This window comes from Streptomyces sp. NPDC028419 (assembly GCF_055565515.1).
The window spans coordinates 165,466-221,815 of record NZ_JBVHUE010000007.1 but is presented as its reverse complement, the minus strand read 5'-3'; the positions used below and the strand labels follow the sequence as shown (position 1 = coordinate 221,815).

General features: G+C 73.4%; 50 protein-coding genes and 2 pseudogenes (1 of these 52 cut by a window edge). 23 read left to right on the top strand and 29 right to left on the bottom strand.

What is annotated here, in order from left to right; all coding sequences use genetic code 11:
* Both ACZ4UB_RS11390 and ACZ4UB_RS11385 read right to left on the bottom strand, forming a co-directional pair.
* Positions 1-1,221 carry the 5' portion of a putative bifunctional diguanylate cyclase/phosphodiesterase gene (locus ACZ4UB_RS11390; RefSeq protein ID WP_468069870.1) on the bottom strand. It extends 1,131 nt beyond the left edge of the window, so the window shows 1,221 of its 2,352 coding nt (coding positions 1-1,221); the start codon lies at positions 1,219-1,221; the stop codon falls past the left edge of the window.
* A complete protein-coding gene (locus ACZ4UB_RS11385) occupies positions 1,218-2,039 on the bottom strand; it encodes an SAM-dependent methyltransferase (RefSeq protein WP_468069868.1) in 822 nt (273 codons plus the stop codon). The genes ACZ4UB_RS11390 and ACZ4UB_RS11385 overlap by 4 nt, the downstream gene beginning before the upstream one ends.
* A 587-nt stretch (positions 2,040-2,626) precedes the next feature.
* Between ACZ4UB_RS11385 and ACZ4UB_RS11380 the strand changes: the two genes are divergently transcribed.
* The 3 genes from ACZ4UB_RS11380 (at position 2,627) to ACZ4UB_RS11370 (ending at position 4,571) form a co-directional block, all read left to right on the top strand.
* Positions 2,627-2,959 carry a hypothetical protein gene (locus ACZ4UB_RS11380; RefSeq protein WP_468069866.1) on the top strand — a complete coding sequence of 111 codons (333 nt, stop codon included), beginning with the start codon at positions 2,627-2,629 and terminating at the stop codon, positions 2,957-2,959.
* 124 nt (positions 2,960-3,083) lie between these two features.
* Entirely contained in the window at positions 3,084-3,857 is a 774-nt protein-coding gene (locus ACZ4UB_RS11375) for a bestrophin-like domain (protein WP_468069865.1), read from the top strand.
* A 183-nt stretch (positions 3,858-4,040) separates the two neighbouring features.
* Positions 4,041-4,571: a hypothetical protein gene (locus tag ACZ4UB_RS11370; RefSeq protein ID WP_468069864.1), complete on the top strand. Its 531-nt coding sequence runs from the start codon at positions 4,041-4,043 to the stop codon at positions 4,569-4,571.
* Positions 4,572-4,687: 116 nt separating this feature from the next.
* On the opposite strand, the gene ACZ4UB_RS11365 is transcribed toward ACZ4UB_RS11370, so the two are convergent.
* Positions 4,688-5,254 carry a hypothetical protein gene (locus ACZ4UB_RS11365; RefSeq protein WP_468069863.1) on the bottom strand — a complete coding sequence of 189 codons (567 nt, stop codon included), beginning with the start codon at positions 5,252-5,254 and terminating at the stop codon, positions 4,688-4,690.
* A gap of 391 nt (positions 5,255-5,645) precedes the next feature.
* Here ACZ4UB_RS11365 and ACZ4UB_RS11360 point away from each other — a divergent pair, with 391 nt between their 5' ends.
* A complete protein-coding gene (locus tag ACZ4UB_RS11360) occupies positions 5,646-6,374 on the top strand; it encodes a class F sortase (protein ID WP_468069862.1) in 729 nt (242 codons plus the stop codon).
* A gap of 67 nt (positions 6,375-6,441) precedes the next feature.
* Here the strand turns inward: ACZ4UB_RS11360 and ACZ4UB_RS11355 are convergent, their stop codons facing one another.
* Both ACZ4UB_RS11355 and lysX read right to left on the bottom strand, forming a co-directional pair.
* A complete protein-coding gene (locus ACZ4UB_RS11355) occupies positions 6,442-7,341 on the bottom strand; it encodes a polysaccharide deacetylase family protein (RefSeq protein ID WP_468069861.1) in 900 nt (299 codons plus the stop codon).
* A 102-nt stretch (positions 7,342-7,443) separates the two neighbouring features.
* Complete coding sequence (lysX, locus tag ACZ4UB_RS11350) at positions 7,444-10,743, bottom strand: bifunctional lysylphosphatidylglycerol synthetase/lysine--tRNA ligase LysX (RefSeq protein ID WP_468069859.1); 3,300 nt, start codon at positions 10,741-10,743, stop codon at positions 7,444-7,446.
* Between the two features lie 60 nt (positions 10,744-10,803).
* On the opposite strand from lysX, the gene ACZ4UB_RS11345 reads away from it, so the two are divergent.
* Positions 10,804-11,265 carry a universal stress protein gene (locus tag ACZ4UB_RS11345; protein ID WP_399256671.1) on the top strand — a complete coding sequence of 154 codons (462 nt, stop codon included), beginning with the start codon at positions 10,804-10,806 and terminating at the stop codon, positions 11,263-11,265.
* Positions 11,266-11,344: 79 nt separating this feature from the next.
* Here the strand turns inward: ACZ4UB_RS11345 and ACZ4UB_RS11340 are convergent, their stop codons facing one another.
* On the bottom strand, positions 11,345-12,535 hold the full coding sequence (locus ACZ4UB_RS11340) for a CapA family protein (RefSeq protein WP_468069856.1): 1,191 nt from the start codon (positions 12,533-12,535) through the stop codon (positions 11,345-11,347).
* A 294-nt stretch (positions 12,536-12,829) separates the two neighbouring features.
* Here ACZ4UB_RS11340 and ACZ4UB_RS11335 point away from each other — a divergent pair, with 294 nt between their 5' ends.
* Together ACZ4UB_RS11335 and ACZ4UB_RS11330 are read left to right on the top strand one after the other, a co-directional pair.
* On the top strand, positions 12,830-13,363 hold the full coding sequence (locus ACZ4UB_RS11335; RefSeq protein WP_468069855.1) for a sigma-70 family RNA polymerase sigma factor: 534 nt from the start codon (positions 12,830-12,832) through the stop codon (positions 13,361-13,363).
* 241 nt (positions 13,364-13,604) lie between these two features.
* The gene (locus tag ACZ4UB_RS11330; RefSeq protein WP_468069953.1) at positions 13,605-14,105 is read left to right on the top strand and encodes a hypothetical protein; all 501 of its coding nucleotides are present in this window, start codon (positions 13,605-13,607) and stop codon (positions 14,103-14,105) included.
* Positions 14,106-14,125: 20 nt separating this feature from the next.
* Here ACZ4UB_RS11330 and ACZ4UB_RS11325 read toward each other — a convergent pair whose 3' ends face one another.
* The 5 genes from ACZ4UB_RS11325 to ACZ4UB_RS11305 form a co-directional block, all read right to left on the bottom strand.
* Positions 14,126-14,593, bottom strand: coding sequence for a hypothetical protein (locus tag ACZ4UB_RS11325; protein WP_468069853.1), 468 nt, complete (start codon positions 14,591-14,593; stop codon positions 14,126-14,128).
* 52 nt (positions 14,594-14,645) lie between these two features.
* On the bottom strand, positions 14,646-15,509 hold the full coding sequence (locus tag ACZ4UB_RS11320; protein ID WP_468069851.1) for an Fpg/Nei family DNA glycosylase: 864 nt from the start codon (positions 15,507-15,509) through the stop codon (positions 14,646-14,648).
* Positions 15,510-15,529: 20 nt separating this feature from the next.
* On the bottom strand, positions 15,530-16,780 hold the full coding sequence (locus tag ACZ4UB_RS11315; protein ID WP_468069849.1) for a hypothetical protein: 1,251 nt from the start codon (positions 16,778-16,780) through the stop codon (positions 15,530-15,532).
* Between the two features lie 112 nt (positions 16,781-16,892).
* Positions 16,893-18,953, bottom strand: a complete 2,061-nt coding sequence (locus ACZ4UB_RS11310) for a SpoIIE family protein phosphatase (RefSeq protein WP_468069847.1) — start codon at positions 18,951-18,953, stop codon at positions 16,893-16,895.
* Positions 18,954-18,960: 7 nt separating this feature from the next.
* Entirely contained in the window at positions 18,961-20,265 is a 1,305-nt protein-coding gene (locus ACZ4UB_RS11305) for a DUF6777 domain-containing protein (protein ID WP_468069845.1), read from the bottom strand.
* Positions 20,266-20,478: 213 nt separating this feature from the next.
* Here ACZ4UB_RS11305 and ACZ4UB_RS11300 point away from each other — a divergent pair, with 213 nt between their 5' ends.
* Genes ACZ4UB_RS11300 through ACZ4UB_RS11290 form a run of 3 tightly spaced genes read left to right on the top strand, consistent with a single transcriptional unit; the run spans position 20,479 to position 23,359 of the window.
* On the top strand, positions 20,479-21,309 hold the full coding sequence (locus tag ACZ4UB_RS11300; protein ID WP_468069843.1) for a YndJ family protein: 831 nt from the start codon (positions 20,479-20,481) through the stop codon (positions 21,307-21,309).
* Positions 21,306-21,869 carry a DUF1990 family protein gene (locus ACZ4UB_RS11295; protein WP_468069842.1) on the top strand — a complete coding sequence of 188 codons (564 nt, stop codon included), beginning with the start codon at positions 21,306-21,308 and terminating at the stop codon, positions 21,867-21,869. The genes ACZ4UB_RS11300 and ACZ4UB_RS11295 overlap by 4 nt, the downstream gene beginning before the upstream one ends.
* Positions 21,870-21,880: 11 nt before the next feature.
* Positions 21,881-23,359 (top strand): lipase maturation factor family protein, encoded by a 1,479-nt coding sequence (locus tag ACZ4UB_RS11290; RefSeq protein WP_468069840.1) that lies wholly within the window; start codon positions 21,881-21,883, stop codon positions 23,357-23,359.
* On the opposite strand, the gene ACZ4UB_RS11285 is transcribed toward ACZ4UB_RS11290, so the two are convergent.
* The 3 genes from ACZ4UB_RS11285 to ACZ4UB_RS11275 all read right to left on the bottom strand — a co-directional run bounded on the left by ACZ4UB_RS11285 (position 23,348) and on the right by ACZ4UB_RS11275 (position 26,542).
* Positions 23,348-24,331 carry an NAD-dependent epimerase/dehydratase family protein gene (locus ACZ4UB_RS11285; RefSeq protein ID WP_468069838.1) on the bottom strand — a complete coding sequence of 328 codons (984 nt, stop codon included), beginning with the start codon at positions 24,329-24,331 and terminating at the stop codon, positions 23,348-23,350. The genes ACZ4UB_RS11290 and ACZ4UB_RS11285 overlap by 12 nt on opposite strands.
* A gap of 197 nt (positions 24,332-24,528) precedes the next feature.
* Positions 24,529-24,705 (bottom strand): hypothetical protein, encoded by a 177-nt coding sequence (locus ACZ4UB_RS11280; RefSeq protein ID WP_468069837.1) that lies wholly within the window; start codon positions 24,703-24,705, stop codon positions 24,529-24,531.
* A 373-nt stretch (positions 24,706-25,078) separates the two neighbouring features.
* Positions 25,079-26,542 (bottom strand): SDR family NAD(P)-dependent oxidoreductase, encoded by a 1,464-nt coding sequence (locus tag ACZ4UB_RS11275; RefSeq protein ID WP_468069835.1) that lies wholly within the window; start codon positions 26,540-26,542, stop codon positions 25,079-25,081.
* Positions 26,543-26,855: 313 nt separating this feature from the next.
* Between ACZ4UB_RS11275 and ACZ4UB_RS11270 the strand changes: the two are divergent.
* Positions 26,856-27,668: pseudogene (locus ACZ4UB_RS11270) on the top strand (DMT family transporter); the annotation flags it as partial.
* A 51-nt stretch (positions 27,669-27,719) separates the two neighbouring features.
* On the opposite strand, the gene ACZ4UB_RS11265 reads toward ACZ4UB_RS11270, so the two are convergent.
* Positions 27,720-29,012: a transglycosylase family protein gene (locus tag ACZ4UB_RS11265; protein WP_468069834.1), complete on the bottom strand. Its 1,293-nt coding sequence runs from the start codon at positions 29,010-29,012 to the stop codon at positions 27,720-27,722.
* A 225-nt stretch (positions 29,013-29,237) separates the two neighbouring features.
* On the opposite strand from ACZ4UB_RS11265, the gene gndA reads away from it, so the two are divergent.
* Positions 29,238-30,680, top strand: a complete 1,443-nt coding sequence (gndA, locus tag ACZ4UB_RS11260) for an NADP-dependent phosphogluconate dehydrogenase (RefSeq protein ID WP_468069833.1) — start codon at positions 29,238-29,240, stop codon at positions 30,678-30,680.
* 62 nt (positions 30,681-30,742) lie between these two features.
* On the opposite strand, the gene ACZ4UB_RS11255 is transcribed toward gndA, so the two are convergent.
* From ACZ4UB_RS11255 to panD, 4 genes are all read right to left on the bottom strand, one after another.
* Complete coding sequence (locus tag ACZ4UB_RS11255; protein ID WP_468069832.1) at positions 30,743-31,060, bottom strand: hypothetical protein; 318 nt, start codon at positions 31,058-31,060, stop codon at positions 30,743-30,745.
* Between the two features lie 28 nt (positions 31,061-31,088).
* Positions 31,089-31,781: an aspartate/glutamate racemase family protein gene (locus ACZ4UB_RS11250; RefSeq protein ID WP_468069831.1), complete on the bottom strand. Its 693-nt coding sequence runs from the start codon at positions 31,779-31,781 to the stop codon at positions 31,089-31,091.
* The gene (locus ACZ4UB_RS11245; protein ID WP_468069829.1) at positions 31,778-32,125 is read right to left on the bottom strand and encodes a GNAT family N-acetyltransferase; all 348 of its coding nucleotides are present in this window, start codon (positions 32,123-32,125) and stop codon (positions 31,778-31,780) included. The genes ACZ4UB_RS11250 and ACZ4UB_RS11245 overlap by 4 nt, the downstream gene beginning before the upstream one ends.
* 65 nt (positions 32,126-32,190) lie before the next feature.
* Positions 32,191-32,610 (bottom strand): aspartate 1-decarboxylase, encoded by a 420-nt coding sequence (gene panD / locus ACZ4UB_RS11240; RefSeq protein WP_467957594.1) that lies wholly within the window; start codon positions 32,608-32,610, stop codon positions 32,191-32,193.
* 344 nt (positions 32,611-32,954) lie between these two features.
* On the opposite strand from panD, the gene ACZ4UB_RS11235 reads away from it, so the two are divergent.
* Complete coding sequence (locus tag ACZ4UB_RS11235) at positions 32,955-33,359, top strand: guanyl-specific ribonuclease (protein WP_468069828.1); 405 nt, start codon at positions 32,955-32,957, stop codon at positions 33,357-33,359.
* Positions 33,360-33,406: 47 nt separating this feature from the next.
* Here ACZ4UB_RS11235 and ACZ4UB_RS11230 read toward each other — a convergent pair whose 3' ends face one another.
* Positions 33,407-34,645 carry a DUF418 domain-containing protein gene (locus tag ACZ4UB_RS11230; protein ID WP_468069827.1) on the bottom strand — a complete coding sequence of 413 codons (1,239 nt, stop codon included), beginning with the start codon at positions 34,643-34,645 and terminating at the stop codon, positions 33,407-33,409.
* A 350-nt stretch (positions 34,646-34,995) separates the two neighbouring features.
* Between ACZ4UB_RS11230 and ACZ4UB_RS11225 the strand changes: the two genes are divergently transcribed.
* From ACZ4UB_RS11225 to ACZ4UB_RS11190, 8 genes and pseudogenes are all read left to right on the top strand, one after another.
* The gene (locus tag ACZ4UB_RS11225; protein WP_468069952.1) at positions 34,996-35,625 is read left to right on the top strand and encodes a response regulator; all 630 of its coding nucleotides are present in this window, start codon (positions 34,996-34,998) and stop codon (positions 35,623-35,625) included.
* A complete protein-coding gene (locus tag ACZ4UB_RS11220) occupies positions 35,622-36,740 on the top strand; it encodes a sensor histidine kinase (protein WP_468069826.1) in 1,119 nt (372 codons plus the stop codon). The genes ACZ4UB_RS11225 and ACZ4UB_RS11220 overlap by 4 nt, the downstream gene beginning before the upstream one ends.
* 148 nt (positions 36,741-36,888) lie before the next feature.
* Complete coding sequence (locus ACZ4UB_RS11215; protein WP_468069825.1) at positions 36,889-37,104, top strand: hypothetical protein; 216 nt, start codon at positions 36,889-36,891, stop codon at positions 37,102-37,104.
* An 84-nt stretch (positions 37,105-37,188) separates the two neighbouring features.
* Positions 37,189-38,991: an ABC transporter ATP-binding protein gene (locus ACZ4UB_RS11210; protein ID WP_468069823.1), complete on the top strand. Its 1,803-nt coding sequence runs from the start codon at positions 37,189-37,191 to the stop codon at positions 38,989-38,991.
* A 66-nt stretch (positions 38,992-39,057) separates the two neighbouring features.
* Positions 39,058-40,227: pseudogene (locus tag ACZ4UB_RS11205) on the top strand (cation:proton antiporter domain-containing protein); the annotation flags it as partial.
* A gap of 219 nt (positions 40,228-40,446) precedes the next feature.
* On the top strand, positions 40,447-41,022 hold the full coding sequence (locus ACZ4UB_RS11200; protein ID WP_468069951.1) for a TerD family protein: 576 nt from the start codon (positions 40,447-40,449) through the stop codon (positions 41,020-41,022).
* A 55-nt stretch (positions 41,023-41,077) separates the two neighbouring features.
* Positions 41,078-41,662 (top strand): TerD family protein, encoded by a 585-nt coding sequence (locus tag ACZ4UB_RS11195; protein ID WP_468069822.1) that lies wholly within the window; start codon positions 41,078-41,080, stop codon positions 41,660-41,662.
* A 315-nt stretch (positions 41,663-41,977) separates the two neighbouring features.
* Positions 41,978-42,733, top strand: coding sequence for a methyltransferase domain-containing protein (locus ACZ4UB_RS11190; protein WP_468069820.1), 756 nt, complete (start codon positions 41,978-41,980; stop codon positions 42,731-42,733).
* Between the two features lie 44 nt (positions 42,734-42,777).
* Here the strand turns inward: ACZ4UB_RS11190 and ACZ4UB_RS11185 are convergent, their stop codons facing one another.
* The 5 genes from ACZ4UB_RS11185 to ACZ4UB_RS11165 form a co-directional block, all read right to left on the bottom strand.
* On the bottom strand, positions 42,778-43,620 hold the full coding sequence (locus ACZ4UB_RS11185; protein ID WP_468069818.1) for a hypothetical protein: 843 nt from the start codon (positions 43,618-43,620) through the stop codon (positions 42,778-42,780).
* A 160-nt stretch (positions 43,621-43,780) separates the two neighbouring features.
* On the bottom strand, positions 43,781-44,716 hold the full coding sequence (locus ACZ4UB_RS11180; RefSeq protein ID WP_468069817.1) for an SDR family oxidoreductase: 936 nt from the start codon (positions 44,714-44,716) through the stop codon (positions 43,781-43,783).
* Positions 44,717-44,748: 32 nt separating this feature from the next.
* On the bottom strand, positions 44,749-45,336 hold the full coding sequence (locus ACZ4UB_RS11175; protein WP_468069815.1) for a TetR/AcrR family transcriptional regulator: 588 nt from the start codon (positions 45,334-45,336) through the stop codon (positions 44,749-44,751).
* A 79-nt stretch (positions 45,337-45,415) separates the two neighbouring features.
* On the bottom strand, positions 45,416-49,309 hold the full coding sequence (locus tag ACZ4UB_RS11170; protein ID WP_468069814.1) for a hypothetical protein: 3,894 nt from the start codon (positions 49,307-49,309) through the stop codon (positions 45,416-45,418).
* Positions 49,306-49,683: a hypothetical protein gene (locus ACZ4UB_RS11165; RefSeq protein ID WP_468069813.1), complete on the bottom strand. Its 378-nt coding sequence runs from the start codon at positions 49,681-49,683 to the stop codon at positions 49,306-49,308. Before ACZ4UB_RS11165 ends, ACZ4UB_RS11170 begins: the two co-directional genes overlap by 4 nt.
* A gap of 162 nt (positions 49,684-49,845) precedes the next feature.
* On the opposite strand from ACZ4UB_RS11165, the gene ACZ4UB_RS11160 reads away from it, so the two are divergent.
* Positions 49,846-50,310 (top strand): hypothetical protein, encoded by a 465-nt coding sequence (locus ACZ4UB_RS11160; protein ID WP_468069812.1) that lies wholly within the window; start codon positions 49,846-49,848, stop codon positions 50,308-50,310.
* Positions 50,311-50,358: 48 nt separating this feature from the next.
* Here ACZ4UB_RS11160 and ACZ4UB_RS11155 read toward each other — a convergent pair whose 3' ends face one another.
* The 4 genes from ACZ4UB_RS11155 to ACZ4UB_RS11140 form a co-directional block, all read right to left on the bottom strand.
* Entirely contained in the window at positions 50,359-50,862 is a 504-nt protein-coding gene (locus ACZ4UB_RS11155) for a hypothetical protein (protein WP_468069810.1), read from the bottom strand.
* A 3-nt stretch (positions 50,863-50,865) separates the two neighbouring features.
* Entirely contained in the window at positions 50,866-51,903 is a 1,038-nt protein-coding gene (locus ACZ4UB_RS11150) for an SCO0930 family lipoprotein (protein WP_468069809.1), read from the bottom strand.
* Between the two features lie 187 nt (positions 51,904-52,090).
* Positions 52,091-53,539, bottom strand: a complete 1,449-nt coding sequence (locus tag ACZ4UB_RS11145; protein ID WP_468069807.1) for an NADH-ubiquinone oxidoreductase-F iron-sulfur binding region domain-containing protein — start codon at positions 53,537-53,539, stop codon at positions 52,091-52,093.
* The gene (locus tag ACZ4UB_RS11140; RefSeq protein WP_468069806.1) at positions 53,536-54,678 is read right to left on the bottom strand and encodes a hypothetical protein; all 1,143 of its coding nucleotides are present in this window, start codon (positions 54,676-54,678) and stop codon (positions 53,536-53,538) included. The genes ACZ4UB_RS11145 and ACZ4UB_RS11140 overlap by 4 nt, the downstream gene beginning before the upstream one ends.
* 355 nt (positions 54,679-55,033) lie before the next feature.
* Between ACZ4UB_RS11140 and ACZ4UB_RS11135 the strand changes: the two genes are divergently transcribed.
* On the top strand, positions 55,034-56,200 hold the full coding sequence (locus tag ACZ4UB_RS11135; protein ID WP_468069805.1) for a PucR family transcriptional regulator: 1,167 nt from the start codon (positions 55,034-55,036) through the stop codon (positions 56,198-56,200).
* Positions 56,201-56,350: the final 150 nt, after the last annotated feature.

Here is a 56,350-nt window from a genome sequence, read left to right as displayed (position 1 = left end):
CACCAGCAGCCGGTCGCCCGCCGAGTGGCCGAGGCTGTCGTTGACGGTCTTGAAGCCGTCCAGGTCGAGGTAGCACAGCCCGAAGCGGCTGCCGCCGGCCCCGCTCAGGGCCTTCTCCAGCCGTTCGAAGAACAGGGTCCGGTTGGGCAGGCCGGTCAGCGCGTCGTGGGTGGCCTCGTAGCGCAGCCGCAGGTTCAGCAGCCGCCGCTCGGTGGTGTCCTCCATCAGGGCCAGCTGGTACTGCGGGGTGCCCTCGGCGTCGCGCAGCAGGGACACCGTCAGGTTGGTCCACAGCACGGTCCCGTCGTGCCGGTAGTACGGCTTCTCCACGCGGTAGTGCTCGCGCTCGCCGCGCACGAGTTCCCCGTACATCCGCCACACGTGCGGGGTGTCGTCGGGGTGGCTCCACTCGTTGACGTTGCGGCTCCGGACGTGTCCTTCGAGGCCGCCGAACATCTGGAGCAGGGTGTCGTTGACCTCGATGACGTTGCCCTGGAGGTCGGCGATGCCGATGCCGATGGCAGCGCCCTCGAAGACCGCGCGGAAGCGCGCCTCGCTGGCGTGCAGGGCCTGCTGGGCATCGATCCGGGCGGTCAGCGCGGAACGGGCGATGGCCTCCTGCTCCCTGAGCGTGCGCTCGCGCAGCTCGCGGGCGAAGCCCGCCGCGATCCCGTGCTGGAGGCGGGCGCACCGGGCCCGGTACTCCTCGGCCTCGTCCGCCCCGCCGCCGCCCGGGCCGCAGTACAGGACGAGATAGGCCTCGACCACGCCGAGGGTGCCCGAGAGGGCCTCCGGGTCGGTGCAGTGCACGGCCACGAGTTCCGTGCCGACCCGCTGACCGACGGACGCGTCGAAGGGACGGGCGTGCAGGGCCTCGGCCAGGGTGCGCGCGAGGGGCACGAGGTGGCGTTCGAACTCCACCCGGGTCAGCGAGGTGGCGGTCACCGGGAAGATGGCCCGGCTCCAGATCGTCGCGAACCGTCCGATCCGGTCGTCCGGGTCGGCGGGCAGCCCGGCCACCACAGGGGCCGCCGGTGCCGCCGGTGCCGCCGGGGCCGTGCCGGTGCGGGCCGTGCCCACAGGGGCCGTGCCGGTGCGTGCCGTGCCCGCCGGGGCCGTGCGTGCGGTCGTCGGTACGGCGCCGGGCGCGGGGACGCCCTTCGCGGTCTTTCCGGTGCCCATCGCGCCCGCTTCCCCCGCCGTCTGTGCCGGGAGTCTCACGCCTTGCGTCCCACGCCCGCGAAGCCCGAGAAGGCGTACGGGTCTTCCTGCCCCTCGCCGTCCTGGGGGCCCTCCGGCCGCCACTCGGGCATCGAGACGAGCCCCGGTTCCACCCACTCGAACCCGTCGAAGAACCGGCCGATCTCCGCGCCGCCGCGCATGACCAGCGGGTTGCGGATGTCCCGGTACACGCCGACGGCGCCGCCCGCGACCTCCTCCGCGAGCGGTACGCCCTCGTACGAGGCGTGCGTGAGGACCAGCAGGCTGCCGGGGGCCAGCGCGTCGCGCAGCTCGGCCACGGCGGCGTACGGCTCGTCGGCGTCCTCCAGGAAGTGCAGGACCGCGACCAGCAGCAGCGCCACCGGCCGGTCCAGGTCGAGCAGCCGGGTCACCTCGGGGCTCGCCAGGATGTCCGCCGGCTTGCGCAGATCGGCGGCGGCGATGCCGGTACCTTCGGTGCCGGCCAGGACCGCCTGGCTGTGCGCGACGGCCACCGGGTCGTGGTCGACGTACACCACGCGGGCCTCGGGGCTCGCGGCCCGGGCGATCTCGTGGACGTTGCCGAAGGTGGGGATGCCGGACCCGATGTCCAGGAACTGGGTGACGCCCTGGTCGACCGCGTAGCGGACGGCGCGGCGCATGAATGCCCGGTTCGCCTGCATGATCTTGGGAAGGCCCGGGATGAATTCCATGGCCCGGCGCGCCGCTTGGCGGTCGACCTCGAAATTGTGGGAGCCGCCCAGGTAGTAATCGTAGATCCGGGACACGCTCGGCACCGATATGTCGATGCCCGGCGGGGCCCAGGCGGGTCGCTCCATCGGGGTCTCCAAGTGTAGTCCATCGGTGTCCGCGGTCTCGGACAGCTGTCCGAGCCGAATGTACTGATCATTGCCCAACCGAGCGAGCAAAAGCGGAAATTGGCGGTCCGTTCTTCGTCACACACCAAACACACCAGGAGCCCCGTCCGCCCACATTGATCGAAACCGACAAATACCTTTTGGGAATTGACCGACACCTGATCGGACACCGTCGACCGCTGGCTCAAACCTCTACGGTCCCCACATCGCCCGATCGGGGGAACCGGAGCGGGTGCGGGAGCGCGGGAGGGCCTGCGGCCCCATGCTCCCCGGGTGAACCGACCCTGTGCCAGGCGCCTGCTGACGGTCCCGGTCCTCGTGTGGGCGGCACTGTCCGTCACACCCGCCGTGGCCGATAGCCGCGCCTCCACGATGCCCGGCCCGGACGGCGACCGAGCCGTCGTCGAGCTGGTCACGGCAGCCCGGAGCGAGAGCTTCCGCGGTGGTGGCGGGGGTTCCCGGGGTGGCGGACATCACGACGACGACCACGGGGGACGGCACTGCGGAGGCCATCACGGGGGGCACCACTGCACCCCGCCGCCCCCGCCGTGCCCGCCGCCCCCGCCCCCGCCCCCGCCACCGCCCTGCCCGAAGCCCACGCCCACCCCGACACCGACCCCCACCCCGACCCCCACTCCGACGCCTCCCACGCCCACGCCCACGCCCACCCCGAAGCCCACGCCACCGGCGCCCCCGAAGCCGCCCCCGCCCCCTCCCGCACCGCCGCCCGCGCCCCCGAAGCCGGCGCCTCCCGCGCCCCGGGCGTACCGGGCTCCGGCGCCGCCGCCACCGCCCGCGCCGACACCGCCGCCGGCTCCCGTGGTGGCGCCTCCCGCGAAGAAGCCGGTGCCCAGGCCGGCTTACCGCACGCAGGCCCGTAAACCGGCGGAGCACCACATCTCGCCGGTGACCTTCACCTTGCTCACGGCGGCCCCCGCCGTGCTCGCCATCGTCGCGCTGCGCCCGCGCTGACCCCGACCCGATTCGTTTCTCGTGGGAGTTCCCTTGTCGGAATGGCTCGTCCTGTCCCTCGCGATGGCCGCGGCCTGCGCCGTCGTCTTAACCATCGCCTTCTTCAACCACCGCCGGATCGGCGAGGACGACGATCCGAACGAGACCCCGGACGTCATCGAGTACATGACGATGATGATCGGGGTCATCTATGCGATCGTGCTCGGTCTGGCGATCGCCGGCGTCTGGGAGGGTCGCGGGGCCGCCCAGGAGTACGTGCGCCAGGAGTCCCAGGCACTCCACGAGGTCAGCATCCGCTCGGAGGTCTATCCGGCGGCGGTGCGCACCCGGATCCGCGCCGACGTCGACGCCTACGTGACGTACGTGGTCACGCGGGAGTGGAAGGACATGGCCGACGACGGGAACGTCTCGGACCAGGGCACCAAGCTGCTCGACCGGATCCGCCGGGACGTCACCGACTACGAACCGCAGACCGACCACGAGGGCCAGGCCTACCAGCCCCTGGTCGACCAGGTGGGGATCGCGGACGACGCCCGCAGCGCGCGACTGCAGAGCGCCGGGGCCACCATGCCGGGGGTGGTCTGGTTCGGCCTGGTGGCGGGCGCGCTGGTGACGGTGGGTCTGATCTTCACCCTGCAGATCCGGCGCTCCTTCCGGGAATTGCTGCTCGCCGGACTCTTCAGCGCACTGATCGCCTTCCTGCTCTTCCTCATCTGGGACTTCGACGCGCCGTTCAGCCGGGGGGTCTCGGCCACCGCCGAGCCGTTCTTCCAGCAGTTCCCGCACCTGGGGCTGGACGGCGACTGACACCGGGCCGGCAAACCGGGGGCGGCCCGTCCGTCCCCGGTTCGGCCTACCGCAATGCCCCATTCGCCCGTTCCTGATCGCGGGTCACCGCAGGCGCGCCTAGCGTGGCGGACATCGAGGCGCACGTCCCCCCACGTGCGGAAACCATTCCGCAGCTGCTCCTCGGGGATCCGGAGAAGAACCATGGGCGCGATACGTACCTCAGCCACCGCTCTCCTCACCGCCGGGGCCGCGGGCACCGTCCTCGCGCTCGGCGCCACGTGCGCCGTCGCGGCGGAGGCCCAGCCCATCACCTCGTTCGGGTTCGCCGTCTCCCCTTCGACGGTCGCACCCGGCGGGGTGGTCGTGCTCTCCCTGACCGGTTGCACGGCGGCGAGCGCCACCGTCTCCTCGGGCGTCTTCGACACCGTCAGCGTACCGAAGGGCAAGACGGTGCGGGTCACGGTGGACCGGGACGCCCGGCGCGGGGCCCGCTACTCCGTCAACTTCACCTGCGCCAACGAGACCGGGTCCACCGATCTCACCATCGCGGGCGGTACGACCACCCCCACCACCAGGTCCACGGCCGCGGCCCGCGGCGTGCGCGGCGGTCTCGGCGGCAGCGTGGCCGGGATGGACGTCGGCGAACTCGCCGTGGGCGCCGGACTCCTCCTGGTCGCGGCCGCGGGCACCGGATACGCGATCAGGCGCCGGGCGGACTCCCGCGGGCACTGAGCCGACCGCCACCGCGTCGACCGCCCGCATCGACCGCCGTTCGCCCCGAGTCCCGGCCGGGACTCGGGGCGAACGGCGGTTCACGGGCTGATGGGAACGACCGGGGAGGCTGCCGGTCAGACCCGCCCGTGGACCGGGCGGCGGCGGCGCATCACGTGGATGCCCGCGCCGAGGGCCGCCGTGCCCACGAGTCCCGCGCCGATGGCGGTCTCGGTGGCGGACGGGCCGATGGAGCCGCCGAGGCCGCCCTGCGCGCCGCGACCCTCCAGGATCCGGAAGCGGTGGGTGGCGACGAGGCTGTTGTCGTGGCACTTGACGGAGAGCGTCTGGTCGCCGGTGCGGGCGTCGTGCCGGATGTGCACGTTGGCGAAGGCGGGGGACCCGCCCGACAGGTTCGCCTGGTCGAAGTTGCCGGGCGACCAGACCGTGCCTCCGTTGCGGCACCCCTCGGCCTTGACCTCCATCGAGGCGCCCCGGTGCACCGAGTACGGGCTGACCGCGACGTTCCTCGGCCCGCCCCCAGGACCGCCGCCGGGTCCGCCGGCAGGGCCGCCGGCGGGCGCGGCGGCGGGCGCACCGGCGGACGAGGCGGCTGGCTCGTTGCTCGCACTGGCGAACGGAGCGGCGAGTCCGAGGGCGACGAAGGCCGCCGCGGTCACGGTGAGAGCGCGAGAAGCACGCATGGTGGAACCTCCAGCGGGAAGCGCCCCGGAGCGGTGGTCGCCCGGGATCATCGACGAGAACGCCTCCCATGACGAACCCTCCGGCCGGTCCGCAACCAGCGCATTTCCACCTTTGGGCCGCCCGGTTGAGCGACACGCCGAGGCGAGCGCGGCCCATCTGACGGATCCGCAGGTCACGACCCGTCAGTCATTTATGTGACGATTACCTGGATGGGCGCATCCCGTACGGCCCCCCGCCCCGCCCCGGCCGCGGTCCGCCACCCGTTCGCACCTCCCCCCTCGCCGTCGCCGGCACTCGCCCTTAGCGTGCGTGACGTAGGGCGTACGAAGCAGTGCACACGGGGTGGGACGTGAACGCGGGTCGGGACCCCCGCGTCGGGAAGGGAGAACCATGGGCTGGGACGAGACCGTTCCGTCACGAAGACGCTCTCCGTGGGGAGCGCTCGCCCTCGTCATGCTGACCGGCCTCGCCATGGTCCGGAACGGGGCGGAGTTCGAGGAGGGGCCTCCGCAGCCGACCGCGGCCGCGGCCGTCGGGGTGCGCCCGGGGCAGCCGCAGGCGGCGCCGAGCACGCCCGCGATCGGGCAGCAGCCGGATCAGCCGTCGGACCAGGTGCCGCAGCAACTGCCGGACCAGCCGCTGCCGCCGGCGCCGGACCCGCTGGACCACTCCTCGGTGCAGCGGGTCCGGATCCCCGCGATCAAGGTGGACGCGCCGGTGATGACGGTCGGGCTGGACGCGGAGGGCTGGATCGACGCCCCGCCGCCCCAGGATCCGAACCTCGCGGGCTGGTACCTCAACGGCATCTCGCCCGGCCAGCAGGGCTCGGCGGTGATCGTGGGCCACGTGGACAACGCGAAGGGCCCGGCGGTCTTCTACGGGCTGGGCTCGCTCCGCAAGGGCAATCGCGTCGAGGTGCAGCGCTACGACGGGCGCACGGCGGTGTTCGAGGTGTACGGCGTCGAGGTCTTCGACAAGGACGCCTTCCCCGGAGCCCGGGTGTACGGGGACACCGGCCAGCCGGAGCTCCGGGTGATCACGTGTGGCGGCGGATATTCGAAGGCCCGCGGCTACGACGGCAACGTGGTCGTCTTCGCCCGGATGGTGGAGACGCGCTGACCGCACGGCCCCGCGGGGCCGGACCCGCCCGCCGATCGGATCGCGGCCCCACTGATGGAACGTATCTTCAGTGGGGTCGCAGGCCGGGCAGGGTCATCCGGTAGCCCCGGGCGAGCAGTTGGGGCAGGTACTCGCCCAGCGCCTGGACGCTCTGCGTACGGTTGCCGCCCGCGTCGTGCGAGAGCACGATCACCCCGGGCGCGGCCCCCTTGAGCACGCGCGAGACGATCGTCGGGGTGCCCGGCTCGGTCCAGTCCAGCGTGTCCACGGTCCAGGCGAGCGGCTCCATCCCCAGCTCGGCGCCGATCTCGAAGGCGGCCCGGTTCCAGGCCCCGTACGGCGCCCGGAACCATTGCGGCGCCTCCCCCGTGGCCTGCTGCACGACCTCGCTCGTGCGTCCGATCTCGGACGCGAGGTCGGGCCGGGTGAGCTTCGGGATGAGCGGGTGGGTCCAGGTGTGGTTGCCGATGACGTGCCCCTCGGCGGCCATCCGCCGCACCAGGTCCCGGTTGTCGGTGGCCATTTCGCCGCAGACGAAGAACATGGCGCGGACCCCGTACCGGGCCAGGGTGTCCAGGATCGCGGGGGTGTAGCGGGGGTCGGGGCCGTCGTCGAAGGTGAGCACCATCTGGCTGCCGACGGCCGGGGCTCCGGGCGCGCCCGAGAGTTCCAGGATGGGTCGGGTGCGGACGGCGGGCCTGGCCGGGTGGTAGCGGGGCGGGACGTCGGCCGCCATCGGGCTCAGCCGGTAGGCGCTGGAAGCCTCGCCCCGCCGGTTCAGCGCGGCGGTTCCGGGCGCCCCGGGTGCTCCGGGCGCTCCGGCGCCGCCCGCCGCGGGTGCGCCGGGCCGGGCAGGATCCATGACCTCCTCCTCTCCGAGGACGCCCGAGGCCGCGGCGGCGATCCCGAGGAAGACGGCGGTACGCAGGAGCATGCGCCGCCCTACTGTCGGCTCGTCAGTTTTCATTACTACTACGTATCAACGCCGCTGTCCCGGATACCGGGAGACGCGGACGCGCCACCGCCCCCTCACCCGATCAGCCGCCCCGGCAGCCGCCGGGCGGCGGCTTCAGCTCCGGCGCACCAGGGGGAACGGAAGCGTCTCGCGGATCGTCAGACCGGTGAGGAACATGACGAGCCGGTCCACCCCGATGCCCAGCCCGCCGGTGGGCGGCATCGCGTACTCCAGTGCGTCCAGGAACTCGTTGTCGATCTCCATCGCCTCCGGGTCGCCGCCCGCCGCCAGCAGCGACTGGGCGGTGAGCCGGCGCCGCTGTTCGACCGGGTCGGTCAGCTCCGAGTAGGCGGTGCCCAGCTCGGTGCCGAAGGCGACCAGGTCCCAGCGTTCGGCGAGCCGGGGGTCCTTGCGGTGCTGGCGGGTGAGCGGCGAGACGTCCGTCGGGAAGTCCTTGTAGAAGGTGGGGAGGAGGGTCTTCTCCTCCACCAGCCGCTCGTACATCTCCAGGACCACGTCGCCGCGGGTGTTCTCCGGGGTGTGGGGCACGCCCGCCCGGTCGCAGTGGCGGCGCAGCGCCGCCTCCCCGGTGTCCGCGTCGACCTCTTCCCCGAGCGCCTCGCTGATCGCCCCGTACATCGTCTTCACCGGCCAGGCGCCGGAGATGTCGTGCACGACGAGCTTGCCGTCGTGACCGGCCTTGTGGGCGATCGGCGAGCCGAAGGCGGCGGTCGCGGCGCCCTGGATCAACTCTCGGGTGAGGTCGAGCATGACGTCGTAGTCGGCGAAGGCCTGGTACGCCTCCAACATCGTGAACTCGGGGTTGTGCTTGTAGGAGACGCCCTCGTTGCGGAAGGTGCGGCCCATCTCGAAGACCTTCTCCATGCCGCCGACGCACAGTCTCTTGAGGTACAGCTCGGGCGCGATGCGCAGGTAGAGGTCCATGTCGTAGGCGTTGATGTGGGTGCGGAACGGGCGCGCGTTGGCGCCGCCGTGGATCTGCTGGAGCATCGGGGTCTCGACCTCCAGGTAGCCGCGGTCGAGCAGCCCCTGGCGCAGTGCCTGCACGGCGCTGGAGCGGGCCCGTACGACCTCGCGCGCCTCGGGACTGGCCACCAGGTCGAGGTAGCGCCGCCGGACCCGGGCCTCGGGGTCGGCCAGGCCCTTGCGCTTGTCGGGCAGCGGGCGCAGGCACTTGCCGGTGAGCTGCCAGGAGCCGACGACGACGGAGAGTTCGCCGTTCCTGCTGGTGCCGATCTCGCCGCTCGCGACGACGTGGTCGCCGAAGTCCACCTGGGTGGTGAAGGTGCCGAGCACTTCGGTACCGGCCTCGTCGCGCGTGAACATCAGCTGCACGTCGCCGGTCCAGTCGCGGAGCACGGCGAAGACCACGCCGCCGAGGTCGCGCACGACCATCACGCGTCCGGCGACGGTGACCTGTTCGCCGGTCCGTGCGCCGGCCGGGTATCCGGGGTGGGCGGCGCGCAGCTGCGCCACGGTGTGGGTGCGCTGGCGGATGCCGACCGGGTAGGGGTCGGTGCCGCCCGCGCGGATCCGCTCCATCTTGCGGTGGCGGACGCGGACCTGTTCGGGCAGCTTCTCGGCGCTCCCGGCGCCCTCCTCCCCCACGAGGTCGAGGTTGAGGGAGGCGATCGGGGGGAGGAGGGCGGTGTTCGCCGGGGCCGTGACGCCCCTGGCGTGCCCGTTGCCCCACAGCTTGCGCATGCTCGGAACGGAGACGAACCCCTCGGCGATGCCGGAGGCGAGGCTGACCCGGGCGAGGGAACCGGCGTCCTGGTAGCAGAGGAAGCGCGGGTACCACTCGGGTCCGTACTTGACGTTGGACCGGTACAGGGCCTCCAGCTGCCACCACTTGGAGAAGAACAGCAGGAGCTTGCGCCACAGCTTCAGGACGGGGCCCGCGCCGATCCGGCCGCCCTCCTCGAAGGCGGAGCGGAAGACGGCGAAGTTGAGGGAGATCCGGCGCACGCCCAGCTTGGGCGCTGCGGCGCACAGTTCGGCGACCATGAACTCCATGACGCCGTTGGGCGCGGCGCGGTCGCGGCGCATCAGGTCGAGGGAGATGCCGTCCTTGCCCCAGGGGACGAAGGAGAGCAGGGCGATGAGTTCGCCCTGCGCGTCGAAGGCCTCGACGAGCAGGCAGTCCCCGTCGGTGGGGTCGCCGAGCCGGTCGAGGGCCATGGAGAAGCCCCGCTCGGTCTCGGTGTCGCGCCACTTGTCGGCGCGGTCGACGATCCGCTGCATCTCCTCCTCGGTGAGGGCGCAGTGGCGCCGGATGACGGTGGAGGCGCCGGTGCGCCGGACCCTGTTGACGGCCTGGCGGGTGACGCGCATGTCGCGGCCGTCGAGGTCGAACTGGGCGACGTGCAAGATCGCCTCGTCGCCGAGCTGGAGGGCGCTGAGCCCGGACCGGGCGAAGGCGGTCGCGCCTTCCTCGGAGGCGCCCATCACGGCGGGCTGCCAGCCGTGGCGGCGGGCGACGGCGAGCCAGGCGTCAATGGCGGGCGTCCAGGCTCCGGGGTCGCCGACGGGGTCGCCGCTGGCCAGGCAGACGCCGGCCTCGACGCGGTAGGTGACGGCGGCCTTGCCGTTGGGGGCGAAGACGACGGCCTTGTCGCGGCGGGTGGCGAAGTAGCCGAGGGAGTCGCCCCGGCCGTAGGCGCCGAGCAGCGCCCGGATGCGCGGTTCCTCGTCGCCGTGCAGGGCGGCGGTCATGCGCTGCGAGCGGAAGAGCGTGGAGGCGGCGTTGAGCAGGGCGAGGGCGCCGAAGAGGCCGAGCAGGAAGTAGAGGGGCCGGGGCGGGTGGCCGTCGAACTGGCGGGCGGAGAAGAGTCCGCCGAAGACCTGTTTGGCAGCCCAGTCCAGCCACTGCCCCTTGGGCAGGCTGCCGGGGAAGATCGCGACGAGCCCCCAGCCGAGGAAGACGGCGGCGAGCAGTCCGAGGCCGAGGACCAGCAGCGCCCGCCACAGGGCTCCGGGCCGGGAGGCGGCGTAGAACTCCTTGCGGGCGGCGATCAGCAGCACCATGGCGGCGACGGCGATGACGCCGGAGACGATCGAGACCCAGTAGTCCCCGTCGGCGAGGATGAGGACGTCGACCAGGATCAACAGGGCCAGATAGGTGACGACGATCCACCAGGCGACCTTCTTGCGGGTGCCGAGGGCCGCGGCCAGCAGGAAGAGGAAGACGGCGTAGGCGAGGTTCTCGCTGACCGGGACGACGAACATGTCCAGGAAGCGGACCACCGGCCGCAGCAGCCGCCGCAGGGTGGGGGACAGCGCCAGGATGGCGCACACCAGGCCGAGCGTTCCGAAGAACGCGCCGAATCCGTCGGGCACCCGCTTCAGGAAGCGGTTGCGGGTCCCACGGGTCTCCTCCACGGTGGCACTCATGGTTCGCACTGTAGGGAGGCGCGCGCCGGTCCGCGCGCCGAACGCACTAACCTCGGTGGGGTGACAGAGCACGTGAGCACGGGGTTCGAGCGGGGTACCGACGGCCCGAAGGTGATCCTCGCCGGGGTTGACGGATCGGAGTCGTCGCTGCGCGCGGCGGCCTACGCGGCGGGGCTGGCCCGGCGCCAGAACGCCCTCCTGGCGCTGGTCTACGTCCAGCCGGTGATCGCGGCCGGGGCGGCCATGGGCGCGCCGGTGGCCGGGGCCACCGAGGAGATCGCGGAGGGGATCGTGGCCGAGATCCGGGACTCCGCGGAGCGCGTGAAGGGCATCTTCGAGGTGCGCTGGCAGTTCCACACCTTCCGCGGGGACCCGTACGCGGGGCTGGTGAGCGCCGCCGAGGAGCTGACCGCGGACGCGGTGGTCGTCGGCGCCTCGGAGCAGGCCGGGCACCGGATCATCGGGTCGGTGGCGGTCCGGCTGGTGAAGGCGGGGCGCTGGCCGGTGACCGTGGTTCCGTAGCGCGACGCCGGGTCGGTGGCGGGCACCGCCTCGGTGGCCGGCCCGCCGCCGGACCGTAGGGGCGCCCGGCCCGGTGGTGCTACTTGCCGAGCGTCAGGCCGTCCTTGGCCGCGCCGCGGCTCAGCACGGCCTCGCCGATGGCCTCCGCGGCGCTCTTGTACGCCTCGTGGTCGGGGTCCTTGGCCAGGCCCGCCGGGAGGTTGACGACCTTGCCGGCGGTGAGGTCGGTCATCTGCGGGACGTACTCGGCCTTGGTGACGCGCCAGCGCTGCCCCGGGGCGGCGGGGGGCTCGAAGGTGAAGCGGCCGATCGAGCCGTAGTTGCCGCGCAGGTCGCGCTCGCCCGAGTCGTTGAACATCTCACCGGCGACCTGGTCGCCCATGCCGTAGACGATCCAGGTGCCGTTGACCTTCTCGTACGCCTGCGGGATGTGCGCGTGCGTGCCGAGGATCATGTCGACGTCGGGGCGGCCGCCGCTCGTCGAGGCCGTGAGGGCCTTGCCGAGGGAGAGCTGGCGCTCGTCCGGCTCGGTCTGCCACTCCGTGCCCCAGTGCAGGCTGACGAGGACCACGTCCGCGCCCGCCGTCCGGGCGGCCCGGGCGTCGGCGACGATCTCCTGTTGCTCCATCAGGTTGACCGCCCAGGGCTGGCCTTCGGGCATCGGGTGGTCGTTGGTGTCGTAGGTGTAGGCGAGATGGGCCACCTTGGCGCCGCCCGCCGTGTAGGTGGTCACGGTGGCCGCCTCGGCCGCCGTGCGCGCCGAACCGGCATGTTTCAGGCCGACCTTGTCGAAGGTGTCCAGGGTGCGCTTCAGCCCCGCGGCGCCGTCGTCGAGGGTGTGGTTCGAGGCGGTCGAGCAGCCGTCGTAGCCGGCGTCCTTGAGCCCTTCGGCCACCTGAGGTGGGGAGACGAAGTCCGGGTAACCCGAGAAGGGGCCGCCCTCCTCGCCGTAGACCGTCTCGCTGTGACAGAGCGCCAGGTCGGCGGCGGTGACGAGGTCCTTGACGTCCGCGAACATCGGCTTGAAGTCGTAGCCGCCGCCCCCGGTGGCCGCCCCGTTGATGATCGAGGTGTGCGGGAGCACGTCCCCGCTCGCGACCAGGGTGAAGCCCTTCTTCCCGGTCCCGGCGCTCCCCTTGGTCGCCCCGGACCCCGATCCGCCGGGGCCGCCCGCGCCGCCGGGGCTGCCCGACGGGCCGGAACAGCCCGCCGCGGCCGATAGCAGGAGGGCCGACAGGACCGCGACGGCCCGCCGCGTGCGCTTGGTCATCCGCCTCAGCTTCCATTTCATAGGACTATCGGATGACCTGAATCCTGGAGAGCGGGCGGCGCAAGTCAAGGAACGGCTCCGCCGGGCGCCCGGGACTCACCCTCCTGGCGGCACCGCGCCCCGGCGGACGGCCTGCCGTTCACCGCGCCGTTCGACCGTTCACCGACGAGGGCGGCCGCCCACCGGACGGCCGGGGTGCTTGGGCGCAGCAGCGGCACCCGACGGTTCCCGGGCGGCCCGTCGCAGGTCAGGGTGGTCATGTCGACCCGCACCCACCCCGGAAGGAGCCACTCGGTGCCCCCCTCCCCCACTGATTGCCGCACCGACCCCGAGGCACTCGCCGCACTCCAGCGCGAACACGGCCGGGCTCTGTTCGGATTCCTCTTCGGCCTCTGCAACGGCGACGCGCAGCGCGCCGAGGACCTGGTGCAGGAGACCTTGGTGCGCGCCTGGCAGCACCCCGAAGTGCTGGAGAGCCCCCACGCCTCCATGCGCCCCTGGCTCTTCACGGTCGGCCGGCGGCTCGCGATCGACGCGCGCCGCGCCCGGCTCGCCCGCCCCCAGGAGGTCGAGCAGGAGGACCTGGACCAGACGCCCGCGCCCCGGGACGGGGTCTCCCGTTCGGTCACCGCCATCGACGTCCGCCGGGCCGTCGGCAGTCTGGGCCCGGAGCACCGCGAGGTGCTGATGCAGGTCTACTTCCGCGACCGGTCGGTCGCGGAAGCCGCCGAAGAGCTGGGCATACCGACAGGAACCGTCAAGTCCCGGACGTACTACGCGCTGCGGGCCCTGCGCAAGGACCTCCAGGGGTACGGGCTCGGGGCCTGAGACCGGGTCGCAGGGCCGCCCGGAGGTCGCCGGCGAGCAAGGGAACCACGGGGGACGAAAGGCCAACTGGCCGAGAACCGCTCACGGATTGACCGGAGTGGGCGCATGGCGCATCCAATTCGGCTCCAGAGCGTCCAAGTTGAGTAAACATCGCCCGTCCTGCGAGGCTCGGAGGAGAGGCTCTGACCGACGGCGGCAAGCTCGACACGCGGGAGAAGGTGGAACGGTGCAGCCCGAGGGTATGAACGGCACCAGTGACGGCGGGCTCGCGGTGCCCATGGCGTGGCTCTACGCCGAGTACATCGCGGACGAACTGCTGCGCACGGGGCGACTGATCCCGGTCAGCACCCTGGAATTCCGGGCCGGGCGGGACACCCTGGCCCTGACGATCTACCTGTCCGACGCCGCCGGCGAGCTGTCCGGGATCCGCGTCGTCTCGCAGCTCGACGAGTGGCTCTCCCTGACGGCGTACGGTCATCCCTGGCGCGACTGGGTGCAGACCCGGTTCCTCCAGCTGGGCGAGGAGGCCCGGGAGCGCGGCGTCGGCGAGGATCCCGACCTGGAACTGGCCCGGGACGCCTGGAGTTGGCTGGAGCGGACCGAGCTGTTCGCCACCAACCTGGACCCGGGTCGGCCCGGCCCCGAGGACAACCCGCCCGGTCTGGACGAGAACGCCCGGGTGTGGACCCCGGCCTGGCAGCTGGGCCTGCCGTTGGGACACCTGGCGATGCACCTCTTCTGACCGGGCGGCCCGGCGGGCGGTCAACCGGTCGGTGACTCCCTCGGGGGTTCGGTCGGGGTGTCGGCCAGGGGTTCGCTCAGGGGCTCCGTCACCAGGCCGGTGAAGTCCGCCTCGTTGCGTTCGGCACGGACGACGTACCGGTGCGCTATGAGCCACAGCACCGGGTACACCACCACCCCGAGCCCCACCCACACCAGGGGTCCCGCGTCGACGCGCGGCAGGGAGAACACCAGGGGCAGGGCTCCGACGAAGGCCATCAGCACGGCCAGGGCCGCCAGGGCGGCCCGCAGTTGACTGCGCATCAGGGCGCGGACGTAGGTGGCGCCGAGCGAGGTCTGCTGGGAGATCTCCGAGCGCGCGGGAGTGTGCGCGGGCGGGCGTCCGCGCGCGCCGCGCGCCACGCCGGTGACGACCTCCCGCCGCGAGCCGGGCTGGTCCGGGGACGCCGGGGAGTGCCGGGGCGGCCGGTGCTGCGCGTCATCGGGCATGGTGCGCACCAGTGTATGCGTGGCGCGGCGCACGGTGGGGGGCCGCCGGTGGCTACTTCAGCAGGCGGGACAGCCTCCGGTCGGCGAGCGGCTTGCCCCCGGTCTGGCAGGTGGGGCAGTACTGGAGCGAGGAATCGGCGAAGGACACCGATCGGATGGTGTCCCCGCACACCGGGCAGACCTCGCCGGTCCGGCCGTGCACCCGCAGCCCGCTCTTCTTCTCCGCCTTCAGGCTCCCCGCGGCCACGCCGTGCGCGCGGGCGAGCGCCTCGCGCAGGGTCGCCCGGACCGCCTCGAAGAGGTGGGACACCTCGGTCGCTTCCAGGGAGGCGGCGAGCTTGAAGGGTGACATCCGCGCGTGGTGCAAGATCTCGTCGCTGTACGCGTTGCCTATCCCGGCCAGGACGCTCTGGTCGCGCAGGAAGCCCTTGAGCTGGCGCCGCTCCCCCGCCAGCAGCGCCGCGAACCGCGCTTCGTCGAAGTCCTCGGCGAGCGGGTCCGGCCCGAGCCGGGCGATGCCGGGCACCTGCGCCGGATCGTGGACGACGTACACCGCGAGCCGCTTCTGGGTGCCCGCCTCGGTGAGGTCGAAGCCGCCCCCGCCGTCGAGCAGCACGCGCAGGGCGAGCGGGCCCTTGCCGCCGGGCTTGGGCGGCTGCGCGGGGAAGGCGTCGTGCCACCGCAGCCAGCCCGCCCGGGCGAGATGGGTGACGAGGTACAGCTCGCCGATCCGCAGCGCGAGGAACTTGCCGTGGCGGGCGGTGGCTCCCGCCACCTGCCCTTCGAGGGCGGTGACCGGGGGGTCGTAGGTCTTGAGCACGCTCACGTTGAGCGGGAGGACGCGCTCCACCACCCGCCCGGTCAGGTGCTCGTCGAGGAATTCCCTGAGGGCCTCGACCTCCGGCAGCTCCGGCACCCTCCCAGGGTGCCGCGCCCTCAGCCGAAGCGCGAGCCGGGGACCGGGCCGGGCGAGCGGGCGTGGTCGCGGGTTCCGCCGAGCCAGCCGGGGGCCACCGCGGCGACGTAGGTCCGCAGGGCCTCGTCCGGGTCGGCCGGGGTCTGTCCGTCGCCCTCCTCCGGCGCGGGGTCGGCGTCGATGACGTCGCGGGCCACGTCCTCCTCGGGGCGCTCGTCCGCGGGCCGGTCGCCGTACGCCGCCCAGGGCGCGACGGCGTACTGGCACAGCAGCGCGCTGGAATCGGCGCTCACCGGCGGCGGATCGGTCCAGCAGGTGAGGTGCTCGTGCAGGACCTGGCCGGTGGTGCGGGTGCGCAGGGTGCGGACCAGCTCGGGGTCGCCGGCGCGCAGGTCGTAGGAGGCCACGACCGTGTCCGGGCGGGCGGGGTCGTAGGGCACCGCGGGCAGCCCGAGCACCCCGGCGGCGGCCAGGCCGAGGATCCGGTCGGCGCGGCCGGGGAGCAGCGAGACGGTCGTCGGGCGCTGCCCGGCGGCGGCCAGGGCGAGCGCGAGGCGGTCGAGGCCGCGCCGGACCAGTGCGTGGTTGTCCCCGAGGAAGGCGTAGCGGCCGGTCATTCCGGCGCCGTAGCCGTACGGGGAGAGCGTGCCCAGGAGCGCGCCGGTGAGCGCGAAGTGCCAGCCGCGCAGGTCACGGGCGTCGAGGGGGCCTGCCCCGCGGGCCAGTTCGGCGCGGCCCAACATGCGGCGCTGGCGGCCGTGGGCCCCGAGCCAGGTCGCGTCCTCGGGGGCCGGCAGCCGGATCGCGGCGGCGCGGGCTCCGTCGAAGTCGCCCGCGCACAGGGTGTTGTGGACCAGGAGGTAGGTCTCGGGCCAGGCGGGCAGGCGCTCGCCGCGGGCCGCGAGCAGGGCGGCGGCCTCGGTGTGCCGGTGTCCGTCTTCGAGGGCGGCGACGAGTTCGGCGAGGAGCTTGCGGGAGTCGGGCCGGATCGCGAGCGCGTGGCGCAGCGGGGCGACGGCGAGGAAGGACACGCCGCGTTCGACGCAGGCGTAGCCGAAGTCGTAGAGCGCCTGGGGATCGCGGGGCTTCTTCGCGGCGGTCTTCGCGGCCAGGGCGAGGTCGGTGAAGCCCGCGGCGTCGGCGAGGGCCCGGGTGGCCTTGGCGAGGTCGGCGGGCGAGGCGGTTTCCGCGTGGGGGCGCAGGGCCCGGACGGCTCCGGGCAGATCTCCGGCCTTCAGCGACCGGCGGACGTCGTGCGTGGCGGTAGTCATCGCCCCGATCCTGCGCCACCGCCGCCGCGCGCCGCAACGGGCTTTGGGCCCGCCGGGCCGGGCGGCGCGTGCCGGTTCCGCTTCCGGTTCTCCTTCCGGTTCTCCTTCGGCCTCAGGTCATGACGAACTCGCACCACACGCACTTGCCGCCGCCCCGGGACTCCACTCCCCAGACGTCCGCCAGGCGGTCCACCAGCATCAGGCCGCGTCCCGAGACCCCCGAGTCGCCCGCTTCCCGGCGGCGCGGGAGTGCGCTGGAGCGGTCCTCGACCTCGACGCGGATGCGGCGTTCGGGGCCGGCCAGGACGCGCAGGGTGACGATCGCCGGGCCGTCGGTGTGCATCAGGGCGTTCACGATCAGTTCGTCCGCGACGAGTTCGATCTCGTCGCCCCGGGCCCGGGCGCCCCAGGCCCGTACGGCCGTGCCGATCATGTGCCGGGCCGAGACCAGGCCCTCGGGGTCGCCGGGGGCCACGTGCTGTTGGAGTCGGCCGCCCGCCTGCGGCGCGTCCTCGGCCTGGCGGCGCAGCAGCAGGAGGGCGACGTCGTCGTCGCCCCGCTCGTCGGCCATCTCGACCAGCCGGTCGGCGAGCTGCGTGAGGTCGGCCGGGCCGGACCGGACCATGGCGGTGAGGTACTGGATCCCGTCGTCGAGGTCGGCGCCGGGTTGTTCGACCAGGCCGTCGGTGCACAGGAGAAGCGTTTCCCCGGGGTCCAGTTCCACCGTGGTCACGGGGTACTCCAGGCGGCCGAACTCCGCGGAGAGGCCGAGCGGCATCCCGCCCTCCACGGGGAGCCTGCGGCAGTCGCCGTCACGGGTGCGCAGCAGGGGGTCCAGGTGGCCCGCGCGGACCAGCTGGAGCACCCCGGTGGCGAGGTCCGCCTCGACGTAGGTGCAGGTCGCGAAGCGGTCGGTGTCCAGTTCGTGGAGGAAGACGGAGGCCCGGGCGATCACCGTGGCGGGTGCGTGTCCTTCGGCGGCGTAGGCGCGCAGCACGATGCGGAGCTGGCCCATCACGGCCGCCGCGTGGGTGTCGTGCCCCTGGACGTCGCCGATGACGGCGCCGACCCGCCCGCCGGGCAGCGGGATGACGTCGTACCAGTCGCCGCCGATGTCGCGGCCCATCCGGGCGGAGCGGTAGCGCACCTCGATCTGCGCACCGGCCACCGCCGGGATCCGGCGCGGCAGCATGGCCTGTTGGAGGCCCTCGGCGATGTCGTGTTCCTGCTCCAGCAGCATCGCGCGCTGGAGGCTCTGGGCGATGCTGCTGCCGAGGGCGACGAGCAGGTTCCGTTCGTCCTGGGTGAAGGCTTCCTTGTCCTGGTAGAGCAGGCCGATCGCGCCGATGGGGCGGGCCTGGGCGATCAGCGGCAGGTAGGCGGCGGCCGAGATCCGCATGTAGGAGATCTTCGACCAGAGCCCCGGATAGGAGGCGGCGAACTCCTCCTGCGAGTCGATGAAGCGGGGCTGGAGCGAGCGGACCACCTCGCTCATCGGGTACTGCTCGTCGATGCGGGTGTAGCGGGTGCCGGGGACGAAGCTGCCTTCGGGGCCCTCGGCGACCAGGTGGATGCGGCCCGCCTCGACCAGCCCCATCACCATGCCCATGGTGCCGAGCCGCTCCAGGCCGTGCGCGTCGCTGAGCGCGTCGATGACGTCCTGCACGGTGCGCGCGTGGGCGAGGGCGGCGGTGGTGCCCTCGACCACGGAGGTCTGGCGGCGGCGTTCCTCGTCCAGGCCGAGGCGTTCGGCGGAGTGGCTGAGCTCCTCGGTCGCGTCCCGGACGATGCCGATGATGCGGTAGGGACGCCCGTCCGGGTCGCGCAACACCCGGCCCTGGGTGTGGGTCCAGCGCAGCCGCCCGTCGCGGCACCTGATCCGGAAGTAGGCGCCGTAGCTCTCCATCCCGCCCTTGAGGGCGGTGGAGACCAGCGCGTCCAGCCGGGCGGCCTCGGCGGGCGGGACCCGGGGCGAGAGGGACTCGGGCCGCTCGTCGTAGTCCTGGGGGAGGGTGTCGAAGACGTCGAGGGCGGGCGGGTCCATGTGCATGAGTCCGGTGACCAGGTCCCAGTCGAAGCTGCCCATGCGGTTCAGGGAGAGCGACCGGTCCGGGTGTGCGGGCCAGTCGTCCGGCAGCGATACGGTGCTCGGCACCGGTCCACCATGACACACGAGCGGGTCAGACGCTCTCCAATGAGTAACCCGGGTCCGGGGTGAAGTGCTGACCGGGCACGGCGTAGGGGTCGGTGGGGTCACCGGGGGCGTAGGGGTCGGTGGGCGCGTAGGGGTCGTACGGGCTCAATCCGGGCCCGTCGGGGGTGGGCGGCAGGTCCGGGGGGAGGTCCGGGGGAACGTCGCCGGGCGTTTCGCCGAGCGGTGGAACGGTGGGCGGCGCGGGCGGGGCCGGCGGCTCGGGCGGGCGGGGCCTGCTCGGGGTGTTCGGTGCGGTGTCCGGGGGCGTGGGCGGGGGCGTGGCGGACCCGGACGGCGGGCAGTCCGGCGCGCCGGGCGGCGGCGGGACGGCGCCCCGCGGCGAGGGCTCAGCCGTCGGCGGGGTGGTGCGGGCCAGGCTGTTGGGGTCCCGGGTGGCGCAGGGCGGTGACGGGGTCGGGGGCTGCGCCGGGTCCGTCCGTTCGGCGGAGGGGATGCCGTCCGCCGGGTCCTGGGTGGGCGGCACCGCGGGGCTCTTGTCCTGGGCGCCGTCGTCGCCGGTCTTGCGCTCGATCCAGGTGTTGTCGCCGATGTTCGCGATGACCAGGCTGTTGAGGACCTGGACGGTCGGTTCGATGACGATGACCTGGTGGGGGTCGTAGCCGGGCCAGGGGTCGCCCTTGAAGACGGGGTCGCCGCTCGCGGCGCGCGGGGGCCGGAGCGGGTTCCCGCAGGTGCAGCGGACCCGGGGCGTGCCGTGGTCGTCGACGAGGACCGCGGTGCCCGCCTGGAGGACGGACTGGAAGCCGGTGGCGCGGCCGTCCTTGAAGCCGTGGCCGGTCACCCGGGTGTCGGCGCGCAGCACGACCGGGGTCAGGCCGCGCAGGAACTCGGGGAGCTTCGCCCGTTCGATGCCGGCGGCCTCGGCGAAGGCCTTGGCCTTGGCGTCGTCGGAGGTCAGGTGGTCGACCTGGCGTTCGACGTCGCAGCTGCCGAGTCGCTGGGTGCCGCCGTAGAGGCCGGGGGTGGATCCGCCGACGGTGCGGATGCCCTCGCCGGTGGCGTTGGGGGTGGGGGGTTGCAGCGGCGCGGATTCCGCCGTCGCGGTGGAGGGGTTGAAGGGATCGGGGCCCGCGACGGCGACCGGCTGGAGCAGGACGTCCTTGCTCTCCGGGGCGGCCGCGGGGGCGCGCGAGCCGTCCCCCGGGCCGCCGCAGGCCGCGGCGAGCAGCCCGAGGGCGGCGAAGAGGGCGGCGCCCGCCGGTGCGTGACGGCGGGCCGGCTGCGGGGACGCCCGGCGCGGCGGAGGTTGCGGTACGTGCTGATCCGTCACGAGGTTCTCCCTGTTAGCCCCTGTTGCTCCCCTCTTGTCTGCCGCATGTCCGGAGGTGTCGCAAGCGGAGCGTCACCGTGGAGTACGGGCGGTGACGCTCCGCCGCGACGCGGATCCACCGCTCTCTTGAACATGTTCAAGAGAGCCTCTAGGCTCACACCGTGAGTTGAACGCGTTCAAGGCGTTCGACCGTACGGGGGAGGGCGGTCCACGGTGACGATCCTGGTGAACTGCGTCGTCACCCTGGGCATGCTCTACGTCCTGCCCGCCGGACTGCGTCTCATCGATCCGGCCCGGCTGCGCACGACCGCCCGGCTGTGGCCCCTGCTCGGCGCGCCCGGCGTCCTGTGCCTCTGGTTGCCCCGCGGCGCACCCGCCGGCGTCCTCGCCGCCCTCTACGCGGGGGCCACGCTGGCGCTCGCCCTGCACGCACCGGCCCGGCTGCTGCGCACCCGCTCGCTCGCCCCGCCCGAGATCGCCGTGCTCACGGCGCTGGTCACCCCCTCGGTCGCCGGACTCGCGCTGGTCGCCGAACGCACCGGGCACCGGCTCTTCGGCTTCGACCTGGAGATCCTGGCCCTGACGGTCCCCCACTTCCACTTCGCCGGATTCGCCGCGGCCCTGGTCGCGGGACTGGTCTGCCGGACCGCGGCGCCCGGACCGTGGGCGCGCTGGGCGGCGTACAGCGTGCCGGGCGGGACCCTGCTGGTGCTCGCCGGCTACTTCGTCGACGACTGGGCGGAGCTCGCGGGGGCCGCCGTCCTCACCTCGGGGATGTGGGCGGTGGCCCTGCTGACCTGGCGGGAGATCCGCCCCGTCGCCGACGAGGCGTCCGACCGGGGCACCGCGAGGCTGCTCGCCGGCTCGGCCGGCGTGCTGGTCGTCACCATGCTGCTCGCCCTGTGGTGGGCGCTGGGCGAGGCGAGCGGCCTCCCGCACCCCACCGTGACCTGGATGGCCGCGACCCACGGCCTCGCAAACGCCCTCGGCTTCGCACTGTGCTCGGTGCTGGCCTGGCGCCGCCTGGAGGAGAAAGCCTCATGACCCGCATCATCAGCGAGGGCGCCCACCGGACGCGGCCCCCGGCCGCCGGGACCGGCGCACTGACCTACCCCGACCGCGGGGCGACCCGGCTGCGCCCGCTGCCCGCCGGGTACCACCACCTGGACCACCGGGTCCGGATCGGCCGCGGCCGGGCCGCCTTCGAAGCGGCCGGCGCCGCGGTCACCACCTTCGACCTGCACCGGGCGACCGGAATGCGGATCCGCGCCGACCACGGGGCCGTGCGGCCGGGCGGCCGCGTCGAGGTCGGGATCGGCTTCGGGCCGCTGCGCGTCAGCGGGCCCTGCGAGGTGATCTGGACGGCGTACGAACCCGGCCGGGTGGGCTTCGCCTACGGGACCCTCGACGGGCACCCCGAATGCGGTGAGGAATCGTTCCTGGTGGAACTGGCCGAGGACGGTTCGGTCTGGTTCTCGGTCACCGCCTTCAGCCGGCCGGCCGCCTGGTACACCCGCCTCGCCGGTCCGCTCGTCCCGCCGCTCCAGCTCGGCTACGCCCGGCTGCTCGGCCGCACCCTGCGCGCCCTGGTCGCGCGCGGCTGATACTGGAGGCGATGGACTGGTTCACGTCGCCCGGCTACTGGCTCGGCCGGCTGGTCTTCCAGCGGGCCCTGGCGGGCGTCTACGTCCTCGCCTTCGCCGGGGCCGCCCTGCAGTTCCGGGCGCTGATCGGCGCCCACGGCATGCTCCCCGTCCCGCGCCACGTCCGCCGCGTGCCGCTGCGCGCGGCGCCCAGCCTCTTCCAACTGCACTACTCCGACCGGCTCTTCGCCTGCTGCGCCTGGTTCGGGGCGGCGCTGGCGGCGGCGCTCGCGGCGGGCGCGGGGGACGCCGTACCGCTGGGCGCGGCGATGGCGATGTGGGCGGTGCTGTGGGCGCTGTACCTGTCGATCGTGAACGTCGGACAGACCTGGTACGCCTTCGGCTGGGAATCGCTGCTGCTGGAGGTGGGCTTCCTCGCGGTGTTCCTCGGCAACGCCCGGGTGGGGCCGCCGGTGCTCGTGCTGTGGCTGCTGCGCTGGGTGGTCTTCCGGGTGGAGTTCGGGGCGGGGCTGATCAAGATGCGCGGCGATCCGTGCTGGCGCCGGCTGACCTGCTTGTACTTCCACCACGAGACGCAGCCGATGCCGGGGCCGCTGAGCTGGTTCTTCCACCGGCTGCCGCGGCCGGTGCACCGGGTGGAGTGCGCCGCCAACCATGTCACCCAACTGCTGGTGCCGGTGCTGTTGTTCACCCCGCAACCGGTGGCGTCCGTGGCCGCCGGGATGATCGCCGGGACCCAGCTGTGGCTCGTCCTGTCGGGGAACTTCGCCTGGCTGAACTGGCTGACGATCGCGCTCGCGCTCTCCGCCGTCGACTTCACCGCGCTCGCGGGACCGCCGCCCGACGCCGCGGCGCGCGCGGGACCGCTCTGGTACGTGGTGGCGGTGTGCGCGCTGACCGCGCTGGTGCTGGTGCTCAGCCGGCATCCGGTGCGCAACCTGCTCTCGCGGCGCCAGGTGATGAACCGCTCCTTCGACGCGCTCCACCTGGTCAACACCTACGGGGCGTTCGGGACCGTCGGGCGGATCAGGGACGAGGTGGTGGTGGAGGGGACCGCGGATCCCGCCCCGCACCGGGACGGCGCGTGGCGGGAGTACGGCTTCAAGGGCAAGCCGGGGAGGCCGGACCGGATGCCGCGCCAGTTCGCGCCGTACCACCTGCGGCTGGACTGGCTGATGTGGTTCGCGGCGCTCTCGCCCGGCTATGCGCGCGACTGGTTCGGCCCCTTCGTGGAGCGGCTGTTGACCGGCGACCGGGACACCCTGCGGCTGCTCGCCCACAACCCCTTCCCCGACGCGCCGCCGCGCTACGTCCGGGCCCGGCTGTACCGCTACCGGTTCAGCACCCGGCGGGAACTGCGCGCGACGGGCGAGTGGTGGCAGCGCCGCCTCCTGCGCGAGTACCTGCCGCCCACCCGGCTCTCCGGGCCCGGTCCGGGGACGCACACGGAACACGGTCCGGGCCCGGCGGAGCACCGTTCAGGCCAGTAGGGCCGCCTCCCGCTCCGCGCTGATGCCCTTGGCGGGCCGGTCCGGGCGCTGCGGGGCCACACCGCCGATCCCCTGGAGCCAGCTCCAGCTGTCGGCAACGGTCTCCTCGACCGGGCGGCACACCAGGCCGGCGGCCAGGGCCTTGGAGACGTCGCCGCCGAACAGGTAGTCGTACAGCTCGCCCTCCGGCAGCCAGATGGGCAGCTCGATCCACGGCTCCACCCCGGCGTCCTCGATCACCCCCGGAGCGGTCCACCGCAGCTCCGCGCCGCCGCCCGTGACGGCCACGACGGATTCGAGGAGGGTGCCCATGGTGGCGTGTCCGAGCGGCGAGGCGAGGTTGTACGCTCCCCCGCGCCCGTCCCGCGCCGCGTCGAGGGTCCAGCGCGCGAGGTCGCGCACGTCGATGTACTGGAGGCGGAGCCCGCGCGGTCCCGGCGCCAGCATCGGGCCGCCGCGTGCCGCGCGGCCCAGCCACCAGGGCAGCCGCCCGACGTTCTCGTAGGGCCCGATGATCAGGCCGGCGCGCACCAGCAGGGCGTGTTCCTCGCCGAAGGCGGCGAGGGCGGCCAGCTCGCCGCCGCGCTTGTCCTGGGCGTAGTCCACGGTCTCGGCGTCGGGCGAGCCCTCGACCACCGGGGCGTCCTCGCCCAGGCCGGGGGGCGAGGGGTAGGCGTAGACGGAACGGCTGGATATGTAGGTGTAGTGCCCGACCCGGCCGTGCAGCAGGCGCGCGGTGTCGCGGACGGCGACGGGGGCGCCGCCCCAGGTGTCGACGACGAGGTCCCACTCCCCCTCGGCGAGGGCCGCGAGCCCGCCGGGGGCGGTGCGGTCGCCGTGGAGGGAGTCGACCCCGGGCGGCGGGTCGTGCCGGCCGCGGTGGAAGACGGTGACCTCCCAGCCCCGCTTCAGCGCGTCCTCGGTGATCGCCCGGCCCACATATTCGGTCCCGCCCAGCATCAGCAGCTTCATGCGGCCAGCCTGCCCCGCGGCCGGGGGCCCGGGAAGCGGTGATCGCCGTCAGCGATAACGCTGTCGGCGTACAACGGGGCGCGCATCAGGGCGCGTCGACCCACATCGGCGCGCGCACCCGCGTCCCGCCGCCGGATCGGCGGCGGGACGCGGGTGTGGAGCGGAGCTGCCGCCGGTACGTGCCGGGGCCGGGACGGTCAGTCGATGCCGGGCAGGATGTGCGGTTCCGCCAGGTCCTCTTCGTATCCGGCGAGCCGGATCGGTGCGGACCGGGCCCACACTTCCAGGCTTCCCAGCTGGTCCGAGCGGTTGTGGGAGCGGTGGTCCGTCCGCTCCGCCACCCCGTGGTCGCGCTTGGTCATTTCAGGTGTCACCGCGCACTCCTTTGTGTCGCGTAACCCGGCGGGCGTACCGCTGCCGGGCAGGGAAAGGACATCCGGACGCGGTGGCGCCATGGTTCTCGATACGGAGCGTGGCCCTGGTGGGGCCGTCCGTGTGCCTCAGGGTACACATATGAGCGGAGCCCCGCTCGATGGAAAGGTAAAATCCACTTTCGACCTCTTGATTTCGGCCGATGTTCAGGACTTCGCCCCCGGCGCGCCGATGAAGCGGGTAATGCGGCCCCGGCGGGAAGCGGCGGAGAACCGGCGGAGAAGCAGCGGGCAGGAACGACGGACGGCCCCGTACGACCGGGTGCGGTCGTACGGGGCCGTCGGGCCGTCGGGGCGGGCCTGCCGGGGCGGGCGGCTACCAGTTGCCGGGCGCGTAGTCCTTGAGGAAGACGCCGAAGAGGTCCTCGCCGGCCTCGCCGCGGATGATCGGGTCGTAGACCCGGGCCGCGCCGTCGACCAGGTCGAGCGGGGCGTGGAAGCCCTCCTCCGCGAGGCGGACCTTGTCCGGGTGCGGGCGCTCGTCCGTGATCCAGCCGGTGTCGACCGCGGTCATCAGGATCTGGTCGGTCTGGAACATCTCCTGGGCGCTGGTGCGCGTCAGCATGTTCAGCGCGGCCTTCGCCATGTTGGTGTGCGGGTGGCCGGCGCCCTTGTAGCCGCGCCCGAAGACGCCTTCCATCGCGGAGACGTTGACCACGTAGCGGCGCTCGGCGGCGGCCGCGGCCATCGCCGGGCGCAGCTTGCTGATCAGGATGAACGGCGCGGTGGAGTTGCACAGCTGGACTTCGAGCAGCTCGATCGGGTCCACCTCGGACACCGTCTGGATCCAGCTGTTCGTGTGGTGCAGGTCCGGGACCAGGCCGCCCGCGTCGATCGCGGTACCGGCGGCGATCCGTTCCAGCGAGGCCGAGCCGGAGACCAGGGCCAGCTCCGTGACGTCCTGGGCGGTGAGCTTCTCGCCGTGGCCGGTGGGCAGGGCGGCGACCCGGTCGACGGTGCCGCTGCCGAAGGTGCCGATGACCTCGGAGGCGGGCAGTTCGCCGGCGGGCAGCGGGGCGCTCTCGGCGGCGACCAGCTCGCTGTAGGCGCCCGGGGAACGGCGCACCGTCTGCGCGGCGTTGTTGATCAGGATGTCGAGGGGGCCCTCGGCGGCCACCGAGTCGGCGAGCGCGACGACCTGCGCCGGGTCGCGCAGGTCGATGCCGACGATCTTCAGGCGGTGCAGCCACTCGTGGCTGTCGGGCATCGCCTTGAAGCGGCGGACCGCGTCGTTCGGGAAGCGGGTGGTGATGGTGGTGTGCGCACCGTCGCGCAGCAGCCGCAGCGCGATGTACATGCCGATCTTGGCGCGGCCGCCGGTGAGCAGGGCGCGGCGGCCGGTGAGGTCGGTCCGTGCCTCGCGGCGCGCGCGGTTGAAGGCGGCGCAGTCCTGGCAGAGCTGGTGGTAGAAGGCGTCGACCTCGACGTAGCGCGTCTTGCAGACGTAGCAGGAGCGCGGGCGCTGGAGTATGCCGGCGACCGGGCCCTTGGTCGCGGTGCTCAGGGCGTTGCCCTGGGTCTCGTCGTCGATGCGCTCGGCGGAGCCGGTCGCGGTGGCCTCGGTGACGGCCTTGTCGTTGGCGGTCTTGGCGGCGCGACGGTCCTGGCGGCGGCGCTGCTTGACCGTGCGGTAGATACCGGCGGTCGCACGGCGTACCGTGACGGCGTCGGGGTGGTCGACGTCGAGCTTGTCCAGCTCGTCGAGCACGGCGAGGCAGACGGCCAGGCGCTCGGGGTCGATGCCCGGGCCGTACGTCTGGATGTCTTCGGTCATCGTCATGGCCGTTGCCGTTCCTCGATCAAATCGTCCGCGTCCGCGTTGCGCGAACTCCTCAAAAGCAGAACTGTACGGATCCGACGCGCCCGGGACCAAACCGCTCCCGCCCGCCTCACGCGCAGCGCCTGGATCGTCACGTTATGTACGGGAGAGCGCCGTTCTCGCACGGGCCGAGTCGTCATCACACCGGATGACGAACGTCTCTCAAGCGACCAGCGGACTACAGATTCGCTAGGCGTGTACTACTCCCGGAGTACAGGTGATCACCACCTGTGGGACGAGGAATACTCGAGCCGGACCGGGCATTGTGGCCCACATGAGTGCCCTAGCCCTGTCAGTCCTCCTCTGCTTGATCTCCGCGCTCGCCTACGCGGCCGGCGCGATCGTGCAGGAGCGGGTGGCGGAAAGCAGCCCCGGACGGCCGTACGCGCCGCTCGCCCGGGGCGGCTGGTGGCTGGCCGTGGGGCTCAACGGGCTCGGCGCGCTGCTGCACGTGGTCGCGCTGGCGTACGGTCCGCTCAGCCTGGTCCAGCCGCTGGGCGCGCTCACCATCGTCTTCGCCCTGCCGATGGCCGCGGTCCTCGTCGGCCGCCGGGCGGGCACCGCCGCCTGGCGCGGTGCGGTGCTGGCCACCGTGGGCCTGGCCGGGCTGCTGGCCCTCACCGGCGGCGACGGGCGCGACGGACAGACCCTGTCGGGCGGCGAGCGGACCGTGCTGCTCGCGCTGACGGCCGCGGTGTCGGTGACCTTGTTCCTCGCGGCGCGGCGGGTCCGGCGGGCCGTGCTGCGCAGCGTGTTGCTGGCGACCGCGGCCGGCACCGCCTTCGGCATGGGCTCGGTCTTCACGAAGTCCGTGGCGGAAGGTGTCGAGCAGGGCGCCGTCTTCGGCCAGGCTCCGCAGCTGGCGTCGATCGCCGCGCTCGCGGCGGCCGGCCTCGTCCTGTCACAGGCGGCGTACCGGGGCGCCGGCTTGACCGCGCCGCTGGCCACGGTGACCGTGGTCAACCCCGTGGTCGCGGCCAGCGTCGGCATCACGCTCTTCGGCGAGGGCTTCCGCTTCGGCGGCCTCGGCACGCTCGGCGCCCTGGTGAGCGCCGCGGTCGCGGCGGTCGGCCTGGTGTTGCTGACGGCCGTACCGCCGCGCGAGCGGGTGTCATCGACCACCGGCTCCCCGGTGCCCTCAGATGTCGACTCCGTGCCCGCGCAGGTAGGCGAGCGGGTCGACGTCGGTGCCGTAGCCCGGCCCCGTCCGGATCTCGAAGTGCAGGTGTGGTCCGGTCGTGTTGCCGGTCGAGCCGGAGCGGCCGATCCGCGCTCCCCCGCTCACCTGCTGACCGGCCTTGACCCCGAGGGCCGACAGGTGCGCGTACTGCGAGTACCGGCCGTCGGTGTGCCGGATCACGACCTGGTAGCCGTAGGCGCCGGCCCAACCCGCCGAAACGACCTCTCCGGGGGCGACGGCCTTGACGGACGTGCCGGTCGCCACCGGGAAGTCGACGCCCGTGTGGTAGCCGCTGGACCATGAGGAACCCGCGACGTGGTACGCCGTGCCCAGGCCGGCGTCCACGGGCGCGGCGAAGCCGCCGGAAGCGCCGGCCGGCTTCGGCTTGGCCGCCGCCGGTTCGACCGGCTTGACCGGGGCGGCGGTGCGCGGCGGCTTCTCGGGTGAGGGCGTGGTCTTGGGCGTGGGTTCGGGTGTCGGCTTGGGCGTGGGCGCCGGGGTGGCCGCGGGCGGTGGGACCGGGGGCTTGGGCGTGACCGGGGCGGCCGTGATCCGCAGGGTGAGCCGCTGGCCCGGGAAGATCAGGTCGGGGTCGCTCCCGACGGTGGCCCGGTTGGTCTCGTAGAGCGCCTGCCAGCCTCCCTCGACGTGCTGGCCCCGCGCGATCGCCGAAAGCGAATCGCCCGGCGCGACGACGTACGGATTGGGCAGGACGGACGTGCCCGTCGGGGTGGGGCCTGCGCTCTTGGCGGCCGGGGCCGTATCGGAACGGGCGGCTTGCGGTTTCGCGGCCCGGGGAGCGGCCGCCGGCGTCGCGGGGGTCTTCGCGCCCTGTCCGCCCTGCGCCTTCGGGGTCACCGCGGGTGCGGCGCCGCCCCGGCTGAGGCCCGCCTCCTTGGAACAGACCGGCCAGGCCTGCGGTCCCTGGGAGCCCAGCACCTTCTCGGCGACCGCTATCTGCTGGTCCTTGGTGGCGAGGTCGGCGCGGGCGGCGTACGCCGTGCCGCCGAAGGCCCGCCAGGTGCTCTGGCTGAACTGGAGTCCGCCGTAGTAGCCGTTGCCGGTGTTGATGTGCCAGTTGTTCGTGGACTCGCAGGCGGCGACCTTGTTCCACGTGTCGACGGTGGCGGCGTGGGCGGCGCCGGCGCCGATGAAGGGCAGCGCGATCCCGGCTCCGCCCGCGGTCACCACCAACGAAGCCCGGTTGATGGTGCTCGGTTGGTACCGGCGGTGCCGGCCCCGTACGCCCATGGGAGCCCCCTTGAAGACATCAGGAACCGCACAACCTAACGCTGCCACCACACCTTGACAAGGGGCGCAACAGGGCGCGCCGCAAGGGTGGTTGAGTGGATCTCAGCGTGTGGGAGATCCACCGGAGGGCGCCGCGATGTAGCGTCGGCATCCTCCGTACCCGACGGGACCCGCCGGGGCACCGGAGAACACCCCGGCACACCGAGGCACACCAGGAGCGCGACGATGAGCAGCACGGCCCAGATCGGCGTCACCGGGCTCGCGGTGATGGGCAGCAACCTCGCCCGGAACTTCGCCCGCAACGGCTACACCACCGCCGTCCACAACCGCACCGCCGCGAAGACCCGCGCCCTGGTCGAGGAGTTCGGCCACGAGGGCACCTTCATCGCCGCGGAGTCGGCGAAGGAGTTCGTCGACGCGCTGGAGCGCCCCCGGCGCCTCATCATCATGGTGAAGGCCGGCGATCCCACCGACGCCGTGATCCGCGAGTTCGCGCCGCTGCTGGAGGAGGGCGACGTCATCATCGACGGCGGCAACGCGCACTTCGAGGACACGCGGCGCCGCGAGCGCGAGCTGCGCGAGCAGGGCATCCACTTCGTCGGCGTGGGCATCTCCGGCGGCGAGGAGGGCGCGCTGCTCGGCCCGAGCATCATGCCCGGCGGCTCGCCGGAGTCGTGGGCGGCCCTCGGCCCGATGCTGGAGAAGATCTCCGCCAAGGCCGCGGACGGTACGCCGTGCACCTCGCACGTGGGTCCGGACGGCGCGGGCCACTTCGTGAAGATGGTCCACAACGGCATCGAGTACGCCGACATGCAGCTGATCGCCGAGGCGTACCACCTGCTGCGCGAGGTGGCCGGGTACTCCCCGGCCCGGATCGCGGAGACCTTCCGCGCGTGGAACCGGGGCCGTCTGGACTCCTACCTGATCGAGATCACGGCGGAGGTGCTGGCGCACACGGACGCGGCGACCGGTCGCCCGTACGTCGACGTCGTGGCCGACGCCGCCGAGCAGAAGGGCACCGGTCGCTGGACCGTGCAGATCGCCCTGGACCTCGGGGTCCCGGTGTCCGGGATCGCCGAGGCGGTCTTCGCGCGGGCCGTCTCGGGCCACGCGGACCTGCGCGCCGCGTCCCGCACGCTGGGCGGCCCGTCGGCCTCGGCGCTGCCGGCGGCGGAGGCCGACGCCTTCGCGGCCCGGGTCGAGCAGGCGCTGTACGCGTCCAAGATCGTCTCGTACACCCAGGGGTTCCACCAGATCCAGGCCGGCAGCGCGGAGTACGGCTGGGGCGTGGACCCGGGTGCGGTGGCCTCGCTGTGGCGGGGCGGCTGCATCATCCGGGCCGCGTTCCTGGACCGGATCCGGGCGGCGTACGACGCCCGGCCCGAGCTGCCGAGCCTGCTGGCCGACGACCGGTTCGCCGAGGAGATCGGCGCCGCGCAGGACGACTGGCGCGAGGTCCTGGTGACCGCCGTCCGCCAGGGCGTTCCGGTCCCGGCCTTCGCGGCCTCGCTGTCCTACTACGACGCGCTGCGCGCGGACCGGCTCCCGGCGGCCCTGACCCAGGGCCAGCGGGACTTCTTCGGCGCGCACACCTACCGGCGCACCGACCGCGAGGGCTCGTTCCACACCCTCTGGAGCGGTGACCGCTCCGAAGTGCGCACGGACTGACACCGCGGGGACCGGCCCCGCCGCGTCCGGGTCGGCCGCACGCGCGGCCGACCCGTACGGGTTCAGCTGAGGGGGCCGGGCTGCGGGAGCGGCGCGGGGCCGGGCGGCGGCGGGATGGGGTCGGGCTCGGGGACCGGTCCGGGCACGGGCGGCGCGGGCCGGGGCGGAGCGGGCACCGGGTCCGGTACGGGCGGAGTGGGCGCGGGCGGGGTCGGCGCGGGCGGGGTGGGCACCGGGTCCGGCACGCCCGGATCGGGAGCGCCGGGCTCGGGCACGCCCGGGTCGGGCCGGGGCGTGGGGAACGGGTCCGGCAGCACCGGCTCGGGGACCGGGTCGGGCCAAGCGGAACCGGGGGGCGGGTTCGCTACGTTTCGCACCATGGGCCCCGCCTTCCCCCGATCCCGGGGGCTATGCCCGCCGGAGCGCACCCATCGCCGCGGCGAGGCCGACCGCGGGACTGGACAGCAACGGGATGCCCGTCGCGGCCCGGGCCACCGCGCCCGCCATCGACACCTGGGCCAGCACGATCACGTCCGCGTCGACCACCGCGTCCGCCGCCCGGGCCACGAGCGCCAGGCACCCCTCGTCGTCACCCGCCTCGAAGCGCTCCCAGGCACCCGGCACCACCCGCGGCCGCAGGGACAGGGCCGCCGCGTACCCCGGGCGTTCCCGCTCCCAGGTGTCGGCCTCCTCCCGGAGCAGGGCCAGCGTCGGGGCGAGGGTGCTCTCCACGGTGGCCAGGACCGCGATGCGGGGGCCCGTACGGACGGCGGCCGCGGCCATCGGCCGGTCGACCCGCAGCACCGGGCGCCCGAGGGCCGGCCCGAGTCGCTCCGCGACCGCCCCGATCGTCGAGCAGGTGCAGAGCACCGGGTCGTCCCCGCTCCCGCTCCCCTTCCCCGGATCGGCCAGCAGGGTCTCGATCTCCCCGGCCACCGCCTCGGGGCCCGCCACGCGGGCCCGGGCCAGCAACTCGGGCACGACGAGGTGCCGCAGCACCGTCCCCGGGTGGTGCCGGTCCCGCAACGCGTCGAAGACCGGCACGTGCACCGGGGAGGTGTGCAGCAGCGTCAGCCCGCCCGGGCCCCCGTGCCCGCTCACCACAGCGCCGGATCGGTGTCCAGCTGCTCTTTCGCCGCCGCGACCACCTCGGCCGGCGGCTGCGGTGCCCGGTCGGGGTGACGGGCCGCCCAGCTGGCCGCGTACGGGCAGAGCGGGACCACGGCGACGCCCTCGGCGGCCGCGATGCCGTACAGGGTGGCGACGAGCTCCCCGGCGATCCCCTTGCCCTCGTGGCCCGGCTCGACCACGGTGTGCACGGCGACCAGGGCGCCCGCGCCCGGCTCCGAGGCGAGCACGAAGTAGGCGATCACGCCGACCCGCTCCGTCCCCTCGTAGGCCCGCAGCCGTCCGGTGGCCCGGTCGTCCCTGATCTCGATCGCCATGCCCATCGCCTCTCGCCTCTCGTCGCCCTCGTGTCTGCCGCGTCGTCCCGATCCTGCGACCGTCCTCAGATCGCGACCGCGTGCGGGCTGCGCCGCTGGTCCGTGCCCGGCACGGGGGCGGAGGGGTCCGCGCCCAGTTCGATGATCCGGTTGTCCGCGTCGACGTGCACCACGCGCGGCACGAAGGCCCGCGCCTCGGCGTCCTCGAACTGCCCGTAGCTGATGAGGATCACCAGGTCACCGGGGTGCACCAGATGGGCGGCGGCCCCGTTGATCCCGATCACCCCGGAACCGCGCTCGCCCTCGATGACGTACGTCTCCAGCCGGGCCCCGTTGTCGATGTCGACGATGTGCACCAGCTCCCCGGGCAGCAGATCGGCCGCCTCCATGAGATCGCCGTCGATGGTCACGGACCCGACGTAGTGCAGATCGGCCTGGGTGACGGTGGCCCGGTGAATCTTGGATTTGAACATGGTGCGCAGCATCGAGGTACTCCTGGATCTAGGCTCCCTGCCTGCGTTTTTGCAGGTCAAGGGCAGTTTCCCTACCCTACAACGAGTCGCTTGTCCGGTCAGCTCTTCCCCTGTTTTCGAGAACCGATGGTGACCATCGCGAGAGCGGCCGCGAGGAGGCCGCCGCCAGCCGCCAGGGGTCCACGTCCGTCCGGGCCGCCTCCCCGCTCCCGCCGCTGGTCAGGGGTGCTGCGGACCGAGTGGGTGAAGGGGAGGTGACGACCCGGTTGCAGGCGGCGTCCAGTGGGCCAACTGATGGAAAAATCAACGACTTTGGCATTGACGTGTCCACATCTACGCGCGTCATCATGGGGCCCATGACGATCCCCCCACGCGTTCTCGCCTTCGGCGGCGCCGTCGCCGTCGCCGCGTCCCTCCTCGTCGGGCCCACCGCCACCGCGGCGCCCACCTCGCCGACTTCCTTGTCCATCAAGGCCGTTGGCAGCATCTGCTCCTCCGCCCTGCCCTCCCAGGCACACGACACCCTGAACCTCATCGCGGCGGGCGGACCCTTCCCGTACCAGCAGGACGGTGTCGTCTTCCAGAACCGCGAGCGCGTACTGCCCAGCCAGACCACGGGCTACTACCACGAGTACACGGTCATCACCCCGGGGTCCCCGACCCGCGGTGCGCGCCGCATCGTCACCGGTCGGCAGAGCCGGGAGGACTACTACACGGCCGACCACTACGCCACGTTCAAGCGGGTCAACTTCGGCTGCTGAGAGGGCTAGTTGGGCTCCACCCCCACGACGACGGCACCGGGCCGGCCTCATCGGACGTACTTGGCCGGCTTGGTAGCGGCGTTGAGCAACGCCTCCAGCGGGCCGCGGCGGAAGAAGCGGGACCAGAGCGCGGCGAACACGATCGCCCCGAGGACGAACGTGAGCACGGGCGCCCAGGACGCCTGGGGGCTCTCGCCGATCAGCATGCCCAGCGCGGACTGCACGAGGAAGTGGCCGACGTAGGCCGTCAGGGACATGGTGCCCACCGCGATGACCGGTTTCGCCAGCCGGCGCAGCCGCGGCAGGCGGTCCATCAGCACCGTCGCCCCCACGATCACGAGGACGGCGACGCCCACGCTGCCGATGATGTCCAAGGTCGTGCCGCTGTGCGGCCCGGCGGACAGCAGTTCCGAGGCCGCCCGCCGGGGGGCCTCGATGGATCCGCCGCCGAAGGAGGACGCCGCCTCGGACCCGGCGGACGGCTTCCCGTCCTCCGCCGCGCTCCGCAGCGCGTCCTTGCCCGCCAGCAGCAGGGACAGACCGTACGCGCCGCCGGTCAGGGCGACACCGAGCACGGCCAGGCGACGCTGGACGGCGACGGCCGACAGGTCGAGGCGGGCCAGCGCCATGCCGGCGACCACGAACGCCATCCACGTGATCGTGGGGTAGGAGCCGGTGAGCAGCAGGTCGAGCACTCCGACCTCGCTGAGCCTCTTGAGCGGGTCGTAGGCGTTGACGCTCTGCTGGACGGACTCGCTCAGCAGCGAGTTCAGGGCGAACGCCAGCTGCGGCGTGACGAGCGCGAGCCCCGCGGCGATGATCGCCAGCGTCCTGGCGGACAGCCGCAGCAGGGGCAGGGCGACAAGGAAGTACACGCCGTAGAAGCCGAGGATGATCACACCCCCGTACTCCACCGCCAGCACGGTGCCCAGCGCCAGCAGGATCACGGCGCGGATCGCGATCCGGGCCTTCGCCTGCCGGCCGGCCGGCCCGGTCTTCGGCTCGCGGCGGCCGGCGATCAGCATCAGCGAGAACCCGGCGAGGGTGGCGAACAGGACCGACGAGTGTCCGTCGGCCAGGTAGCGGACCCAGCTGCCGACGCCGGACGTCGCCGACAGCGCCGGGCCGATGTGCACGATGTACATGCCGAACACCGCCAGGGCGCGGGCCAGATCCACCCCGACCAGGCGGCTCGTCGAAGGACCGCCGGGGGCCTGCCCGGCGGACTCGGGTGAGGTTGCGGGCCGCGGAGTCGATGTCTCCCGCGACGGCTGTATCCGTGTCATGCGAAGAATCTCCCGGCGCCGCGGGAAGGCGGACCATCCGGCAGGCTTCGGTGACACCCCCGCCGACCGGCCGGGACCACCCCGCCGGTCGGCGGACGGGCCGGAGCACCCCCCGAACGGCTGGACCCGCCCCGCCGGGCGGCGGGAGCCCGCGGGGACCGCACCGACGCGCGCCGTGCCCGACGTACCGTGGACAGCGAGCGATCACCGTAGGAGAACAGGGTGGACGCCCGGGTGCGGGGTGTACGGGTCGCCGAGAAGCTGGACAGAGCATACGAGTGTGAGGCGGAACGCCGGTGATCCGGGTAGTGGTGGTGGACGACGAGGCCCTGGTGCGGTCCGGCTTCCAGATGATCCTGAACGCGTCCGACGGCATCGAGGTCGTGGCCACCGCGCAAGGAGCACAGGCCGCCGACGTGATCCGGCGCGAGCACCCGGACGTCGTGCTCCTCGACATCCGCATGCCGGACGTGGACGGCCTGACCCTCCTGAGGGAGATCCAGACCCTGCCCACGCCGCCGACGGTGGCCATGCTGACCACGTTCGACACCGACGAGTACGTCCTGACCGCGCTGCGCTCGGGAGCCTCCGGCTTCCTCCTCAAGGACACCGAGCCCGAACAACTCGCCCAACTCGTACGCACCCTGGCCGCGGGCGGGGTGGTGATGTCCCCGAAAGCCTCACGTTCCCTGCTGCGCCGCCACCCGGGTGCGGGAGCTCCCCAGGACCCGGACGTCGCGCGCGTGAACCTGCTCAGCGACCGCGAACGCGACGTCCTCGTCCTGATCGCGGAGGGCCTCTCCAACGCCGACATCGGCACCCGCATCCATCTGAGCCCCGGCACCGTCAAGGACCACGTCAGCTCGATCCTGACCAAACTGCGAGTCGCCGGCCGCGTCCAGGCGGCGCTGCTCGCCGAGCGGGCCGGACTGCTCGGCAACGACGAACGCGACGGCACCGCACGGGACGTAGGGCGATGAGCACGGTGCAGGCCCTGTGGCGCCGGGTGCCCGCCCGGGCCGTCGACGCGGTCCTCGTCGCGCTCGCCGCGCTCGACGCCTGGATCAACCTCTTCGACGAGGGAACCCCCCTCGTATGGGCCTGCGCCGCCCTCGGCAGCGCCGGGCTGTTCCTGCGCAGGCGCCTTCCGCTGACCGTCTTCCTGCTGACCCTGCCCATGACCGCCTTCATGGACGTGGCGGTCGCACCGATCGCCGCCCTGTACACCTTGGCCGCGCACAGCCGCAATCGGCCGCTGCTCGCCGGTTGCGCCCTGCTGAACACAGCGGCGACCCTCCTCTGGCCCCTGTCCGAGATGTTCTCCACCGACCGGGCCTGGACCCTCGTCCAATGCGTCTACACGCTGGCGACGTCCTTCGCCCCGGTCCTCTTCGGCCAGCTCGTACAGGCCAGGCACGACGTGGCGCGCCAGCTCGTCGAGGTCGAAGAGGCCCGCGAGCACGAACGCGCCCTGTACGCCGAGACCGTCCTCGCCCGCGAACGCGCCCAACTGGCACGCGAGATGCACGATGTCGTCTCGCACCAGGTCAGCCTGATCGCCGTACAGGCCGGAGCGCTCCAGGTCGCCACCAAGGACCCCGACGCCCGGGACTGCGCCCGTACCATCCGCACCCTGAGCGTGGACACCCTCGACGAACTCCGGCACATGGTCTCCCTGCTGCGCGCCTCGGGCGGCAAGGAAACCGAACTCACCCCCCAGCCCACCCTCGCCGACCTCCAGCAGCTGATCGCCAACAGCGGCATCGAGACCACCCTGACCGGTGGGCTCCCTCCCGGCATCAGCACCACCGCCCAACGCACCGTCTACCGCACGGTCCAAGAGGCCCTCACCAACGTGCGCAAGCACGCCCCCGGCGCGCGCGCCGACGTACGCCTGTGGCACGACGCGCACCACTTCGGCGTCACCGTCACCAACACCGCCCCCACCCGCCCGACCGTCGCCCTGCCCAGCGCCCGCCACGGCCTCATCGGCCTGAGGGAACGCGCCGAACTCCTCGACGGCACCCTCGCCGCCGAACCCACCCCGCAGGGCGGATACACGATCGAACTACGGGCCCCCACCCGCCCCTCCTGAGCCCCGGCCGACCGGTACCCGCAGCCACAGCGGCCCGCCGCGGGGGCCGCGTCACCCCGTGTGCGGGGGCGGCACCAGCCACTCGGCGGGGGTCCACCCGACGATCGCCGGATGGCCGGCGGCGGGGCCGGGCTTCCAAGCTGGTGGCATGACACACCGTGCGCAGGAGACGGAGCCCGACACCGACCGCCGCCCTTCGGCCGAAGCAGTGGGCTGTTCCCCGCCCGGGCGCCGTAGGAGCGCGCTCTGGGAGTACCTCGGCATGGCGCTGGCGGCGGGCGGGCTGTGCCTGGCCGTCGTCAGCCCCGGGCTCCGCGATGCCGTACACACGGCTGCCGCGACGGCCGTCGAACCGGCCCACTGAGCCGAGCCCCGAGGCCCCGATGCGGGCCCAACGCCGTCCTGCCACCGAGGCGGTGCACGGCGGAGCACGGAGGAAAGGAATGTTGTGAACCCCGCATCCGCCCCGGAGACGACGGGTGCCGAATCCCCGCGCGCCCGCGAGACGCTCACGGCACTGTACGGATACGTCCGCCCGCACCGGTGGGCCGTCGGCCTCGGTCTGCTGTTGGCGCTGGCGGGGGCCGCCGGAGGGCTGCTCCAGCCGCTCGCGACGAAGGTGCTGGTCGACCGGCTCTCCTCCGGTGGCACGCTCGCCACCGTCCTGTGGGCCCTGACCGCACTGGTGCTGCTGAGCACGGTGGCCGAGGCGTTCGGCGCGTACGTACTGGAGCGGACGGCGGAGTCGGTGGTCCTGGCCGCCCGGCGCAGCCTCATCGGCCGGATGCTGCGGCTGCGGCTCACCGAGGTGGACCGGATGCAGCCGGGCGATCTGATGTCACGGGTGACGTCCGACACCACGCTGCTGCGGGCCGTCAGTACCCAGGCGGTGGTCCACGCCGCGACCGGAACGCTGACGCTGATCGCGGCGATCGTCGTGATGGCCCTCCTGGACGCCGTCCTGCTCGGCGTCGCCCTCGTCGTGATCGCGGTCGTCGGCGCGGGCGCGGTCCTGGTGATGCCGAAGATCGGGGAGGCCGCCGAGCGCTCCCAGGCCGCGGTCGGGGAGATGTCCACCGGCCTGGAGCGGGTCTTCGGGGCGTTTCGCACGGTGCAGGCGTCCGGCGCCGAGAAGCGGGAGACCGCTCGCCTCGAGGCGTCGGCCCGGCGGGCGTGGCACCACGGCGTGCGCGGCGCGAAGTGGGAGGCCCTGCTGGGAACGGCGGACAACCTCGCCGTCCAGCTGGCGTTCCTCGCGGTGCTCGCGGTCGGCGGGGCGCGGGTGGCGTCCGGGGACATTCCCGTCTCCACGCTCATCGCCTTCCTGCTGTACCTCTTCTACCTGATGGAGCCGGTGTACAAGCTGGTCGAGGCAGCCACCAAGTACCAGGAGGGCGCGGCCGCGATCTCCCGGATCAAGGCGGTGGACCGCCTGGCGGCGGAGCCGCCGGCCACGCACCGGCCGGAGCGGCCCCGGGCTTGGGCAGCGGTGCGGCGTCCGGCGTCGGTCCGCTTCGAGGACGTGTCCTTCCGCTACGGGCCCGACCTGCCGTACATCCATCAGCAGGTGGACTTCGAGGTGCCGGGCGCCGGGATGACGGCCTTCGTCGGGCCTTCGGGTGCGGGCAAGTCGACGGTCTTCTCGCTGCTCGAGCGGTTCTACGAGACGACCGGCGGCCGGATCCTGGTCGACGGCGAGGACGTGCGCCAGTGGCCGCTGTCCGAGCTGCGGTCCGTCATCGGGTACGTCGAGCAGGACGCGCCGGTACTGGCCGGCACCTTGCGGGAGAACCTGGTCTTCGCCGCGCCCGACGCGACCGACGAAGACGTAGGCGCCGTCCTCGCCCGGACCCGCCTCGACGCCCTCGTCGAGCGGCTCCCGCACGGCCTGGACACCCTGGTCGGGCACCGCGGCTCGAAGCTGTCCGGCGGCGAGCGCCAGCGCGTCGCGATCGCCCGCGCGCTGCTGCGCGCACCACGGCTGCTGCTGCTGGACGAGGCGACCTCGCAGCTCGACGCCGTCAACGAGCTGGCGCTGCGGGACGTCATCACCGAGATCGCACGCGAGAGCACCGTGCTGGTGGTGGCGCACCGTCTGTCGACGGTCACCGACGCGGACCGCATCGTCGTCATGGACGCGGGCAGGGTCCGCGCGGTCGGCACCCACGCGGAGCTGGTGGCCGAGGACGAGCTGTACGCGCGGCTCGCGGCGACCCAACTCCTGATCCCGGCGCAGCACCCCGCCGGGTGAGAAGGCTCTGCCCCACCGGTCGTGACCGGCCGTTCCCTGTCCTGATGTCCTGAAGCGGGTTTCCTGATGACGTTTGTCCTGATCGTGATCACCGCGGTGGTGGCCGGGTGGTCGCTCGTCGCCGGGCGGCTGGAGCGCCTGCACGTACGGGCGCCCCTGGTCCTGGTGCTCGCGGGGGCCGTCACCGGCGTCTTCACGCAGAGCCAGATCGCCGCCACGCTCAACTCGGAGATCGCCCTGCGCGTGGTGGAGGTGATCCTGGCCGTCCTGCTGTTCGTCGACGCCACGGAGCTGCCGGGAGGGCGGCTGTTCGGCCGTGATCCCGGCTCGGCCGCCCGGGCGCTCCTGGTGGCGCTGCCGCTGAGCCTGATCCTGACGGTCGTGCTGGGGGCGTGGCTGCTGCCCGGTCTGCCGCTGGTGGTGCTGCTGCTGATCGCGTGCATCATCGTGCCCACCGACTTCGCCCCCGCCGAACTCCTCGTGCGCGATCGGCGCATCCCGGAGAAGGTGCGCAGCGTGCTCAACGTGGAGAGCGGCTACAACGACGGGATCGTGTCGCCCCTCTTCCTCTTCGCGGTGATCCTGGCCGGGTCGAAGTCCCAAGCGCGCACTCCCATGGAGGCGTTGGCCACGGCGGTGCCGTTCGCGCTGAAGGCGCTCGTCGTCGGCGCCCTGCTGGGCGCGTTGGTCGCGTGGCTGATGAACCTGGCCGACCGTGCCCACTGGATGACCGAGCAGTCGAGGCGGACCCTGGTCCTGATCGCACCGCTGCTCACCTACACCGCGACCGTGGCGGTGGACGGGAACGGTTTCGTGGCCGCGTTCGTGTGCGGGATCGCCTTCCGCTTCGTACGGCAGGCACCGGTCCGCCGGCACGGCGCCCAGGCTCCGGCCGCCTCGGACTTCCAGCTCATCGAGGACACCAACTCGATGCTGACCATGGTCATGTGGTTCTTCTTCGGGAACGCGGTGGTGCTCGCCCTGAGCGAGGGCGTCGATTGGCACGTCTTCGTGCTCTGCGCGGCCGCACTCACCGTCCTGCGGATCCTGCCGATCGCGCTGGCCTTCCTCGGCTCCCGGTTCAGCTGGCGCGAACGGCTCCTGGTCGGCGCGCTCGGACCGCGGGGCACCACCTCGATCGTCTTCGGCCTGCTCGCCTTCAACGCCCTTCCGCTCGGGTCCTACGCCGACACCGCCCTGGATGCCATGACGCTCGCCGTGCTCGGCAGTGTCCTGCTCCACGGCGGCGGTTCCATGGCCATGGCCCGGCTGCTGGCGCCGCCCGCCTCGTCCCGGGCCGCTGGTGCGGAGCCCCCGCCGGGTGGCGGGGGCTCCGGTGGCTACCCGGCGGGGTGCGGCCGGACACCTGCCGGATTCCGGGCGGGCCGATGGTTGGCGAAGGTGGAGACATCGCACGAGGTGCGCAACCGCAACCGCACGAAGGAGAGCAGCACCATGGGAGTTTCCCTGGCCAAGGGCGGCAACGTCTCGCTCAGCAAAGAGGCGCCCGGCCTCACCGCCGTCCTCGTCAGCCTCGGCTGGGACGTACGGGTGACGACGGGAACCGACTACGACCTCGACGCCAGCGCGCTGCTGTGCGACGAGAACGGCAAGGTCGCCGCCAACGGGCGGTTCGTCTTCTACAACAACCTGCGCAGCCCCGACGGCTCGGTCGAGCACACCGGGGACAACCTGACCGGTGACGGCGAGGGGGACGACGAGACCGTCAAGGTCGACCTCGCCGCCGTCCCGGCCGACGTCGCCCGGATCGTCTTCCCCGTCTCCATCCACGACGCGCACGCCCGTGGTCAGAGCTTCGGCCAGGTCCGCAACGCCTACATCCGCGTCGTGAACCAGGCTGGCGGCGCCGAGATCGCCCGCTACGACCTCTCCGAGGACGCCGCCACCGAGACCGCGATGGTCTTCGGCGAGCTGTACCGGGGCGGTGCGGAGTGGAAGTTCCGCGCGGTGGGCCAGGGGTACGCCTCGGGCCTGGCCGGCATCGCCCAGGACTTCGGCGTCAGCCTCTGACCCCGAAGCCACCCCACACCCGACGCACCGACCTTCCAAGGGAATCGAAGCCACCATGACGGTGAACCTCGCCAAGGGCCAGCAGATCAGCCTGACCAAGACCGACGGCCGCCCCCTGACCCTGATCCGCATGGGACTGGGCTGGCGGGCGGCCCGGCGCCAGGGCCTGCTCGCCCGGTTCATGACGCCGCGCGACATCGATCTCGACGCGTCGGCCGTGTTGTTCAGCGGCGGCCGCTTCATCGACGTCGTCTACTTCGCCCACCTGCACAGCGACGACGGTGCGGTGGCGCACTCCGGCGACAACCGGACCGGCGGCACGGGCGCGGGCGGTGACGACGAGTCCATCCGCGTGGACCTGCCCCGGCTCTCGCCTCACGTCGACCAGATCGTGTTCTTCGTGACCTCTTTCAGCGGTGAGACCTTCGAGGCGATCGAGAACGCGCACTGCAGGCTCGTCGACGAGGTCACCGGGCAGGAGCTGGCCCGGTACACGCTGGCCGAGGGCGGCCCGCACACCGCGCAGATCATGGCCAAGGTCGTCCGCAGGGGGGACGTGTGGACCATGATCGCCATCGGCCAGGCCGAGAGCGGCTGGACCTTCGAGGACCTGCTGCCGGCCGTCGCCCGCCACGTGTGACGACCCGCGACCCGGGAGGGCGTCATGACGCACACCGAGCTCGCCCGGCGGACGAGGTGCCGATGGAGCGCCCGCCCGAGCTCCCCGGAGGAGACGGCACGGAACAGCTCCTGGACCGGGCGCTCCTGCTGCTGCGCCGAGAACTGACCGGACGCGAGAGCGCCGCCTGAGGGACGTCTGCGCCTCGGGGCGGGGCACTTCTCTCTCCGGAATGCCGTATTCACCCCCATTGACGGAAAGCGTCGGTGATGATGGTCGGACAATGCTCGGATCCGGGGGCGGCCCGGGAGGTCATGCCGAATGAGGGCAGCGGAAATGGCAACGGCAGCGGTGAAGTCGGGCCTCAAACGGCTCCTGGGGCGCACCGGGTTCGACCTCGTGCGCAGCACCAACAGCCGGGGCGGGGTCGATGACTTCCTGCCGTTCGAGGCGACGGTCCGGGCCGCGCGGTCGGCCGGTCTGTCGGTCGGTGATTACATCGACGAGGTCATGAACGGCACTCCCGGCGCCACCCAGGCCACCATCGACGAGTTGCGCGCGCTCGGCGTCTTCGCCGCCGACCCCAGGACGGTGCTGGAGATCGGCCCCGGGTCCGGCCGGTACCTGGAGAAGACGCTCCAGGAGTGCTCTCCGGATCGTTACGAGATCTACGAGACGGCAGCGCCCTGGGCCGGTTACCTCGTGGACCGGTTCGAGGTGGTCGCCCTGCCGACGGCGCAGTGCAGTCTGGCCCCGACGCCCGACGGGAGCGTCGATCTCGTCCAGGCCCACAAGGTCTTCAACACCGTGACCTTCCTGAGCGCCTCGCGCTACTTCCTGGAGATGGCGCGCGTCACGCGCCCCGGCGGCCGGATCGTCTTCGACGTCATGACGGAGACCTGCCTGGACCCGGCCACGATGCGCGCGTGGGCGGCGCAGGGAGGCGCGGGACACGACTCCTACCCGGCCGCGATGCCCCGCCGGGCGTGCGTGGACCTCTTCGCGACGCTCGACTGCACCTTGGAGGCCAGCTTCCCGGCCCGGATGGGCTTCGCCTCCACCGAGGTCCTCGTGTTCGGCAAGGGGGCCTGACCCCGGACCGGCAACGGTCCGGGGCCCCGGCCGACGGCGTCCGGTCAGACCTTGCGGATGTTGTACGACATGCCGCTGCCGACACAACCGGAGTTCTGGTAGGAGCCGGTGACGACCCACCCTGCCGGGATCGGGGAGAAGGAACACACGGAGGCGTAGCTCGCGGCGGACACGTTGCTGATGCTGTAGGCGACGCCGGATCCTGCGCAACCGGCGCTCGAGTAGGAGCTGGTGACGACCCAGCCCGCCGGGATCGGGGAGAACGAACACACCGTCGCGTAGTTCGCGCCCGACACGTTGCTGATGCTGTACGCGACACCCGAACCGGCGCAACCCGCACTCGAATACGAGCTGGTGACCACCCAACCCGCCGGGATCGGGGAGAACGAACACACCGTCGCGTAGTTCGCGCCCGACACGTTGCTGATGCTGTACGCGACACCCGAACCGGCGCAACCCGCGCTCGAATACGAGCTGGTGACCACCCAACCCGCCGGAATCGGGGAGAAGGAGCACACGGTCGCGTACTTGGCCGCGGCCATGTTGCCGATGCTGTAGGCGACGCCGGATCCGGCGCAACCGGCACTCGAATAGGAGCTGGTGACGACCCAGCCCGCCGGGATCGGGGAGAAGGAGCAGACCGTGATGGCGTTCTGCCCGGCCGAATCGGCGATGGTGTAGGCGACGCCGGTGCCGGGACAGCCGCTGGATCTGTACGAGCTGGTGATGACCCACCCGGCCGGTACGGGTGAGTTGGAGCAGACGGTCGCGCTGGCAGCGGCCTTCTGCGCGGCCGCCTGCGACGGTGCGGTCATGGCGGTCATCACGCCCAGCATCAACAACACGACCGTCACCAGGTGCGGGACGCGGTTCCGTAAGGTCTTCAAGGCCGGCCTCATGTCTTCTCTGCGTTCTACGAATGCGTGGATGCGGATGAGATGAAGCGGCGGCTCGATGAAGACTCGGCCCAACAGCGGTCCATCTCGGGTGAGATGGTGTCAGAGTCACCCGAGGGGCACCAGTGTCGCCATGGACACCGAAAACCGGTCAGAGCGCCTCCCCCAGGGGGCCGAACTCGTCCTCCAGGTTCGCGGCCCAGTGCGCGGCGAAGTCGGGCTGGGTGCCGTCGGCGTCGGTGAACCCGTACTCCCGGTACAGACCCCATGTCGCCAGTGCGCGACCGGACTTGGTCATGACGTCGGAGTCGGCGGCGAGTGCGGCGACCGCGCGGCCGAGGTAGGCGGGGCTTTCGGAGTGCGCGAAGTTCGGGTCCTGCGCCGCGCCCTCGCGCCAGGTGTCCTCGGTGACGCCGAGGTGGTCGAGCATGGCTTCGGAGCGCAGGAAGCCGGGGGTGAGGGCGACGGCCGCCACGCCGTACGGCCTCAGCTCGGCGGCTTGGGCGACGGCGAGGCGGATCACGCTCGACTTGGCCAGGTCGTAGAAGAAGGAGCCCCGGTAGCGGGCGGTGTTGCCGTCGGTGACCTCGACGACCAGTCCGCTCCTACGGGCGGTCATCAGGGGCAGGGCGTAGCGGCTGGTGATCACGTGCGTGTCGACGGCCTGCCGCAGGAGCCGGAAGCCGGTGTCGAGGTCCTGCTCCCAAAGGGGGTGTTGCCAGTCGGTCAGCGGGTCACCGCCCCAGACGCAGTTGACCAGCACGTCGAGCCGCCCGTCCTGTTCGGCCGCGATGCGCGCCACGAGGGCCTCGACCTCGTCGGGCCGGCTGTGGTCCACCCGGGCCGCGATGCCCCTGCCGCCAGCGGCGGTGACCCGGGCGGCGGTCTCCTCGATGGTCTCCGGACGGTCCAGGTCGGAGCGTCCGGCGGCGCTGCTGCGGCCGGTGACGTAGACGGTCGCGCCGGCGGCCCCGAGCGCGAGGGCGATGCCCCGGCCGCCGCCCCGGGTTCCTCCGGCGACCAGGGCCACCCGACCCGTGAGCGGCTGCGGCTGCGGCTGCGTGTGCGTGTGCGTGTGCGTCGTCATGATTCCTCCGGGTCGAACGTCATGGGGTCGGATCACGTCGGTACGTGCGGGGACAGCGCGGTGTCCAGCTCCTGCCGCAGGTGCTGCGCGAGGCCGCCCTCGCGCCCGACCGCCCAGGTGACGCCGGTACCCGCGATGACGACCTGGATCGTGCGGGCCAAGGCCGCCGCATCCGTGCCGGGGCGCAGCTCGCCCGCGGCGACCGCCTCCGTCAGCAGGCCGAGGATCGCCTCCGTCTGGGCACGGTGGACCGTGAGCGCGCGCTCGTACAGCTCCGGGTCCCCGAGGTCGGCGCACCAGAACGCGAGGTGGTTGGCGAAGGCCTCGGGGGTGTCCATGGCCGCGGTCCACTCCGCGATCAGGGCCGCCAACGCGTCGAGCGCACCTTCGTGCACGGCGCGGACCCGGACGATCAGCTCACCGATGTCCTCGACCGTCCGGTCGGCCAGGGCCACCAGCAGGCCGTGCTTGGAGCCGAAGCGTTGGGTCAGCGTCCCCGGCACCAGGGCGACTTCGCGCGCCACGGCCGCCAGCGTGAAGCCGGCCGGACCCACCCGGCCCATGACCTCGGTCGCCGCGCGCAGGATCGCCAGGTCGTCCACCCCACGGGGTCGCGCCATCCCCTTCACCTCCGGTTAATAAATGGCTGTTCATTTATTAAAACACCCAGATCCCCCGCATCCCAAGCGCCGCGGCGGATCAGGCGCCCAGGACGTCCCGCACCAAGGTGCGCAGGGCGTGGGAGTCCATGGCGGCGAGGTGGGCGACGAGTGCCGGGTCGAACGAGAGGGCCAGGGCCTCCGCCAGCAACCGGGGCGCGCCCGTGGCACGGGAGATCCCGCCGAGGGCGCGCGCCCGGTGCCCGGGGTAGGGCAGCGCACGGGCCAGGGCGAGGGCCTCGGACGTCAGGCCCGCTCCGGCCAGCGCCACGGCGATGTCCGTCCGCGTGGCGGCCCGCAGCCTCGGGGGGAGGTCGAGGACCATGTCGAACGCCGCGCCCGACTCCCCCGCCGTCGCCGCGACGACGGCGATCGCGGCCAACGCCTCGGCCCGGTCGTCCTCATCGGTGATGGTGCGCGCGAGTTCGGCCGCCGCCGCGCGGTCCCCGGACTCCGCCGTGGCCACGGCGATGGCCGCGAGCGCCTCGCCCCGCAGTTCGGCGTGGGGGATGGTGTCGACCAGCTCGAACGCCTCCTTCCGCTCCCGCGCCGCCGCCACGCACCGCGCGACGGACGCCAAGGTCCGAGCCTGGAGGACCGGAAGGGAAAGGGTGGCGACGCACACGAAGGCCGCGTCCCGATCCCCCGACTCCGCCAGCGCCACGGCGATGAGGGCGCGCGCCTCCTGCCGCCGGGTCGGGTGGGTGAGCGCACCGGCGAGCGCGAGGGCCTCGTCCACCTTCCCCGATCCGGCCATCGCCGCCGCGATGCGTCCGGTCGCGCGAGCCCGCCACGAGGGGACGTCGATCGAGCCGGTGAGGTCGACCGCCGCTTGGTGCCGTCCCATCGCGGCCAGGGCCACGGCGACGTCCTCGTACGCCCGGGCCCGGGCATCGCCATGGGTGATCGCGCCGGCGAGGTCGACCGCGGCGTCCACCGCGTCGGCCGCGGCCAGTGCCCCGGCGACGTCCGCCAGAGCCCAGGCCCACTGCTCGTGGTCGGAGGCGGTAGCGGCCGAACCGAGGACGGACGCGACGAGACCCGCGGTGTCCAGTGCGACGGGGGGATCGGCCGCGGCCGACGCGGCCACGGCGACCGCCAAGAGCCGCAGTTGGTGCGTGGCGGCGCTGCTGTGAGCCAGCCGCGCCGTCGTCTCGGCCAGCCGTTCGGCGGCCGCCGCGTCGCCCTCCTCCGCCATCGTCTCGGCCGTGCGCCCGAGGACGTTGAGGTCGGTGACGAGATCGGTGACGAGATCGGTCGCCTCGTGGCCCGCGGCGCCCTTCGCCCCGTCGTGGCCGGTCCGCGCCCCGGCCATGACGATGCCCTCGTACGCACTGGCCCGGGCATCGGCGTCGGCGATCGCGCGGGCGAGCGCGATCGCCGCACCGCGCTCCCCGTTCTCCGCGGTCGCCCGGGCGATTCCCGTCAAGGCCCACGCCTGTTGTTCGGGGTCGGCGATGGAGCGGGCCAACTCGACCGCCCCGGCCGTCTCCCGGGCCGTTGCCATCGCCCTGGCGACCTCGGCGAGCGCCCACACTTGCTGCTCGGGCACGGCGACGGTACGGGCCAACTCGACGCCCCCCTGGTGGTTCCCCGCCGCCGCCATCGCCCTGGCGATCTCGGCGAGCGCCCACGCCCGCTGCGCGGGATCGGTGATGCTATGGGCCAACTCGCCCGCCTCGGCGTGTTGTTCGCCGGATTTCGCCATGGCCACGGCAATGCCCCTGATCGCCTGCGCACGTTGTTCGGGATGGCCCAGGGTGCGGGCGAGCTCGACCGCGGGACCGTACGCCCCGCCTTCCGCCATGGTCACCGCGATGCCGGAGAGCGCCCGGCCCCGCTGTCCGGGATCGGCGATGGCTCCGGCGAGTTCGACCGCCCCCGCGTGGTCGCCCCCTTCCACCACGATCCACGCGACGTCCGTGAGCGCCATCGCCCGGTGCTCGGGGTCCGCGATCGTACGGGCCAGCTCCGCCGCGCCGCCGTGGTCGCCCGCTTCCGCCATCGCCCGGGCCACGCTGATGAGGGCCTGGGCCCGTAGCTCCGGGTGGACGACGCCGCGGGCGAGCCCGGTCGCGGGGCCGAACGCGCCAGCGGCGGCCATGGCCACGACGATGCTCGTCACGGCCTGGGCCGACTGGTCGGGATCGGTGACGGACGAGGCCAGCCGGATCGCCTCGTCCCACCGGGAGCTGGCCGCCAGGGCCTGGGCGATCTCCGTCAGCGCCCGCCCCCGCGCCTCCGGGGTGGCGAGGGCCCGGGCCGCCTCGATGACCTGCTCCGTGGCCTCCGCGGTGGTGCCGGCCGCGGTCAGGATGCTGCCCAGCAGGGTCTGTCCCGGCGTCAGGGGCGGGTGGCTGCGGTGCGTGGCGGCGGTGATCGCCCGGCGCAGGTGCCCCAGCCGGGCCCAGGTGGTGATGACGGTCGCGGGCAGGACGTCGGCCGTGTGCTGGAGGCTCTCGCGCCGGTGGGCGAGTCGGACGCAAGGGGCGAGGTCGGGGTCGTCCGGGGCGGCGAGGTGGAGCTGGAACGCGGCGGCGATCTCGCTGAACGCCTGGCTGTCGGTACCGGTCGTCTGCCACAGGCGTTCGTGCCGGGACCGGTCGGTGGCCAGCGCGGTCAGGCGGGCGGTATCCGCACGCTCGTGGAGCAGTCGGGGATACCCGTTCAACAGGTATTCGGCGCAGGCGGCGGGCCAAGCGTCCTGTCGGGCGCGCTCGGCCCAGGCGTGGATGCGTGCCCGGTGGGCGTCCAGCTCGGCGGGGTCGAGGAGGCTGCGGGCGCCGGTGAGGAGGTCCTGGTGGGCGAAGGAGTAGAGGGGTTGCACCCGACCTTCGGCATCGGTGGCCCATTCGGCGGGCCGGTGCTGGAACGCCCGTCCGGTGCTGCCGCCGAGCACCAGCTCGACGCGTCGCCGCGAGGCGGTGGTCAGGTCGGCGAAGTCGGCGGGGCTCAGGCCGCCGCCGGCCGCCGCCGTGAGGCCGACGAGTTCCAGGCCGAGGCCACCGGAGGCGATGAGGGCCTCCAGGTTCCGTTCGGCATCGGCGCGCACCGCCTGCGCGGCGGGTGACACGGCGAGGGGGTGGTCGATGGCGGTCGTCAGGAGCGGCCCGGTCCGGACGTCGGCGGGGACCGGCGGGTGGGGGCGGCCGGCGAGGACGACCCGCAGGCCGCGCGGCGGCACCTGCGGCAGGCAGGCCGCGATGCTCTGGCCGCCCACGGCGGTGGGAACGCCCATGTCCTCGTCCATGCCGTCCACGACCAGTACGAGCCGACGCCCGGCGCCGAGGGCCCGGGCGGCCGCCCGGTCGAGGCCGTCGAGGAAGCCGCCGGGGGCGGTGCAGTCGACGTCGCCGTCCTGGAGGTAGGTGCGCAACTGCCCTTGGAGCGTGGTGAGGAAGGCGGTGCGGTCCGCCCGGCCGGTCATCCGCGCGGTGATGAAGAAGGCGAGCACGTCGACGCCGTCGGGCGGATCGAGGGCGAACTGGGCCATGAGCGCGGTCTTCCCGGCCCAGGCCGGCCCCAGCCACCGCCAGTAACCGCGGTGCACCGCCGTTCCGTTGCCGGCGCCGCCGTCCTCGCAGTCCCCTCCGTCGCCGTCCGGCGCGCTGGCGAAGTCGGCCATGGCCGCGAGTTCCTCGACCCGGCCCTCGAAGCGAGTGACGGCCGCGAGGTGGCGGATCTCCCGCCAGTACGCCGACCTCGGCTGCGCGGACCGCTGGCCGAGGATGACGTCTCCGTCGACGCGGATGCGGTTGCCGTCACCGCTGACCCCCAGCCCGATCGCACCGCCGGCGGCGATGGAGTGCTCGCCGCCCGCCACGGGTACGTACGCCGGCGCCCCCAGCAGCCCCTGCGTCCCCTTCGGCGGGGATGCCGCACGGGCGGGGAAGGGACCGCGCGGCCACCACCCCCGGGGTAACCAGCCGCTCACCGCTGTTCGTTCCCGTCACCGGTGACCGCCTCACCGATGCCACCGGCGGCCGCTACACCCCGCTCCCCCGGAACGGGCGGCCCGGCGGGCGGAGCCACGGGCGGCGCCGACACCGGGTCCGGCACTGCCGGCGCCGGACCGCGGAAGTGGTTGGCGTCACCGGTCACGACGCGGCCGATGCCTTGGCCGGACTGCACCGAACGGCTGCCGGCCGCCGCGGGACCGGTCCGTGCGGGGCGGGTCAGCCCGTGCACGGCGAGGGCGACGCCGCCGACGCCGGCCACCGCACCGACCACGCTGGCCACGCGGTCTCCCGTGTCCAGATCCACCACCAGGGCGAGGAGCACCATGCCCACGGCCACCGCTGCCGACACCGCACAGACCGCTCGCCAGATCCACCGGTTCCCCGGACCAGCCATCCCCGCCACCCCTCTTGGCACACCGTCACCAGTGCGTCCCCAAGAGTGTCCAGCCTCAGTCGCGGAAGCACCAGCCCGTGCGGGACGTCCGCGGGCCCGTTGCGCGATGATCTCCGCATGGAACCAGATCACCTCCCGACGACCGAATCCGCCGTCCGCGCGATCCGCGCGATCGCCGAGGAACACCGGCTGACCATGACCGTCACGGACGACATCGGGGCGGACCGGACCTCGCGCCGGACCTCCGCCGGTGTCTTCGCCGTCCTCGATCCCGACGGCTCCCTGCCGCACGAGGCGTTCGTCGAGCTGGCGGGCGTCCCCACCGTCGGCGTCCGCCTCTTCCCCGAGGACGACGCCAAGATCACGGTGGATCTGGTGGAGTTCGACGACGTGCCCCGTGACGCGGTGCCCGCTTTCCTCCGCTCGGTCTACGGCGGCCTCGCACACGCCAAGGGGCGCCTCTTCCCGCCCGGCCTCTGGCTGATCGTGCCGCTGCCCGGGGACACGACGTACAAGGAACGCGTCACCGTCACCCGGCCCACCAGCTGGCTCCTGGGAGACCGGGCCACCCGGGCGAGCTGAGGACCTCGTCCCGGGTGTCGATGACCCCGGCGCCGTCCGAGCGGCACCTCAGGAGTGCCCCGCGTGCGAGGGCGGTACGGGCGCCCCGCCCGCCGGGGCGGGGGACGCGCCGTGGGAGCCGGTGTGCGCGGTGCCGGAGCGGATGGTGCCGCCGAGGTGCTCGCGGGCCGGGGCCAGGGCCTCGGGCGAGGCGGCGGTGACGACCCAGCGCTCCCCCACGAGGTAGGTGCCGCCGTAGGCCTGTGATTCGGCCAGCCACACCGCCTGGCCCGCGTCCGCGGTGAAGGTGGCCATCCGGTAGCCCTCCTTGCCCGCGCCGCAGGCGCCCTCGCGCAGTTCGTCCGCCTCGACCGTCACCTCCGCCGTGCAGCCGAGGGCGGCGGCGAGCTCCTGGATCGTGCGGGATCCGGACCCGGCGGGAGCGGCGCGCGCGGCGGGCGCGGCGGACCCTCCGTGCGCCGTGGGCGCTCCGCATGCGGCGCACAGGAGGGACAGGGACAGGGCGGTCGCCGCGAGAACGCGGCGGCCGATGGTGCGCGGCGGGTTCGGCACGGGTCAGCCCGCCGCCGGGGCCTTCTTGCCCGCGTCGGTGACCGCGAACCAGAGCCCCTGCTTGTTGTGCCCGTTGGTCTGACCGGGCGCGGTGTCACCGGTGAAGGTGTAGACGGGCCAGCAGTCGATCGTCAACTGCATCGAGCCGTCGGGCCGTTTCACCGATCCGACCAATGCCTCGGGAATTGCCTTCACCTTCTTCTTGTCCACCGCCGCGGCCGGCTTCCACGTATCGAGGCAGCTGCCGAGGCAGCCGAATTTCATCGGCCAGGCACTGTCCTTGTTGAATCGATAAAGGGTGCGGCCCTGTCCGTCCACGAGAATGTTCCCGATCTTCGCGTCCTTCGTGACGGAGAGTTCCGCGCCCGCGCCCATATCACCCATGGTGGAGCCGTCCGCCGGTTTCGCCTCCGCCCCCTTCTGGTCCACGGCCTTCTTCCCGTCGGCCGCCAGCGCGTGCCAGGTGCCGCCGACCCCCTCCCCCTTCGCCTCGCCCGCCTGGGTGTCCTTCGCGTACCGGTACACGGGCCAGCCCGCGAGGGTGAGCTGGCGGCTCCCGTCCGGCCGGACGACCGCGCCCAGCAGGTCGGCCGAGATGCCCGCCGAGGCCGTGGCGTCGTCCGCCGGTACGGCGGGCCAGGTCGTGGCGCAGCTACCGTCGCAGGCGGACTTGGGCGGCTGTGCGGTGTCCTTGTCGAAGCGGTAGAGGGTGGCGCCGGCCCCGTCGGTGACCACGTTGCCCACCGACTGGATCGCCCGGACGGCCAGCTGCCCGGCCGGGCCGCCCTTCGCCCCGGCGGCGCTCCCGGAACCGGCGGCCGGGTCCGCCGCGGAGTCCGCTCCGTATCCGGATCCCGATCCGTAGCCGGAGCCGGAGCCGTAACCGTCGCCGTTCCCGTTGCCACCGCTCGGGGATTTGCTGCCGGCCGGCTGCGCCGCGTTCGCCGTACGGAAGTTCTCCGTATCGCTCCCGCAGCCCGCGGCCAGCAGCACCACCGCGGCAACCGATCCCAGCATGACCCCACGACGCTTGTTGTTCACGATTTCTCCTTCTGCCGAAGACATCCGGTGAATAGGGATGGTGAAGGGGGTGAAGGGGCCCGATGAAGGGGACCGACACTTTCACGCCCTGTTCCATTCATAGGGGCCGCGGACCCCCGCACCTTCGAAACTCCCGGAATTTGTCAGATCGCGCCAAAGGGTGAACTACCGAGAATTACTCCGAGGACTACTCCTGAATACGCAGAGCGAGCGCGGGACAACGCCGCACCGCGCGCAGGGCCTTCGGGCGCAGTTGCGCGGGGACCTCCATGACGCCCTGTGCCGGATAGCCGTCGCCGTCCAGCCGGACGACGTCGGGCAGCAGGTCCACGCACAGGCCGTGGCCCTTGCACAGGGTCCAGTCCACGACGAGGCGTTCGGGGTTCGCGTCGGCGGGCAGCGGCAGGGCGCCCAGCACGCGGCGCCCGCAGCCGCTGCCCACGGCGTGGTCGCGGAACTCGTCCGGGAAGACGGCGAGCGCGGAGGCCACGAAGGACGACGTGCCGTCGGGGTGGCTGCACGCGCCGCGGCGGCGCACCGCCCGCATCCGGGCCTCCACCGCTTCGAGCGCGGCCCGGCCGCCGCCGGCCACGAGGTCGGCGACGGCTCCGGCGAGCGACGGCAGTCCCCGCACGCACGGGCCGCACTGTCCGGCGCTCTCGTCGGCCATCCAGCGCACCACACGGGCCACTTCGCCCGCCGGACAGGTGTCCTCGGGCAGTGGCAGCACGGCGCCGGCGCCGAGCACCGCGTCGTAGGCGGCCAGGGATTCCCGGGAGAGCGCGGCGGACATCGCCGCCCCCGGGGTGAGCCAGCGGCCGTGGAAGCCCCCGACCAGGACGCCCTGGCCGGGTCCCGTTCCGCACAGCCCCAGTACGTAGGCGAGGGAGGTCCCCGTGGGCACCTCCACCACCGTCGAACCGGCGACCGTCAGCAGGAGGGTGCCCGGTTCCGCGGGGAGCCCGACGGACCGGTAGTCCAGTGCGCCGAGCCGGGCGGCGACGGCGAGTTGGGCGTAGGTCTCGGTGTTGGACAGCAGGGTCGGCAGGCCGCCGAGCCCGCGTTCGCTCGTGCGGACCTTCTGCCCGGACGGGAGGGCCTTGCCGCCGTCCAGCCCCGCGATCAGGGCGGTCCCCTCGCCCGTGACGAACCGCTCCGGCAGCCGGGTGACGCGGACCCGGCTGCCGGTGGGGCCGCGTTCGGCGACGGCGGCGCGCGCGGAGCGTTCCACGTCCTCCCGGGTCACGCCGACGACCACGTCCTCCGCGCCCAGGGCGGCGGCGGCGAGCAGCGCGCCGTCGAGCACGAGGTGCGGGGCGTGCAGCCACAGCGCGGCGTCCTTGAGGCAACTCGGTTCCCCTTCGGTGCCGTTGACGACCACCGCGGTGCGGCCCTCGCGCCCGCGGGCGGCGCGGGTCACGGCGCGGAGCTTGCGGGCGAAGGGGAAGCCCGCCCCGCCCCGCCCGCGCAGGTCCGTGTTCTCGGCCAGGGCGAGCAGTTCGTCGGGGCGGTACCGGGGCGGGCTGCCGTGTACGGCGAGGTGGCCGCGCCGGTCGAGCCGCTCCGCGACGTCGAGCCCGGCCAGCAGCCGGGGGTGCCCCACGCAGCCGAGGGCCGGGTGGGGCGCGTACGTCACTGTCGGCCCCGGATTCCGTCGAGGGGTGCGACGGGCCGGTCGGGGCCCGCCACCATCCCGCCGATGCCGAACACCGGTTCGTACGGCTGCGGTTCGGGCCAGGGCAGTACGGGCATGGGGGCCGGCGCGGTCCGGCCCGCCGCCACCGGCGCGGCGGCCATCGTCGGGGTGAGCGGTGCGGGGGGTGCCTGCGGCGGGGCGAGCGGGGCCGGGGGGCCGACCCGTACCTCCTGCGGGGAGCCGGGCGGGTCCAGTTGGCCCGCGAGGCGGGCGGTCAGGCGCTCGCCCGGCCGTTCGGCGGGCTGGTGGACGAACGAGCGGGCGGCGGCGGGGCCTTCGCCCGGCGCCCCGGTGGCCGCGGGCGCCGGGGCGGCGGCCGGGCGGGCGGGCTGGGCGGGCTCGGCGCGCAGCCGGCCGCGCAGCCGCAGGGCGAGCACGCCCGCGACCCCGATCAGGCACAGGGCGTACGCGACGGTCACCCACCCGCTGGCGGGACGGCCCGACTTGAGCCCGTGCACCAAGGAGGCGCCCCAGGCCGGGTAGGCGCCCATGTGCAGCGCCCGCCACCACATCGACCGGCCCTTGGTGGCGAACGCGCTGCGCACCGCGCCGGAGACCGCCACCGCCACGAAGAGGTACCCGGCGAGCGTGCCCAGCCCGATGAGCAGGGCCTGGTCGGTATCCGCGAAGGGGACGACGACCGCGGTGGCGGTGGTGTGCGACTCGGCGACCTTGACCCAGACGTGCAGGGCGAGGAAGCCCAGCCCCGCGACGGCGAGGCCGCGGTGCGCGCCCTGGGCGGCGAGCCGGTGGCCCGAGGCGAAGAGGGTCCGGTCGGTGGCGGCCAGGCCCCACAGGACGGCGGAGGTGAGCGAGACGAGCGAGAGCACGCCCGCCCCGTAGTCGAGGAAGTCCCACAGGTGGGACAGGGCGCCCGCCTGGGCGGCCACGCCCAGGGAGACCAGGGCCGCGAGGGCGGCCGCGGCCAGGGCGCCGGGGTGCGGGCCGCCCCGCGCGGAGAGCAGGGGCGGCCGTCGCAGGGCGCGACGACCGACCGCGGCGGCCGCGGCGGCGCTGGCGTGGCGTCTGGTGCGGAGGGCCCGGTGGGAGCGGGGCGCGCGGATCTGGGACAGGGGCATCGAGTTCTCCCATACGCCAGGACCGAGCACTCCACGTCACGCGCTCGGCGCCCGGGGTGATCGTCGGAACTGCTCGGCAGCGGGCGGCAGATGGGTGCCTCGCCGACCGGGAGCGGGGGCCGGAGTGCATGAGCATCGTGGAGCTTCGCAACGTCTCCACAGGATTTATCGAAACGTGACAACTTCTGGTGCCCACAGCGTCATCGCATCGAGTATCCCCGGAAGATTCCCTTCCAGTGGTGCGGAAGTGACCGGGTTGACGCCCGGTTCGCCGCTACACAGGGGGAGGCGGGCCCCGACGGGGCGTGCCACCCTCCCACGGGACAGGCCGTACCCCGGCATGAACGAGGTAACAATGTGCGAACTTCTCAACCGCATCTGGTCCCGCCCGCGCGGCGAATGGACCCGGGTCCTGCGAAAGGAACTGCCCGCCCTGGCCGCCAGCATCATGGAGGAACTCCGCGACGGGCTTCCGGAGTTCTCCACGCTGGTCGAGGACCTCGGCGACGACGTGGTCAGACAGCGGGTGGAGGCGGCCCTGCTCACGGTCCTCGGTTACCGCGAGAGCGCCACCGGCACCTGCGGCGGCGAGCCGGAGCCCGACCAGGCGGTCGCGGACCGGCAGGGGATCCCGGAGCGGCCCCGCATCCCCAAGCAGCGCGACGACGAGCCCGGCGCGCGAGCCCCGCGCCCCGCCCTGTCCGCCGTTCCCACCCAGGGCTCCGGCAGCGCTCCCGACCGCGCGCGGCGGGAGCTCTTCACCGTCCTCACGGGTGACATGACCATGGCTGACGTGCTCCTCGCCGAGCTGGCCGAGGCCGCGCACTGGCCCCTGCCGGACAGCGTGCGCGCCGTCGTCCTGGCCACCCCCGGGGACACCCAGCAGTTGGCGTCCCTCCTGGACGACGGCCTCGTGGGCATGGTGGGCGGCCAGCCGTGCCTGCTCGTCCCCAGCCCCGAGCCGGACGCCCGCGGCGCCCTGGAGGGCGCCCTGCGCGGCCGTTTCGCGGCCGTCGGCCACCCCGTCGCCCTGCGCGACAGCGCTTCCTCGCTGCGGTGGGCACTGCGGCTGCTGGCCCTCACCCCGACCCGTGCGGGGCTGGACGCGCGGCCCGTCTTCGTGGACGACCACCTCTCGACCCTGTTGCTGCTGCAGGACGAGCCCCTGGCGCACGCGTTGGCCGCGCGCTGGCTGCGGCCCCTGAACGACCTCACCCCCCGACAGAGCGAGCGGCTCGAAGTGACCCTGCTGGCCTGGTTGGAGGGCGGTGGCGCGCCCGAGGCGGCGAAGGCGCTGAGCGTGCACCCGCAGACCGTCCGCTACCGCATGCGGCAGTTGGAGAAGCTCTTCGGCCCCGGGCTGCGGGACCCGCGCACCCGGTTCGAACTGGAGATGGCCCTGCGCAGCCGCCGTCTGATGGCCCAAGTACGACGCCAGCACTCGCGCGTGGGCCGCAGGGCCCGCACCGTCACGGCGGACTTCCGCCCGCTGGACGTCATGGCCCGCGTCAACGGTCTCTGACCCGGCCACCTCACTCCCCCACCCACGGGCTCCGGGGCCCCCCCCCCCCCCCCGGGGGGGGGGGGGGGGGGGGAGGGGGGAGAGGAGGGGGGGGGGGGGGGGGGGGGGGGGGGACGCGGGGGAGAGGAGGGCCCCGGGGGGATGAAGAGA

Coding starts and splice junctions, on each gene's coding strand:
- ACZ4UB_RS11385 (WP_468069868.1), bottom strand. CDS start 2,039: ATGGAGCGACCCGCCTGGGCCCCGCCGGGCATCGACATATCGGTGCCG.
- ACZ4UB_RS11370 (WP_468069864.1), top strand. CDS start 4,041: ATGGGCGCGATACGTACCTCAGCCACCGCTCTCCTCACCGCCGGGGCC.
- ACZ4UB_RS11365 (WP_468069863.1), bottom strand. CDS start 5,254: ATGCGTGCTTCTCGCGCTCTCACCGTGACCGCGGCGGCCTTCGTCGCC.
- ACZ4UB_RS11360 (WP_468069862.1), top strand. CDS start 5,646: ATGGGCTGGGACGAGACCGTTCCGTCACGAAGACGCTCTCCGTGGGGA.
- ACZ4UB_RS11355 (WP_468069861.1), bottom strand. CDS start 7,341: ATGAAAACTGACGAGCCGACAGTAGGGCGGCGCATGCTCCTGCGTACC.
- lysX (WP_468069859.1), bottom strand. CDS start 10,743: ATGAGTGCCACCGTGGAGGAGACCCGTGGGACCCGCAACCGCTTCCTG.
- ACZ4UB_RS11340 (WP_468069856.1), bottom strand. CDS start 12,535: ATGACCAAGCGCACGCGGCGGGCCGTCGCGGTCCTGTCGGCCCTCCTG.
- ACZ4UB_RS11330 (WP_468069953.1), top strand. CDS start 13,605: ATGAACGGCACCAGTGACGGCGGGCTCGCGGTGCCCATGGCGTGGCTC.
- ACZ4UB_RS11325 (WP_468069853.1), bottom strand. CDS start 14,593: ATGCCCGATGACGCGCAGCACCGGCCGCCCCGGCACTCCCCGGCGTCC.
- ACZ4UB_RS11315 (WP_468069849.1), bottom strand. CDS start 16,780: ATGACTACCGCCACGCACGACGTCCGCCGGTCGCTGAAGGCCGGAGAT.
- ACZ4UB_RS11295 (WP_468069842.1), top strand. CDS start 21,306: ATGACCCGCATCATCAGCGAGGGCGCCCACCGGACGCGGCCCCCGGCC.
- ACZ4UB_RS11290 (WP_468069840.1), top strand. CDS start 21,881: ATGGACTGGTTCACGTCGCCCGGCTACTGGCTCGGCCGGCTGGTCTTC.
- ACZ4UB_RS11285 (WP_468069838.1), bottom strand. CDS start 24,331: ATGAAGCTGCTGATGCTGGGCGGGACCGAATATGTGGGCCGGGCGATC.
- ACZ4UB_RS11275 (WP_468069835.1), bottom strand. CDS start 26,542: ATGACGATGACCGAAGACATCCAGACGTACGGCCCGGGCATCGACCCC.
- ACZ4UB_RS11265 (WP_468069834.1), bottom strand. CDS start 29,012: ATGGGCGTACGGGGCCGGCACCGCCGGTACCAACCGAGCACCATCAAC.
- gndA (WP_468069833.1), top strand. CDS start 29,238: ATGAGCAGCACGGCCCAGATCGGCGTCACCGGGCTCGCGGTGATGGGC.
- ACZ4UB_RS11255 (WP_468069832.1), bottom strand. CDS start 31,060: ATGGTGCGAAACGTAGCGAACCCGCCCCCCGGTTCCGCTTGGCCCGAC.
- ACZ4UB_RS11245 (WP_468069829.1), bottom strand. CDS start 32,125: ATGGCGATCGAGATCAGGGACGACCGGGCCACCGGACGGCTGCGGGCC.
- panD (WP_467957594.1), bottom strand. CDS start 32,610: ATGCTGCGCACCATGTTCAAATCCAAGATTCACCGGGCCACCGTCACC.
- ACZ4UB_RS11235 (WP_468069828.1), top strand. CDS start 32,955: ATGACGATCCCCCCACGCGTTCTCGCCTTCGGCGGCGCCGTCGCCGTC.
- ACZ4UB_RS11230 (WP_468069827.1), bottom strand. CDS start 34,645: ATGACACGGATACAGCCGTCGCGGGAGACATCGACTCCGCGGCCCGCA.
- ACZ4UB_RS11225 (WP_468069952.1), top strand. CDS start 34,996: ATGATCCTGAACGCGTCCGACGGCATCGAGGTCGTGGCCACCGCGCAA.
- ACZ4UB_RS11220 (WP_468069826.1), top strand. CDS start 35,622: ATGAGCACGGTGCAGGCCCTGTGGCGCCGGGTGCCCGCCCGGGCCGTC.
- ACZ4UB_RS11215 (WP_468069825.1), top strand. CDS start 36,889: ATGACACACCGTGCGCAGGAGACGGAGCCCGACACCGACCGCCGCCCT.
- ACZ4UB_RS11200 (WP_468069951.1), top strand. CDS start 40,447: ATGGGAGTTTCCCTGGCCAAGGGCGGCAACGTCTCGCTCAGCAAAGAG.
- ACZ4UB_RS11195 (WP_468069822.1), top strand. CDS start 41,078: ATGACGGTGAACCTCGCCAAGGGCCAGCAGATCAGCCTGACCAAGACC.
- ACZ4UB_RS11190 (WP_468069820.1), top strand. CDS start 41,978: ATGGCAACGGCAGCGGTGAAGTCGGGCCTCAAACGGCTCCTGGGGCGC.
- ACZ4UB_RS11180 (WP_468069817.1), bottom strand. CDS start 44,716: ATGACGACGCACACGCACACGCACACGCAGCCGCAGCCGCAGCCGCTC.
- ACZ4UB_RS11175 (WP_468069815.1), bottom strand. CDS start 45,336: ATGGCGCGACCCCGTGGGGTGGACGACCTGGCGATCCTGCGCGCGGCG.
- ACZ4UB_RS11160 (WP_468069812.1), top strand. CDS start 49,846: ATGGAACCAGATCACCTCCCGACGACCGAATCCGCCGTCCGCGCGATC.
- ACZ4UB_RS11140 (WP_468069806.1), bottom strand. CDS start 54,678: ATGCCCCTGTCCCAGATCCGCGCGCCCCGCTCCCACCGGGCCCTCCGC.
- ACZ4UB_RS11135 (WP_468069805.1), top strand. CDS start 55,034: ATGTGCGAACTTCTCAACCGCATCTGGTCCCGCCCGCGCGGCGAATGG.